Raw genomic sequence first — 55,475 nt, forward strand, 5'->3', positions numbered from 1 at the left:
AGCTGTCAGGGGGACGCATCCGCCTGATCGGGGGCGACGCCTCCGCGCTCGCCGAAGCCACCGGCGGCCGTCCCGACCTGGCCATCTACGCCCACCCCGTCACGGAGGCGGGCCGCGTGGAGCTGCTGCCCTTCCTGCATGAGCAGGCCGTCAGCATCACCGCCCACAGGTTCGGAACCCCGAACCATCTGTCGGATGCTCTGATCTAGCGCCTGCGGGCACAAAAAAGTCCGGCGGTTGGGTTTGTTTTCACAAGCCCAACCGCCGGACCTTTTTGTATGTCCGCTAGCCCAGGTACCAGCCCGGCGGCGTCCAGGTGGCCGGGACGCTGTGGGCGGAGAAATCCTCGCAGCGGGTGCAGGTGTAGGCCACCTCGCCAAGGGTGGCCACCGTTCCGTCACGCCGGTAGGTGGGCGGAATGTACGACTCGAGGTAGACGAACTCGTCCGTACGGCATTTGTCGCAGGTGGGTTTCCCCACGTATCCGGAGTCAACGGAGGCGTGTCCGGTTCCGAGGGTGTTCTGGCGGGTGGACGGCCGTGCGTTGGAGTACGGGCGTGCGTGCGCAGAACCTGGGTGGATGTTCCTGGCTGTCGTCATTGGCTGCCTGTCCCAAGCGGTGGTTTCCGGCATGCGGATACGCGCTTGTTTCGGTGAACTGGCCTGCTGCTTGACCTTGGAAAACCAGCATAGGGGAAGCCACTTCCCCTATCAATGGACACGGCCCCCCTAACTCGCCGAAATGCTGGAAATTGGGCCGCAGGAGAGTTAAGTTTGGCGGTTAATGGTCCTGCCGACAATCGACTGGGTGAGGGCGTCGATCACCTCAGCATTGGCCAGCGGATTGCGGATCAGGGTGAAGTCCACGTCCCCCACGGCGGGAAGGTCGAAGCGCCGGGTGATGATTTTCAGGTCTTCGGGCACCAGCGACGTGGGCATGACGGCCACCCCGATGCCCGCCCTGACCGCGGCCAGGACACCGCTGATCTGCCGGGTGGTGCAGGTGATCCGCCACGTCCTGCCGTTGGCCTCCAGCGCATCGATGGCCAACTTTCGGCTGAGGCTGGGGGCCGGATAGGCGATCAGGGGCACGGGGGTTCCCGGTTCCATCACCGTCTGTTCCAGGCCCACCCAGGAAAACGAGTCGTGCTGGACCACGGTGCCGTCTTTGGCCCCGGCCACCCATTTCACGAAGACCAGGTCCAGTTGGCCGGCGTTGAGCTTTCGATACAGCTGGTCGCTTTGGCCCACCGTGAGTTCGAGGTTGATCTGCGGATAGATCTGCCGGAACTCGCGCAGGATCCGGGGGAGCCCGGTGATGGCGAGGTCGTCAGCGGTGCCGAACCGCAGCCGTCCGCGCATGGCCGACCCCGAGAAATAGCGGGCAGCGGCGTCGTGCGCGGACAGGATGCTCCGTGCGAAACCGGCCATCGCATCGCCGTTGTCCGTGAGCCTGACGTCGCGGGTGTCCCTGGTGATCAGGGTGCGCTTGGCGGCTGCCTCCAGTTTGCGGATGTGCTGGCTGATGGTGGGCTGGGCCAGCCCCAGGCGTTCAGCGGCCTTGGTGAAGCTCAGGGTGTCCGCCACCGCCAGGAAGGAGCGCAACTGTGCTGGTTCGAACATGAGGGACTACTGTGTCCTTCCGGCTGGGTTGCTTATTGCGTTTTGCAATACGAGTTATAGGGACCATACCTCTCCATAATCTACTCGGCCAGCCTAGCGTTAAGGACATCCCAGACCGCCCGCAATTTTGAGGACACTCCTGTGGCACCGCCTCCGCCTTCGTCGGCTTCCGTCTCCCAACCAGTCATCGACGCGGCGGGTTCAGCGCCGCCGGACAACCAGACCCAGCCGCTGCCCGTCGTGGCGGAGCGGCTCCCTTGGAAGCACACCTTCATCTCGCTGAAGGTGCCCAACTTCCGGATCTTCGCCGCCGGCCACTTCATCGCGGTCATTGCCATCTGGATGCAGCGGATTGCGCAGGACTGGCTGGTGCTCCAGCTCTCCGGCTCCGTGACGGCCGTCGGCGTGACCGTGGCCCTGCAGTTCCTGCCGTCCCTGCTGCTGGGTCCCTGGGGCGGCATGATCGCCGACAGGTTCGCAAAGCGGAAGATCCTCATCCTGTGCCAAAGCATGGCTGCGGTCCTGGCTGCAACGCTGGCCACGCTTGCCCTCACCGGCGTCATCATGGTGTGGCACGTCTACGCCATCGCCCTGGTCCTGGGCCTGGTGACGGTCCTTGACCAGCCCGCACGCCAGGTGTTCGTCAATGAGCTGGTTGGTCCCCGGTACCTGCGGAACGCCATCAGCGTGAACTCCACGACGTTCCAGCTGGGCGGCCTGATCGGTCCCGCCATTGCCGGCCTGCTCCTGACGGCGGTCGGTGCCGGCTGGGCTTTCGCGGCCAACGCCGTTGCCTGCTGCTCCACGGTGGTGATGCTGCTGATCCTCCGGAAAGACCAGCTGTACGTCAACGCTCCCACCCCCAAGACCAAGGGAATGCTCCGGGAGGGGCTCCGCTATGCCTTGAGCAAGCCCACCATCTATTGGCCATGGCTGATGGCCGGCTTCATCTCAGTTTTTGCCATGAGCCTGCCGGTGCTCCTGGCCGCCTTCGCGGACCACGTATTCAGGGTAGGCGCCGGCGGCTACGGGCTCCTGAACGCGCTGGTGGCACTGGGCGCGTTGTCCGGCGCCGTGGCGTCCACCCGCCGCCGGCAACTGCGGCTGCGGTCAGTGGTGTTCTGCGCCGGAATGTATGGCCTGATGCTCTGCCTGGCCGTCCTCGCCCCCTCCATGGTCTGGTTTGGGGTGGTCATGGTGCTGTCCGGCTTCTGGTGCCTCATGTTCCTCACCGGGTCCAACCAGCTGGTGCAGGTCAGCTCCAACATGGGGATCCGCGGGCGGGTGATGAGCCTGTACATCATGGTGCTCATCGGCGGCCAGGCACTGGGCGGGCCCATGCTGGGGTGGATCGCCGAACACGCCGATCCGCATGTGGCCCTCCTGGTATCCGGGGGAGTCCCGGCACTGGCGGCACTGACCGTGGCCGCCATCCTGGCACGGAAAGGTGGCCTGACGGTCAGGATGGACATGAAGGACCGCCTGCCGTTGAGAATCGTCAGCAGGCAGGCAAGAGCCTAGGAGGCGTGCCCGCTGGGATCCTCCCGGGCGCAAAACAAGACCCCGCCATCTGTGTCGATGACGGGGTCTTGTGCTTTGGCCCAGCAGGTTGGTGCTGGTTTACTTCTTCTTCGCCGCTTTGGTGGGCGTGACGTCCAGGGAGCCGGCAGGGGCGGATGCGGCCCTCTTGTCTGCGCGCTTTTCCTTGATGGACTTTCCGGACTTCTTTGATGCCGTTTGACGCGGGGACTTATCAGCCATGATTGCTCCTGTAGCGGAACCGCAAAAGGTTCCTTACTGCAGACCATACACCTTGGGGGATGCTTCGGAGCGCGTGTAGCCGGCGGGGAAATTGGAGCGGCTGACGGGAATCGAACCCGCGTATCAAGCTTGGGAAGCTAGCGCTCTACCATTGAGCTACAGCCGCAGTGCCGCCGCTCGCGCGGGGCAGAACTTAGCTTAGCGCAGATCGGCGGGCTCCCCGCCCACCCGGGCCGGCGGCCGCTGCGTGTCCTGCAACCGTGGACGTCATCCAGTAACTCTTCAATAACGTCGGCGGTGCCGGCTAGGTCCGGGTGCCGGGCGGTGGCTAACCTGATCCGGGTAGCGGCCGCTTTGGGGGAGGCAGCTATTGCGGCAGCCGACGTCAACCACAGGAATTTCTTCATGGCAATCGCAGAGCACGAGGTCCTCATAGAACGCGACGCCATGGCCGTGTACCAGTACCTCCTTGATGCCACCAATCTTCCCGCCTGGCGCAGCGACGTCCGCAGCGTGAAGCTCGTGCAAGGGCCGGCCGAAGCCAAGGGCGCCGTGTACCGGAAGATGGTCGCCGGACGCTCCGGACTGAGCATCCCCGCGGAGCTGGAGATCACCAATGTGCGGCCCGGAGCCGAAATCCAGTTCCATGTGGTGTCCGGCCCTGCCACCCGTTGGGGCGGCTACTACCTCAGCAGCGAAGACGCCGGCACCAGGGTCCGGTTTGCCGTGGAAGCCAAACGCGAGGGACGGTTCGGGTTCCTCAGCAGGTGGACCTTCTTTAACGGGATGCTCCAGCGCCGGGTCAGTTCCGACGTGGCCCAGCTGGACCGGCTGAAAAACGTGCTGGAGCTCCAGCCGGCCCTCTGAATCAGTTCCGGATCACTGCGCCAGCCGCTGCCCGGTCCATGGTCCGGCAATGGTCGACGGCGATGCGAGGCTTCCGGAGCCCAGGTCCCAGTACTGCACGGTGTCGTTGGCCCGGCGGATCGCAACACCCCTGGAGTTCAGTCCAGTGGCGTTCAGCAGCGCCCGGATTCCCGTGACGTCCGTCCAGCCGGTGGCTACGGTGGCCCGCGTTTCTGCGCGGAGCGAGGTGCTGCCCAGTCCGCGGTAGAGCTGCACGGTGCCGTCGGCCCTCAGCCCCAGGATGTCCTGGAAACCGTCACCGTCGTAGTCCACCATAGACAGCCGGGATGCGTAGACACCCGTGGCAACCGTGACGCGCTCAGCAATATCACCGGTGCCCTTGTTGCCGTAAAGGTACAGGTTTCCGGCACCGTCCAAGGCCAGGATCTGCGGCATCCGGTTGTGGACGCACCAGCCTCCCACCGCCAGGGTCAAGGTGTCCCAACCGCCCACGCCAAGGGTGATGGGCGCCTGGAACCCGCCACTGGCGATGCCCCGGTGCAGGGTCAGGTTGCCACTGGCCCACTGGGTCAGGACGTCGAAAGTGCCATCGCGGTCCCAATCGGTGACGAAGACTTCCTTGGCTCCGCTAAAGCCTGCGCCGATTACCCTGGCCGCGGCGTAGGTGCGGGGCCCGGTGGAGGCGCGGTCCAGCAGCTGTCCCGCGGAGTCGACGGACACGAGGTCGGCCGGACCGGTGATTGCCGCAGCGGCGAGGTTGAGGGTGGGCGGCATGTGCTTGACGGGTGCGTCGCACAGGCTTGGCGGCGGTGCCGGGAGCGATCCTCCCGATGAAGCACCGCCGGGTGAATCGAGGGTGCCCGCCGGCAGTGTGGTGTAGCCGAAGAAGTTCACCACACCCCAGATCTGGTAGGTGGAGTTGGTGTAGGAGACCCCTGCGCCCATCACGTTGAAGCGCGGGTCCAAGAGCATGGCGTTGTGCCCGGGTGATCCCTTCCACCATTCCACGAGCTGGGCTGCGTCCCGGTCGGTGCGGATGGCGATGATCTCACCGGCGCCGTTGTTGGGGCTCATCGCGCGGGGGTCGGTCCAGAAACTGGCCCGGTGCTCGATCACCTCACGGGTGGCAATGTTGTCCGACCACTCCTGCGACAACCCGGCCACGGTGGGGTGGTACTTCACCTTGTTCAGGCCGTTGGCCACGCGGTACTCGTTGATTTTGGTGAAGAGGGTAAGGACGGCGGAGGAGTTGCTGTCCGGGACCAGGGCTTGCGTGGACGTACGTGTGGCGGCAGGGTCGGCAGCCGCGGATGGGGCGGACGGCGATGCCAGTTCCTGGTCCGGTGCCCAGAGCGGCGGGATGGAAACGGTCTGGGGTGCGGCTTCGGTGGATGGTAAAGCCGGGGCCGGTGGTAGTGCCGTTTCCGTTGCGGGTTGGACCGCCACTGTGGAAGGAGCTGCCGCGGGCGTGGACGTGGGGGCGGGTGCAGGGGTGGCCTCCGGCGCGGGCGACGCCGCCCGGATATCCGGGTCGACGGCAGGGGTGAGGCTGCCGGCGGAGCCGTCGTCCTTACTGGTCATGCCAGCGCCGCGCACCAGGGGCGCTGCCAGTGAGATGCTCGCTGCTCCCGCGTGGTTGAGGGGCGCGGGCACAGGAGGTGCGGACGCGGACGACGAGACCAGCGCCAACGCACAGAGCACGCCAAGAAAAGACGGTGCCACTAATTTATTCACAACATCCCCAGCTCTGTTATGCCATCCGGGAGACCATTCCGGCGGCTTTCATTCGCAACATTAGCCCCACGAGGCCACAGCAACAACGGGAAAGTGCTCTTGTGGATAACCGATACGGTAATTTGGGACGGTGCTGATCTCTGACCGCGACATTCGTGCCGAAATTGATTCCCAGCGGATCGTGCTGGAACCGTTCGATCCGGCGATGGTCCAGCCGTCGTCCGTAGATGTCCGGATCGACAAATTCTTCCGGTTGTTCGACAACCACAAGTACGCGCACATCGATCCCGCGCAGGAGCAGCCCGAGCTGACCCGGCTGGTGGAAGTGGAGCAGGACGAGGCCTTTATCCTGCACCCGGGCGAGTTCGTCCTGGGGTCGACCTACGAGACCGTGACGCTGCCCGATGACATTGCGGCCCGGCTGGAAGGCAAGTCATCCCTGGGCCGGCTTGGCCTGCTGACGCACTCCACCGCAGGCTTCATCGACCCCGGTTTTTCCGGCCACGTCACCCTCGAACTGTCCAACATGGCCACCCTGCCCATCAAGCTGTGGCCCGGTATGAAGATCGGCCAGCTCTGCTTCTTCCGGCTAAGCTCGGCCGCGGAGTTCCCGTACGGCCAGGGGGAGTACGGCAACCGGTACCAGGGCCAGCGCGGTCCCACCGCCAGCCGCAGCCACCTGAATTTCCACCGCACCAGTATCTAGCAGCACCTGTGGCCGGCCGCCGGCCACCAGTCGGGCCGGGAACGCTAGAGCTGGGGTGCGACCGCCGGCCTCCGGATGAACGGCTTGGCCAGCGGTTCCACGTAGCGTGCGGCCAGCGGCCCCATCACCGCCATCAGCAGCACGTAGGCGGTGGCGAGGGCAGCGAGCTGATGCGGGACCGCTCCCGAGGCGACAGCCAGCCCCGCAATCACGATGGAGAATTCGCCGCGGGCCACCAGGGCAGCGCCGGCGCGGAAGCGCCCGGGCCGGGCAATCCCGGCCTGCTTGGCCGCCCAGATCCCGGTCAGCATCTTGGTTGCCGCGGTGGCGACAGCCAGGACCAGGGCCCACCCCAGGACCGGCGGGATGGATGAGGGGTCCGTGTTGAGCCCGAACGCCACAAAGAAGATGGCGGCGAACAGGTCCCGGAGCGGTTCGAGGATGCGGGTGGCGTTGTGGGCGGTGGAACCCGAGATGGCGATCCCCAGCATGAAGGCACCCACCGCGGCGGAAACCTGCATGGCGGACGCTGCGCCCGCCACCAGCAGGGCTGCCCCGAGGACATTCAGCAGGAAGACCTCGGAGTTCTCGCTGTGCACTGCCTTGGAGACATGGTGCCCGTGCCGCAGGGCCACCATGAGGACCACGCTGACCACGGCCAGGGCGATCCCCACCGTGGTGAGGCCGCCGAGGAAACTCACGCCCGCCAGCGTGGCCGTGAGGATGGGCAGGTACACGGCCATGGCCAGGTCCTCGAAGACCAGGATGGACAGCACCACGGGGGTTTCCCGGTTGCCCAGCCGGCCGAGGTCCGTGATGACCTTGGCGGCGATGCCTGACGAGGAAATGTAGGTGACGCCGCCCATGACCATGGCTCCTACACCACCCCACCCCAGGAGCAGGGCAAGCGCGGCGCCGGGCAGGAAGTTCAGGACGAGGTCGAGGACACCGGCCTGCCAGGAGCGGCGCAGGCCGGTGAAGAGCTCTGCGGCCGTATATTCCAGCCCGAGCATAAGCAGCAGGAGGATGACGCCGATCTCTCCGGAGAGATGTGCGAACTCGTGCATGCCTTCAAGCTTGATGATGCCGCCCGCACCAAACGCCAGGCCGCCCAGCAGGTAGAAGGGGATGGGGGACATGCCGATCCGTCCGGCCAGCCTGGCCAGGAGGCCGAGGCAGAACACAACGGCCCCCAGTTCAACGAGGGTCTGGGCCAACGGGTCCATGGGAACTAGCCGTGGCGCAGGATGTCGGCCGCTGAGTCGAGGCCTTCCTGGGTGCCCACTGCCACCAGCAGGTCGCCGGGGTGGAGGACGACGTCGGGCCCGGGCGAAGGCAGCACCTCACCCTCGCGCATGATGGCCACGATCGACACCCCGCACCGGGTGCGGATGGACGCCTTGCCCATGGGCTGGTTCTGGAACGGGGAGTCCGCTGCAATGGAGAACTGCCGGGTGACGATCCCCGGGACGTCCTTGTGCTCCTCCGCGAGCTTCATGGCCAGGTGCATGCCGCCCAGGAGGTTGCCCAGGGTGGCTGCTTCATCGCTGGTAAGCGGAATCGAGGCCTGGCAGGTATCGGGGTCGTCCCAGGTGGAAACGATGAGTTCCGTCTGGCCTTCCCGGAGTTCCACCACGCCGATGCGGCGTCCGGAGGCGGTCATGAAATCCTTCCGGCGGCCCAGTCCGGGGAGGTTCGTTTCATCCACGTTCATGACTCCAGCCTAGTCTGCCTGGCAACATCCCGCCGGGGTCCGGAACAGGGCCGGACGGTGGTTTCAGCTGGCGGGGACCACGGCGATGGGTGCCCGTTCCGGCGCCTTTACCGGCAGCAGGACCAGCAGTCCGGCGAGCAGGACCACCATGATGCCCAGGATGCCCCACCGCTGCGCCTGCCCCGCGGGCACCAGCGGGGTGGCCACGGTGATGCAGAGCGTGAAGAGAGCGGGCGCCATGAAGCTGACGGCCCGTCCGGTGGTGGCGTAGAGGCCGAACAGCTCACCGGATTCGCCATGCGGTGCCAGCCGTGCCAGGTAGGCGCGGGAGGAGGACTGGGCGGGACCGACGAACAGGCAGAGGAAGAGCCCGAAGACCCAGAACGTGGTGCTGCCCGCCCACTCCATGCCGAAGACGGAATAGTTGCCGTTTCCCAGAACCAGGATTGCGCTCCCGGCAACCAGGAGGCCCACCAGGGAACCGGTGATGACGGCCTTGGGCCCCACCTTGTCGTCCAGGAACCCGCCGATCACCGCGCCGATGGCTGCCACGACGTTCCCGAAGATGGCGAAGAAGATGACCTGGGAGAGGGCAAAGCCGAAGGTGCCGGCAGCGATGATGCCGCCGAACGTGAAGACGGCGGCGAGGCCGTCCCGGAACACGGCGCTGGCCAGGAGGAAGTAGATGGTATGCGGGCTGGTGGCGTAGATGGCCTTGATACGCCGGAACAGCAGCCCATAGCTGGCCAGGAACCCCAGGCGCGCCGCCTGCCCGGAGCGGGGCAGTTCAGGGACGGCAAACAGGACGGGGAGCGCGAAGACGAAGAACCACAGGGCGGAGAAAACCGCCACCAGCCTGATGTTGAGGCTGTCCTGCGTGGAGGCGCCGAACCATGCGAAAGCAGGCTGGACGAACAGCTGCAGGACGATCAGGAGTGCCACGATGCCGCCCAGGTAGCCGGCGCCCCAGCCGAAACCGCTGACCTTTCCGATGTTCCGTGGGGTGGACACCTGCGCGAGCATGGCGTTGTAGTTGACGCCGGCGAATTCGAAGAAGACATTGCCCAGCGCGATCAGGGATACGCCGAGGAGCAGGAATTCCGGGTGCGGGAACACGAAGAAGCACAGGGCAGTGAGGACGGCGACGACGGCCGAGTTGACTCCCAGCCACAGCTTGCGCCGGCCCCCTGCGTCCGAGCGCTGGCCGGTGACCGGTGCCAGCAGCGCGATGGCGAACCCGGCAACCGCCAATGCGCCGCCCAGCACTGCGGAGGCACTGTCCTCGCCACCGAAGGCGTTGGACGTCAGGTAGACGGTGAAGACGAAGGTGGTCATGACGGCGTTGAAGGCCGCCGAGCCCCAGTCCCAGGAGGCCCAGGCCAGGACCTGCCCTTTGGTGGAGGACCCGGTTCCGGCAACAAGATCCGAGGCGGGCTGCATCGCCCCTGGAGCGCTGGCGCTGTTCATAGGATGCATCGTATCCGCCCGTGGCGAACACCCACGGGAGCGCGGGCCCTTGTCGTCGGGGATTCCGGCTTTGGGTGCAGGTAAAACCGCCAAGGTTACCGGACCGGCCTTGGTAAACTGAACCCTCCCGAACCTTACTTTTTGCCGCCTGCTCCAACTTTTGACAATCGAATCCCTGACGTTGCGGAGAATACAGTGATCACAGTCCTTGCCGTGCACTTTTCGGTGGCTGTCCTCGCGCCCTTCCTCTTCAGGGTCTGGGGCCGCAACGCCTTCTACGCGTTGGCTGCCGTCCCGGCGGTTTCCTTTGGCTGGCTGATGTTCCAGCACAACCCCATCTACTCCGGACCCGGTGCCATCACTGAGGTCCTCGAATGGATCCCCAGCCTCCACCTTTCGCTGTCGTTCCGCATGGACGCGCTGGCCTGGGTGATGTCCCTGCTGGTGCTCGGCGTAGGGTCCCTGGTGCTGGTTTACTGCGCGCGCTACTTCAAGCGGAAGGACCAGGACCTGGGCGCCTTTGGTGCCCAGCTGCTGGCGTTCGCCGGTGCCATGTTCGGCCTGGTCACCGCGGACGACCTCCTGCTGCTGTTCATCTTCTGGGAACTGACCACCATCCTGTCCTATCTGCTGATCGGCTTTGCCCGGACCCGGCTTGCGGCCCGCCGCTCCGCACTCCAGGCGCTGATGGTCACCACCGCCGGCGGCCTTGCCATGCTGGTGGGCCTGATCATGCTGGGCAATGCCGCCGGAACCTACACCATCTCCGCCATCCTGGAGCAGGCCCCGGCGCTGGCCGGCGGGACGGCCGGCACCATGGTGAGCGCCGCCGTCGTCCTCATCCTGGTGGGTGCCATCACTAAATCTGCGCTGGTCCCGTTCCACTTCTGGCTTCCGGGCGCAATGGCGGCCCCCACCCCCGTGAGCGCCTACCTGCACGCGGCGGCGATGGTGAAGGCAGGAATCTACCTGGTGGCGCGGCTTGCCCCGGGATTCTCGGAGACGGCGTTCTGGCAGCCCGTGGTCCTGGGGCTGGGCCTGGCCACCATGCTGGTGGGCGGCTACCGGGCGCTGCGGCAGACCGACATTAAGCTGATCCTGGCCTACGGCACCGTCAGCCAGCTGGGCTTCCTCACCATGGTGGTGGGCCTGGGAACGCCCGACGCCGCCCTGGCGGGCCTGGCCATGCTGCTGGCGCACGGCCTGTTCAAGGCCACGCTGTTCCTGGTGGTGGGCATCATCGACCACCAGTCCGGGACCCGCGACGTCCATAAACTGTCCGGCGTCTTCCGCTCCTCCCGGGCCCTCGGCATCGTGGCCGGCATCGGGGCTGCGTCCATGGCGGGCGTTCCGCTGCTGGCCGGCTTTGTGGCCAAGGAATCGGTGCTGGAAGCATTCGTGCACCACGCCACGGACCCGCACGCCGGGCCGTGGGGCATGGTGGTGCTGGTGGGAATAGTGGTGGGCTCGATCCTCACTTTCGCCTACAGCGCCCGCTTCATGTGGGGCGCGTTCGCCGTCAAGCCCGGCGTGGACCCCACCCCGTTCAAGGCCATCAGGCCCTCCTTCCTGGCCGCCCCCGCGGTCCTCAGCCTCCTGACGATCGCCTACGGGCTTTGGCCGGTGCCGGTGGACGCCTGGATCCAGCCGTACGCCGCGCTGTTCGCTTCCACAGCGCCCGACGCCGGCACCGCGGCAGCGCAGGCGGGCCACCTTGCGCTGTGGCACGGCGTCACACCAGCACTGGGGCTGACGGCCGTCACCTTCGCACTGGGCCTGGCCATGTACTTTGGCCGCAGCGCAGTGGCCCGGGCCCAGTCCCTGGTCCCGGCCTGGGTGGACGCCGACCGCGCCTACCAACTGACCATCGGCGCGCTGGACGACGCGGCCGTCTGGATCACCGGCCGGACCCAGCGCGGTTCACTGTACTTCTACCTCGCGGTCATCCTGAGCGTGGCGTTCGTCCTGCCGCTGGCCGCGATCCTGCTTGGCGGCAACGCACTGCCGCAGGACATCTACCTTGTGGACCCCAACTCGCCGCTGCAGCTGGTGGCCGGGGTGGGCATCGTCATCGGCGCCCTGGCTGCCGTCAAGGCCAACAAACGTTTCCTTGCCGTGCTCATGGTGTCCGTCACGGGGTACGGCATCGCGCTGGTGTTCGCCCTGCAGGGTGCCCCGGATCTGGCCCTGACCCAGATGCTGGTGGAAACCATCATCCTGGTGGCCTTTGTCCTGGCCATGCGCAGGCTGCCGCCCGAACTGCGGGACCGCACCGGCGGGAAATACCGGGTCCTGCGGGTGATCATCGGGCTGGGCTTCGGCGTGACCATGGTGTTCGCCGCGATTTTCGCCATGGGCGCCCGGACCGCCATCCCCGTGTCCCTGCAGTTTCCGCAGCTCGCCTATGAAGGCGGCGGGGGCCTGAACGTGGTCAACGTGACCCTGGTGGACATCCGCGCCTGGGACACCTTCGGGGAGATCAGCGTCCTGGCGCTGGCCGCCACCGGCGTGGCAAGCCTGATCTTCGTCCGCGGCCGGGGCGACAGGCTGCAGGCATCCGCCACCGTTGCAGCGGGCACGGTGGGACGCCACCCCGGTGTCGACCCCGGCTCCCGCGACGCTGCGGCGCTGGCCATCAGCCGGAAGTTCGCGGCCTCCAGCCGGGACGTTTGGATTGTGGCAGGGCGGACCCTGGCTCCGGAACGCCGCTCCATCATCTTCGAGGTGGTCACCCGGCTGATCTTCCACTCCATGATCATCTTCTCGCTGTACCTGTTGCTGGCCGGCCACAACCTGCCCGGCGGAGGATTCGCCGGCGGTCTCACCGCGGGACTGGCCCTGACCATCCGCTACCTGGCGGGTGGCCGGTTCGAGCTGCGGGAGGCGGCGCCCCTGAGTGCCGGCGCGCTGCTGGGCATTGGCCTGGCCCTGGCGGCCGCCTCCGGAGTGATGCCCCTGCTGCTGGGCGGCCAGGTCTTCCAGTCCGCCATCATCCAGGTGTGGCTGCCCGTCTTCGGGGACATCAAGTTCGTCACCTCCACCATCTTTGATATCGGCGTCTACATCGTGGTGGTGGGCCTGGTGCTTGACGTGCTGCGCAGCCTCGGAGCCGAGATCGATGAACACCTGGAGGACCAGTCCGCGCCCGGGAGCGAGGACCAGGAACAGGAGCAGGAGCAGGAGCAGGACCAGGAGCCGCACCAGGAGCCGCACCAGGAACCGGACCACGGCCAGGGCCGGGAGCCGGACCGGGCCGGGGAAGAGCAAGGATCCGGCCGCCTGGACCAGGAACCGGACGGGGTTCCTGCCGAAACCACCGCAAAGGGCCACGCATGAGCGTCAACCTGACCCTGCTGATTGTCATGGGAGCGCTGTACGCCTGCGGCATCTACCTGATCCTGGAACGCAGCCTGACGCGGGTGCTGCTGGGGCTGATGCTGCTGGCCAACGCCACCAACCTCCTGATCCTGGCCACCGGGGGATATGCAGGCCTGGCGCCGCTGTTCTCCAAGGACATACCTGCCCAGGACTACAACGATCCGCTGCCGCAGGCCCTGATCCTGACGTCGATCGTGATTTCCTTCGCCGTCACGGCATTCATGCTGGGCATCATCTACCGCACGTGGGTGCTGGCCCGCCAGGACGACATTCAGGATGACGTGGAGGACCTCAGGGTGGCGGAGACCCCCAGCTTCGACGCGGAGGACGACGCCGAGGTGCCCGCGGAAACCTCCGAATTCCCGCTCACCATGCTGGGTTCCGACGGCCGGAATGTGTCAGACCACGGACCGTCCGCAGCGGACGCTGGCCAGGAAACGGACCAGCCGGTGGCCACGCTGGTGGCCGGCGGCCGGGAGATGCCCGCAGAACACGCTGCCGCGGAGGAAAAGCCCGGCTCGCTCAATGTTGACCCCAGCCCGGAAGGAGGCGGAAAGTGAACATCGCAAGCTTTGCCCCGCTCGCCGTCGTACTTCCCATCCTGGGCGCCGCCCTGACCTTCCTGCTGATCCGGCACTCCAGGGCCCAGCGCGCGGTGAGCATCGCCCTGCTGTCGCTGACCCTGGCGCTCGAATGCCTCCTGCTGGCCTCCGCGTGGAATGACGGCACCGCCGCGGTGACCATCGGAGGCTGGATCCCTCCGTTTGGCATCGTCATGGTGGTGGACCAGTTCTCCTCCCTGATGCTGGTGGTGTCCTCCGCCGTGAGCCTGGCCGTGCTGGTCTACGCCACAGGGCAGGGCATGGCCGACGGCGACCACGACGCACCGGTCTCGATCTTCCACCCCACGTACCTGATCCTGGTGGCAGGGGTGTCCAACGCGTTCCTGTCCGGTGACCTGTTCAACCTCTACGTGGGCTTCGAGATCCTGCTGACTGCAAGCTACGTGCTGATGACCCTGGGCGGCACCGGGCCGCGCATCCGCGCCGGCGTCACCTACGTGGTGGTGTCCGTGGTGTCCTCGGTGCTGTTCCTGATTGCCATCGCCATGGTCTACGGAGCCACCGGAACGGTGAACATGGCGGACCTGGCCATCAAGCTGGGCGAACTGGACCAGGGCACCAAAACCCTGCTGCATGTGATGCTCCTGGTGGCCTTCGGCATCAAGGCCGCCGTTTTCCCCCTCTCCTTCTGGCTCCCCGACTCCTACCCCACGGCGCCCGCGCCGGTCACCGCCGTGTTCGCCGGACTGCTGACCAAGGTGGGCGTCTACGCGATGGTCCGGACCGAGACGCTGCTGTTCCCCGGCGACACGTTGAACACGCCCCTGATGGTGGTGGCGCTGCTGACGATGTTGGTGGGCATCCTGGGTGCGCTGGCCCAAAGCGACATCAAGAGGCTCCTCTCGTTCACCCTGGTCAGCCACATCGGCTATATGGTGTTCGGGCTGGCCATGTCCTCCGCAGTGGGACTGGCAGCGGCGGTCTTCTACGTGGCGCACCACATCACCATCCAAACCAGCCTTTTCATGGTGACCGGCCTGATCGAGCGCCGCGGCGGCAGCTCGTCCGTGGACCGGCTGGGCGGCCTCGCAAAGCTCTCGCCCATGCTGGCCCTGCTGTTCTTCATTCCCGGCATGAACCTGGCCGGCATCCCGCCGTTCTCCGGGTTCCTGGGCAAGGTGGGGCTGCTGCAGGCCGGCGTCCAGCTGGGCACACCACTGGCCTATGCGCTGGTGATCGGCGGTGTGGTGACCAGCCTCCTGACGCTGCTGGCCATCGCCAGGGTTTGGAACCGCGCGTTCTGGCGCCGCCCCACCGATGCCGAACATCCGGACCCGGTGCTCCTGGCCCCTCCCGTGGCGAGGCTCTCCGGTCCAGGCGCCAAGGTCAACAACACCGTGACGCTCCTGCCGCGCACCATGGTGGGTTCGACAGCGGGTCTGGTGGTGCTCGGCATTGCCCTGACCGTCTTTGCCGGACCGCTGTTCGCTCTCTCGGACCGGGCCGCCCGGGACATGCTTGACCGGACGCCGTACATCGAGGCGGTGCTGGGCGACGGTACTTCCGTCCCGGGCACAACCGCCGGGGGAGGAGGGCGATGAGCCGCAAACGCATTTCGCTGCGCCAGGAACTGCCCCTGCTGGTCTGGCTGGTGATCGTCTGGGGCGCCCTGTGGCAGGATTTCAGCCCCGGAAACCTGTTGTTCGGTGCCCTCCTGGCCGTGGGCGTGGCCCGGCTCTTCTACCTTCCGCCGGTGGAGCTCAGCGGCCGCTTCAATATCCTCTACGCCGTGCCCTTCGCGCTGGCCTTCGTGGGCAAGGTGGTGGTGGCCAGCGCCCAGGTGCTGTACCTGGCAACGGCCCGCGGACCCAAGGTGACCAACGCCGTCGTCGCGGTGAAGCTGAGGAGCCACCAGGACCTGATCGTCACCGCCACCGGCCATGTGATCTCCCTGATCCCGGGCTCGCTGGTGGTGGAGGTGGACCGTTCCACGTCCACCCTCTACCTGCACGCCCTCAACATCACCTCAAAACAGGACGTGGAGGGCCTGCGGAACGAAGTCCGTTCCATCGAAGCCGGCCTGATCCGCATCATGGGCAGCCGCGAGGAACTCGAAGAAGTGCGAATGGAGGCCACCGCATGATGAACGTTGTCCTGGCCGTCACGGCCGTCATTTTCTCGCTGGCCGCGGCGGGTGCCATCCTCCGGATCGCCCGCGGCCCGTCGCTGCTGGACCGGGTCCTGGCCGCCGACGTCCTGCTCGCCATCCTGGGCGGGGCGCTGTGCATCGATATGGCAGTGAACCGGCACTTGAACAACCTGATGCTGGTGGTGGCCATCTCCATCATCGGGTTCATCGGGTCCGTGACGGTGGCCCGGTTCGTGGCGGACCGGAGGGTGAAGCCCAATGAATCCTGACTTTTCCGGGCCGGATGCCTGGATCGACGCTGTCTCGGCCGTGTTCATGGTGGTGGGCGCGCTCATGTCCCTGGGCGCGGCGATTGGCCTGCTGCGCTTCCCCGACCTGCTGAGCCGCATGCATGCCGCCACCAAGCCCCAGGTCCTGGGCCTGTTCCTGCTGCTGGCCGCCATTGGGCTGCAGATGCGGACCTGGTGGGTCTGGCCGGTCCTGGCTGTGGCATGGATCTTCCAGCTGCTCACGGTGCCCGTGTCCGCCCACATGGTGGGCCGGGCCGGCTACCGCACCAAGCACCTGCACCGGGAGCTGCTCACAGCCGACGAGCTGGAAGCCGTGGTGCAAAAAGCCGCCGCCGAGACCGCCCTGGAGGACAGTTCCGACGACGGCCGGCAGCGCTAAGCGAAGCTTTGGGCAGCTAGACGATATCTTGCGTCTTGGCGAAACGGGTGATGGCGCGCTGGGTGCCGCGGTTGGCCAGGACCTGGATGATGGCACTGACAGACGCCGAGATCAGCGCGAAGGTCAAAGCAGACCGGAGGCTGGTGGGGACGTCCTCGTTCTTGCCGGTGGGTGCTTTCTGCCCCGTGGTCTTTTCCCAGATGGTGTTGACCAGCTTGGTGCCGGCCAAGCCTGCGCCGAGGCTCACGGCGGTCCCGAGCAGTTTGATGAGAAGGTTCATTGCTGGTACTCCTTGCGGGCGGAAAACGGACTGGTCCCAGCCTAGCCTCACACCCGGGCTGGTCCGGGCAGGGCGTGGCCGGCGGGCGGCTCTGTGGTCAGGCCGGGGGCTGGCCGGCCTTGGGTTCGGTGCGGAACTTGATCATCTTGTGGGTGCCGTCGCAATAGGGCTTGATGGCGGACGCCCCGCACCGGCACAGGGCGACGGTCCTCCGCTCCCTGGGCACGGCGTCGCCGGAAGGGGTAACGATCTCGAAGTCACCCCTGACAATGAGGGGACCATCGGGGCACACCACGATCGAGCCGGGGGCGGGTTCCTGCTCCACGTCCGGCCGTGTTCCATGCTGTTCGAAGTTCATGCCTGCACCACATTCATTGTTGTTTCCGGTTTCCTCGGCGGCCAGCCGCTGCGGCTTCGCAGAATCGTCGTAGGCCTGCCGCCAGCCTGTCACGCTGCCGCCGGCACGGCCGCCCGGAGCGATGTTTCCCCGGCTTCCCAGGAGGACAGGAGGTGGGCGGAGACGCGGCCGTCAATGGCCATGACGGCGGTGGCACCGAACAGGACGTCCGCAAGGAGCTTTGGCTCGGCCTCAACCAAGCCGCCGGCGAGGTCCCGCCCGGCAATCTGCTCATGCACGGCGTCGGCCTCCACATGCTCATCGAAGTAGTGGGTGACATCCGCGGCGAAACCGAGCCGGCGGAATCCGTTGCCGTAGAAACGGTTGGGCTGGGATGAAGTCATTTCGTAGATGGCCAGGTGGCCGGTGATTGCCCCGCGGAGCCGCCGGTTCAGGCCGCACAGCGACATGAGGTTCACGGATGCGAGGGAGACGGCCGGGATGGTGTCGACGTACGCGCCGTACCTGTCGTCCAGGCCCAGCCCGCGCATGGTCCGGGCAAACAGCGCGCTGTGCATCCGTTCCGGCCTGCCGCCGCCGTATTCGTCCGCCTGGATTTCCACGAGGGCAGCCTTCGCCCGGCCGGTGAGCCGCGGAATGGCCCAGGTGTGCGGATCCGCTTCCTTCAACTGGTACACGGACTTGTGGATCAAGAACTCTTTGAGCTGCTCCAGGCTTGCCTTCCGTGCGACAAAGCGGGAAACGCTGGGACCGGTGTCCATACCGGCGAGGCCAAAAAGGACGTCGGCAACGGCATCGCTGGTCATGGCAATCCCGGCGGGCAGGTCGGCGTCACCGGCGGCCTGGCGTGCGGCGGCACGAAGGGCGGCTTCGAAGGGTTCCTCGATCAGGCGCCGGACCCTGATCAGGGCCGGTTCCCACTCCCAGGCGTCGCTGACCCCGTCCAGGCCCGAATAATGCAGTTCGTAGAGGCAAAAGAGGGACAGCTGGATGTCTTCGTCGGCGATGATGTCACCGGTTCGGGCCACCTGCCCCGCGACCAGCCGGTGCAGCCCGTCCAGCTCGGGCGTGGCTGCATCAGGGGCCTTGGACAGGGCCGCAAAGAGGGCGCTGCTGATGGGGCCTCTGGTGTCCGGGATTCTCATGGTGCTCCTTGGTTGCCGCGCCGGTTCCGGGAAGGGACGCCGAAGGTGCTCCCATTCCCTGTGGTGGTTGTACCCCGGGGACAACATAGTAAGCATGATTACTAATGAAAGCTAAGCAGCCTGCTGCCGCCTGGCATGTACGGGTGCTTGTCCCGCTGCGCCTGGTCAGCCAGGGCTGGTTGGCCGGCGCTACTCGTCCAGCGCCGACCCCAGGATGTCGCGCAGTGCCTCAACCACCAGTTCGTGGTCCTGCAGCTGCGGCAGTCCGGACACCGCCACGGAAGCCACCACCCCAACGCCCGTGACGTGGATCGGAAACGCGCCCCCGTGTGCCGCATAGCGGGACTGGTCGAACCAGGCGTTGTCCTCGATCCGGCCGCCGCCCAGCCGGCCACGCAGTCCCACCAGGAGGGAGGGCACCTCGTACCGGAGGGCAGTGCGCTGCTTGGCCCGGATCCAGTGGCCGTTGTCAGGCGTGGCGCCAGGAAGTGCGACATGGAACAGCACCTGCTCACCCTTGGCGATGTCGATGGCGATGGGCAACGACCGCTCCTTGCCCAGTTCAACGAGGAGCAGGCCAAGGTTCAACGCATCGTCCAGCGAGAAGCCGGGGAACTGGAGCTCCCGGACCTCCGCCTCGATGCGGGCAATCTGCGCCTCCAGTGAGCCCTCCGGCTGGGCGTCGCTGGAATCAGGATCGAACCCGGTCACATCCGGTGGATTGGCGGTCATGGCCCTCAATCTACTCCTGCCAGGTGTAAACTTGACCACGCCCAACTGGGCGAAATGAACAGCGTTACCCAACCACAAAGCAACACTAAAAACGACAGGGGAGCGCCGCCGTCGGGCATCCTGGCGCAGGCCGGGCACCGCAGGTGGGCGCTGAGAGTGCGGACAGCCGCAGACCCTCGAACCTGATCCGGTTAGTACCGGCGCAAGGGAGTCGAGTTCTCAAAGTGTCGCGGATGCACGGCCACAGGCCGGCAGCCGGGTCCACTTTCCCCTCCTGTTTCCCAGGAGGATCACATGAGTACTGCAGCAATCAAGAAGACCACCAGTAAGTCCTGGCGCGTCGTGGACATCGTCGTCGCCGCCCTGGTGGCCATCGCGGGCGGCGTCATTTTCTGGGCATGGGACCAGGGGGCCGCCGCACTGTCCGCCCCCATGAACGCCGCCTACCCGCCCCTGACCGGACTGCTGGCGGGCGGCTGGATGATTCCCGGGGTGCTGGGCATGCTCATCATCCGCAAGCCCGGAGCCGCCCTGTTCTGCGAGACCGTAGCCGCCACCGGCGAACTGCTGATGGGTTCCCAGTACGGCGCCTCGGTCCTGTTCTCGGGTTTCATCCAGGGCCTGGGCGCGGAAATCATTTTCGCGATCGTCGTCTACCGCAAGTTCAACCTGCCTGTATCGCTGCTGGCCGGCGCCGCGGCAGGGTTCTTCTGCGGCCTGAATGACTCGTTTGCCCCGTGGGGCTGGAACATTGCGTACTCCGGCGCGGACAAGCTCGCCTACATCGTGCTGACCACCCTTTCCGGGGCCATCCTGGCGGGCGCTTTGTCCTGGCTTGCCACCCGCGGCCTGGCCCGCACCGGCGTGCTGAGCTCCTTCGCGTCCCGTAAGGCTGCCACGGAGCCTGTCTTCTCCTGATGGCACCCTCCCAGGACGCCTCCGGCACGGTCCAGCCTGCCGCCATCGCCGCCCGCGGCTGGGGATGGCGGCATGCCGGACGGGCCAAGCCCGCCGTCCACGGCCTTGACCTGGACATCGCCCCCGGGGAGCGGGTGCTCCTGCTGGGGCCCTCCGGCGCCGGGAAGTCCACGCTGCTGCACGCCCTTGCCGGCGTCCTGGGAGACATAAACGACGACGGCGAGGCAGGCGACGCCGACGAGTCCGGTTCGCTGCTGGTTGACGGAGCCCCGCCCCGGGCACGGCGCGGCCGCGCCGGTCTCATGCAGCAGGACCCGGAGACCCAGGTGGTCCTGTCGCGGGTGGGGGACGACGTCGCCTTCGGCGCCGAAAACCTTGCGGTGCCCCGCGACGCCATCTGGCCGCGCGTTCACGAGGCACTTGCCGACGTCGGGCTCGCCCACCTCCCGCTGGACCACCCGACGTCGGCCCTCTCCGGCGGCCAAAAGCAGCGCCTGGCGCTGGCGGGCATCCTGGCGATGCGTCCCGGACTGATCCTGCTGGACGAGCCCACCGCCAACCTGGACCCGGACGGCGTGCTGGAGGTCCGCGACGCCGTGGCCCGTTCCCTGGACAAAACCGGGGCGACGCTGGTGGTGGTGGAGCACCGGGTGTCCGTCTGGAAGGACCTCGTGGACCGGATCGTGGTCCTGCAGCCCGGCTCCGCCGCGGATCCTGCAGTGCTCCTGGACGGGCCGCCGGACCGAGTCCTTACGGAGGCGCGGACCATGCTGGCCGCTGCCGGCGTGTGGGTGCCCGGGTATGTGCCGGCCACACGCGCCCGCGCCGCCGTCCCGGCTCCCGGTGCAGGCAGCCTCCTGCTGGCCGCAGAGCAGCTGGGCGTCTCCCGCGAACGCCCCCGCCGCAAAGGCTTCCGGAAGATCCCGCCGGTCCCGGTCCAGGAAGGCGTGGCCGCGCAGGTCCGTGCCGGGCAGGCCCTTGCCATCACCGGCGCCAACGGTGCCGGCAAGTCCACGTTCGCGCTGACCCTCGCAGGGCTGCTTGAGCCGGTGTCCGGAAAAGTGTCCGCGACGCTGGACCTCAGCCGCGGTGCCGGCATCGATCCGTACAAGTGGAAGGCCGAGCAGCTGATTTCGCGGGTGGGCACGGTGTTCCAGGAGCCGGAGCACCAGTTCGTCACCGGAAAGGTGCTTGACGAGCTGCTCTTCGGCCCCCGGCACCTGGGGCACGGCGAGGACCGCGTTGAGGAACTGCTGGAGCGGCTGCGCCTTACCCAGCTGGTGGACGCCAACCCCTATACGCTCTCCGGCGGTGAGAAGCGGCGGTTGTCCGTGGCCACCGTCCTGGCCGCCAGCCCCCAGGTGCTGATCCTGGACGAGCCCACGTTCGGCCAGGATGCCAATACCTGGGCCGAGCTGGCATCGTTCCTGTCCGAGCTCCTTGATGCCGGCACCGCGGTGGTAGCCGTGACCCATGATGCCGAATTCACGGAGGCGCTCGGCGGGGCGGAACTGCGGATGGCCGTGGCGGAAGCGGTGGCGCCATGAGGCAGCAACTCACCTTGAGCGGCAACCACGCCCTCCTGGCCCGCGCCAACCCCTTGAGCAAGTTCGCGGCCGTCCTGCTCATCACGGCCGTCCTGGCGCTGTCCATCGACTGGGTGTCCGCGTCCGTGGCCCTGGTGTTCGAACTTCTGCTGTTTCCCCTGGCAGGCCTCACCTTGTCCCTGCTGTGGCAGCGCGGCTGGCCGCTGATCCTCGCCGCTGCCGTGGGAGGCTGGAGCACCGCCATCCTGGCACCGGACAGCGGCAGGATCCTGCTCGACGCCGGCATCTGGACCATGAGCGAGGGTTCCCTCCAGCTCGGCATAGGATTCCTGCTGCGCGGTTTTGCGATCGCCCTCCCGGCGGTGCTCCTGATGAGCTGCACCGATCCCACCGACCTCGCCGACGCGCTCGCGCAGAAGGCGCGCCTGCCGCACCGGTTCGTCCTGGGAACCCTGGCTGCGATGCGCTTGGTGGGGCTCATGGCCGAGGAATGGCAGACCATCGGGATGGCGCGGCGTGCCCGCGGCGTAGGCGCCCGGGGCAGCCTGGGGCAGCGGGTGACGGCGACGCTCGGGCAAAGTTTCGGGCTGCTGGTCCAGGCCATCCGCCGTGCATCGAGGCTCGCCGTCACCATGGAGGCGAGGGGTTTCGGAGGCGGCCGGCGGACCTGGGCCCGGGTGTCCACCTTCAGCCCGCTGGACCTCTGGGTGGTGGCAGGCGGCGTCCTGGTGGCCGGACTCGCCCTTTTCGCAGCTGTTACGGCCGGTACCTGGAATATGGTGTGGCTGGGGAGTTAAGCCACCCGCCCGGGGGACAGGCAGGGGCTCCCTATCGCACCGAATGGGTACCGCCCTCCTGGAGCCCCCTTCCGCGCCCGCGGGTAGCTGCCACGAAGGCTGGATAACTCATTTATGATATATTCGCGGTATGATCCAGGAGACCGCTGAACACGTTGCCGCCATGCTGAGGGACGCCCGGAGCGAGAAAGGGTGGACCCAGGGGCAGTTGGCCGCCGAACTTGGCACCAGCCAGAGCGCCGTGGCCCGGATGGAACAGGGCAAGCAGAACCTGAGCCTGAAAATGATCCAGCGGCTGGAAAACATCTTTGACCGCAGCATCGTGAACGTGGCCAAGCCGCAGATGACCCACCTGCGGGTGGAAGGCGGCCGCACCCTCTCCGGAGCCGTCGACGTCAACAGCAGCAAGAACGCCGGCGTCGCCCTGCTGTGCGCCAGCCTGATCAACAGGGGCACCACAGTGCTCCGGCGCCTGGCCCGGATCGAGGAAGTCAACCGCATCGTCGAGGTCCTGACCAGCATCGGTGTCGAGTGCACCTGGCTCAATGACACGGATCTCCGCCTGCGCCGCCCTGCCGTCCTGGACCTGGACGCCATGGACGTGGACGCGGCACGCCGGACCCGCAGCGTCATCATGCTGCTGGGCCCCCTGCTGGATGAGTCCCGTGAGTACCGGCTTCCCTACGCCGGCGGCTGCGACCTGGGCACCCGGACCGTGGAACCCCACATGCAGGCACTGCGCGAGTTCGACCTGTCAGTGGAGGCCACCGCAGGTTTCTACACCGTGCAGGCGCCGCCCGCCGATACCCGGGACCGCTCCTTCGTCCTCACCGAACGCGGGGACACCGTCACCGAAAATGCGATCATGGCCGCGGCGCACCGCGCCGGAACAACCGTGATCCGCAACGCCAGCCCCAACTACATGGTGCAGGACCTGTGCTTCTACCTGCAGATGCTCGGCGTCACCATTGAAGGCGTGGGCACCACCACGTTGAAGATCACCGGGCAGCCGGAAATCGACGCCGAGATTGAATACTTCCCCTCCGAGGATCCCATCGAGGCCATGAGCCTCATCACGGCCGGCATCGTCACCAACTCCGAAGTCACCGTGCGCCGGGTGCCCATCGAATTCATGGAGATCGAACTGGCCACTCTGGGCCAGATGGGGCAGAAGCTGGAGATTTCGGGCGAGTACATGGCCCGCAACGGCCGCACCCGCCTGGTGGACGTGACCACCAAACCCTCCGAGCTGCGTGCCCCGGAGGACAAGATCCACCCCATGCCGTTCCCCGGGCTGAATATCGACAACCTGCCGTTCTTCGCCGTCATTGCTGCGAACGCCCACGGCCAGACCATGATCCACGACTGGGTGTACGAGAACCGCGCCATCTACCTGACGGAGCTGAACCGGCTCGGCGCGCAGGTGCAGCTCCTGGACCCGCACCGGATCTACGTCAACGGACCCACCAAGTGGCGCGCCGCCGAGGTGGGCTGCCCGCCCGCGCTCCGGCCTGCCGCCTGCCTCCTGCTGGCCATGCTCGCAGCGCGGGGTGTGTCCGAGCTGCGGAACATCTATGTGATCGAGCGTGGTTACGAGGACCTGGCGGAGCGGCTGAACACCATCGGCGCCAAGGTGGAGTACTTCCAGGACTGACCCATTCACGCTTCGTCATGAACGGCGGGCCACGGTTCCAATGGCCGCCCGCTGCCGCAGAATATTCGTATGCGTACATTTGGCGTAGAGGAAGAACTCCTGATCGTTGATCCGGAGTCCGGGGAGCCGCTTGCCCTGGCCGACGCCCTCCTCGCCAGCCACCGCGTCGCAGCCGACGATCTTCCCGTGGACCTGGATGGCCGCCATGCCGGCAACCAGGCGGATTACGACGACGAGATGGGCCTGAGTGCCGAGCTCAAGCTTGAGCAGATCGAGACGCAGACCCGGCCGTGCCGGGAGTACGGCGGCCTGCTGGAGCAGATCCGGGCAGGCCGGGCGCTGGCCGACCAGGCAGCCCGGAAGCACGGAGCCAGGGTGGCGGCGCTGGCCACCTCACCCGTGGCATCGCCCAGCCACACCACACCCGACCCGCGCTATGCCAGGATGCTGGAGCGCTTCGGCCTCACCGCCCAGGAACAGCTCACCTGCGGTTTCCACGTCCACACCTTCATCGAATCGCCGGAGGAAGGGGTGGCGGTCCTGGACCGCATCCGCGACAAACTGGCTGTCCTCACGGCGCTGAGCGCGAACTCGCCGTTCTGGAACGGCGTCCCCACCGGCTTCGAAAGCTACCGCACCCAGGCCTGGAACCGCTGGCCCACAGCCGGCCCGGCCGGCATCTACGGAACGTACCCTGCCTACCGCCGGGTGGTGACCCGGCTGCTGGACAGCGGCGTCATGCTCGACGAGGGCATGCTCTATTTCGACGCGCGGCTCTCCCGCAACCACCCCACGGTGGAGGTGCGGGTGGCGGACGTATGCCTCCGTGCCGGGGACGCCGCACTCATCGCCGTGCTGGTCCGGGCACTTGTGGAATCCGCCAGCCGGGAGTGGCGGGACGACGTGGACCCTGCGCCCGTTCCCACCGTCCTGCTGCGGATGGCGTCCTGGCAGGCCAGCAGCGCCGGGTTGAGCGGCGAACTGCTGGACTTTGGCAACTTCCGGCCGGCGCCGGCTGCGGATGTGGTGCGTTCCCTGGTGGATTACCTGGCCCCCGTCCTTGACGAACAGGGCGAGCTCGCATTGGCCCGCCAGGGGGTGGAGGACATCATCGCCCGCGGGACAGGGTCCGCTGAACAGCGCCGCGCCCGCGACAAGGCCCTGGCGGGGCAGCCGCCGGAGGACATGGGGTTCGGCGCGGTGGTCCGGCAGGCCGTCCACCTGACCATGCGTGATGCGCTGGACCTTGCGGACGTGGCGGCTACGCCCGAGCTGCTGCGTGTCCGGCAGGCCTGACGGGGCAAGAGCCGCCAGGCGCGCAGACTTGTAGAACCTCAGGTGTCTTGTAGAACGGCAGGTGTAGAGACCCGCAGCGAAGCAGGTGCTAGGTAGCGAGGCGCTGTAGAAGGACCTGTTCCAGCGGGCTTCGTTGTGTTGGCAGGATGCCCTCGGGCCAGTGGGTTGGTTCTGAGTCCTGGTGTTCTGGGTTGTAGTGCCTGCCTGTTGGTGAGGTCCAACCGGGTGGTTCATTCTTGTTGGCCAGGTCCGGTGCCCATTGGCTGTGGTGTTTGAGCCGGTGGTGTTTGGGGCAGAGTTGGGCCAGGTTGCCGACGTTGGTAGCGCCGCCGTGTTGCCAGGCTTGTAGGTGGTCGGTTTCGTTGTCGGGGGTGCGGTTGGCGCAGCCCCGGAAGGTGCACTTGGCATCGCGCATCCTGATCCAGCGTTTGATGGTTTCGGTGAGCCGGTAGTTTTTCCGGCCAATTTCCAGTGGTGCGCCGTCGCGGGGGTCGACCAGGACCCGGTAGAACGATTCCGCCCCGTCGGCGACAAGTTTGCGCGCCATGGACGCCGGGATCGGCCCGAAACCATCCAGTACGGCGGGTTCATCGGTCACGCCGAGGAGGGAGAACACCGGCACCATCACCAGGACGTCGGCCCGCGGCGCAGGGACCTGTCCGGCCTCCATCGGTTTCCCGGTCTGTGTGGTGTGCCCGGCGCCGAGGAGCAGGGAGGCGGCGATGTCGGGGCGGAGCTGGGTGAGGGTGCGCTCTTCGGTGGGACCTTGGAGTCCGCGGGCGGTGGCGGTGGTGCGGTTCCAGATGGCGCAGGCGGTGTCCCCGGGGAGGTAGAGCGAGACCCAGGCCATACCGTCCCGCTCGGGGGTGTATTCCATCCGCCGGTCAGCTACCCCTTTTACATGGCGCTTCTCGATCGATTCCGGGTGATGGCGTTCCCGCCACCCGCGGACCTTGGCTCGGAACCGTGACGGTACGAGGTCACCGGGGGCCGCGCCGCGGGCGGGCTGGGGTGCGGCCGGGTCGAAGAAATGCGCCACCAGCGACGCCGCGCCGTCAGTGGTGAGGCCCTCGGTTTCGTCGGCGACAATCCGGGCGTGCTGCCAGGACATCGCGCCCGCGGCCAGGGCGTTCATGGCGTGCGGCAGGGAGCAGATCCGCCGTGACTGGTCCACCAAAGCGCCCGCTGCCGCGGAGCTGATGGTCACCACCCCGGCGATTTCCTCCACCACCGACATGTCCGCGTAAGTGCGGTCCTGGATCGAGGCGTCCGCTGGGGTCAGGGCGCGCTGGAACTCCACTGCCTCAGCAGCGGCCCGTGCCTGCATCGCAGCGAGCTGCGCCTCCAGCCGAGCCATAAGTTCCAGCCGTTCCAGCCGGATCCCATACCGCCGCTGCAACACATCCACACCGGCACCAGCAGCCGCCGCGGCAGCAAGGAAAGAGTCCTGACGGTTCAGCGAATCAAGGGCGGCAACAGAGGCATCGATCGACGCCAGCACCACCCCGACACCACCGCTGGTTCCCATACCGACATCATCCAACGAGGCACTGACATATGTATTTGGCCAGGCGGACCTGGTCCCGCCCCCGCTAGATCTGCTTCAGCGCCTGTTCCAGGTCGCGGAGGAGGTCTTCCGGGTCCTCGAGCCCCACCGAGAGCCGGACCACGCCGTCGCTCAGGCCGATGGCGGCCCGCCCCTCCGGGCCCATGGCGCGGTGGGTAGTGGTGGCGGGGTGCGTGATCAGGGACTTTGCGTCACCGAGGTTGTTGGAGATATCGATGATCCGCAGCCCGTCCAGCAGTGCGAACGCCGCTTCCTTGCCCGTGCGTCCGCCGGAAGGAGCGAGCTCGAAGGTAAGGACCGTGCCACCTGCACTCATCTGCTTTGCCGCCAGCCCGTACTGCGGGTGCGACTTCAGGAGCGGGTACTTCACCCAGCTCACCGCCGGCTGTTCCTCCAGCCATTCTGCGAGCCGGAGTGCGGTCGCCGAGGAGTGGTTGACGCGCAGGCCCATGGTCTCCAGGCCCTTGGTCAGGACCCAGGCGTTGAAAGCGGAAAGCGCGGGGCCGGTGTGGCGCATCAGCTGCTTCACCGGTCCGTCGATGAATTCCTTGGTGCCCAGGATGGCACCGCCCATCACCCGGCCCTGCCCGTCGATGTGCTTGGTGCCGGAGTAGACGATGACGTCGGCGCCGAGGTCCCCGCAGCGCTGCAGCAGGGGAGTGGCGAACACGTTGTCCGCCACCACGGTGGCCCCGGCCGCATGGGCCAGTTCGCTGACGGCGGCGATGTCCACGATCTCCTGCATGGGGTTCGACGGGGACTCGAAGAAGACGGCGGTGGTGGGCTTGGACAGGGCTTCGCGCCACTGGTCAAGGTCCGGGCCGTCCACGAAGACCGTCTCCACACCCCAACGGGGCAGGATCTCGTTCAGGATCACAAAGCACGAACCAAACAGTGACCGGGCGGCCACCACCCGGTCCCCCGCAGCCAGCAGGGCACCCAGCGAGGTGAACACGGCGGACATGCCCGACGCCGTCGCGAAGCATGCTTCGGTGCCTTCGAGCAGCCTGAGCCGTTCCTGGAAGGTGGCCACGGACGGGTTGCCGTAGCGGGAGTAGACAAAGCGCTCGTCCTCGCCGGTGAAGGCCCGTTCAGCTGCCGCGGCGGACTCGTAGACGAACCCTGAATTCAGGAAGATGGCCTCGGACGTTTCCTGGAAGTTGGAGCGGTCCAGGCCTCCGCGGACTGCCTGGGTGTCGGGGTTCCAGCCGGGGGCGTCTGGGTTGAAGGTCACTTAGTTCTTTCCGAGGTTGGTGGGGAGGCCGCGGTTCTTCCAGCCATTGACGGTCCGCTCGCCGTAGCGGTCGGGCTCGCCTTCGAAGCCCTCCAGCACGCTGTAGGCGGTGAAGCCGGCCTGGGTGGCGGCAGTCGCGGCCGCGATGGACCGCTGGCCGGACCGGCACAGGAACAGCAGTTCCGCGTGGGGATCCTCCGGCGCCTGCTCCTGGAGGTCCTTGACGAAGTCCGGGTTGGGGATGCCGCCGGGGAAGGTCCACTGGATGAACAGGGGATCGTTGTCCGTGGCCTTGGTGTCCGGGATGCCGATGTGGGCCCATTCGCCCTCGGTGCGGACATCCACCAGGATGGCGCCCTGCTCCAGCTTGGCCCAGGCTTCCTGCGGCGTCAGGTCTCCCGCGTAGCTCATGCGTGGCCCTCGCCGTCGAACTCGCCCTCAAATTCGGCATCGAGCTGGTCCACGGCGGTGGCCACGGCGGCGTCGGCGGAAGCGATCGCGGCCGGAAGGACGATTGCCTGCGCCACGATGACGGTGGTGCCGTTGAAGGTTGCCGCCGGGCTGCCGTGCAGGACGTAGCCATCGGCGAGTGCAGCGGAGATCCGCTCACAGAATTCACGGTTGTCCGCGCCCGTAATCAGGCGGTAGGACAGTCTTTCGTCAGGGGCGGGTGCGTCGGACACGACGGATCTCCTTCTCTCACGCTTGCAGCTCGAATCGGTCGATATGCCGAGTATTCACCTGAGGCACCCCGCCGCGAAAGGGAGGGTTGCCGACCGGCAAGTCAGGGCTTGGCGCCGGTACTCATTACTCCCCAAAAACGTAACACCTGCCGCGCCCGGCCGCATCGCCGCCGTCGTCATGTTCCGTAATTGAGCCGTCCGCGTCACGGCACGGGTTATGCCCATGGGCCGATAAAGTTCTTACCGGGGGCGCCGCCCCGTATCCAGAGCAATGAGTACCGGGGGGTCCTTGTCAGCATGCGGGCACACGTATCGCACCACCACGCCGCCATCCCGCGGAACCGTCCGCGTTCCATCGCAGCCTTTTTCGCCGCGGTGTTCATCGTCCTACTGGCCCTGGTGGTCCCGGCAGGCCCGGCACACGCGGCGCCTGCTCCACCGGACAAGGGCAAGCCGTGGCTGGGGGCGGTCCTCGAGTGGGGTGAGGATACGGCCGCGGGCTTCAGCGACAGGCTGGGCGCCGGCCCCGCCGTCTTCGGCCACGACATCACCATTCCGTACCGCGAATCGGAGCGGAATGACATCGACGGCTTCCTGCAGCAAACTGCAGCCAAAGGCGCCCACGCCCTGCTCACGGTGAAGCCGTCGGTGCCCCTGGACCAGCTCGGCCCCGCGGAGGCGGAAGCGTTCGCAGCCCAGGTCCGCGACCTGACATCGGGGTTCAAGGGCCAACTGCTGGTCCGGTTCGCCCCCGATATGAATGCCAGCTGGGTGGCCTGGGGCCAGCAGCCGGCCACGTACCGGCAGGCTTTCCAGGCCGTGGCGGCAGCCTTCAAGAAGGACGACGGCGGCCGGGCCGCCATGGTGTGGGCGCCTTACCTGGGCAAGGACTACCCCTTTGAACGGAACCGGAATGCCCCGGAGCCGGGAAGCGACGGGTTTTCCCTCCTGGATACGAACGGGGACGGGACCTGGAACGGAAGCGACAGCGCCTATGCCCCCTACTACCCGGGCGATGACGCCGTGGACTGGGTGGGCCTGACCGCCTATCACGACGACACTGCCGGCGGGGCCGCCGTCAACACGACGCCGCGTCCGGGCGAACTCCAGGAGATGCTGACGGCCTCCGGCGGCGAAAACTTCTACGGCACCTACGTGGAGGGACGCAAAAAGCCTTTCCTCCTCCAGACTTCGGCCTTCTACAGCCCTGCGTCCGGTGGGGCGCCCGAGGCGGACATCAAGACGGGCTGGTGGGACCAGGTGGTGGCCACTGCCACGTCACCCGCTTTCGCCGGGACGGCCGCCGTGGTGTGGGACGAACGGACCAGCACGCGGGATACCGGCGTGGCAAGCATCAGCTGGCTGCTCACGGGAAGCCCGGATATTGCCAAGGCCGCCCTGGACAGGCTGAAGGCATCGCCGATGGTCACCGGCCCTGTCACGGATGTGGCGTCCACAGGCACCTACGTGCGGGCCAACACGCTTTCCGGCGCCGCCCCCTGGACCGTTGGTGCCGCCATGGTCATCCTCCTGGTGGCCCTGTGGCAGGTTCCCCGCCGGATCAACACCGCCACGTCCTGGAGCTACCAGGACCCTTCCACCAGGGATTCGCGGGTGGACCTGCTGCGCGGACTGGCCATTGTCTTTGTGGTGGTCAACCACCTGGGCATGGCCTCACTGTTCCAGCTGCTCACCCAGGAGGCGGTGGGCTTCGTGTCAGGCGCGGAGCTGTTCGTCCTGTTCTCCGGCCTGGTGGTGGGCATGGTGTACGGGCCCAAGGCCAAGGAGGACTTCGGCCGGGTGGTGGACCTGACGTCCCGCCGGGCCGGGAAGCTCTACGTGACCGCCCTGGCCGTGCTGATCGGCGTCTTCCTTCTTTCCCTGCTCCCGTTCTTCCACACTGAGGCCCTGACCACGTTCGTGGACCAGGGGACCGGCGGCGCAGGACACGGCGGCGCCGGCCGGACCTACGACCTCTACGCCGGCATGTCGTCGCTGTTCCAGTTCCCCGTGCCGCCGCAGGTGCTGCCGGCCATCGTGCTGCTGCAGTTCGGTCCCTGGCAGTTCAACGTCATGGGCCTGTACGTGGTGCTCCTGCTGGCCAGCCCGCTGATCCTTGCGGCGCTGAACCGCGGCAAGGCCGTCTGGGTATTGCTGGCGACGCTCGCCGTGTACGCGGTAGGCGCCGTGACCCGGTTCAGGATCCTGCCATCCCAGTTTGAGGACTCGTTTCCCCTGCTGGTGTGGCAGGTGCTTTTCGTCCTCGGCCTGGTTGTTGGCTACTACCGCCGCAGCATCGTTGCGTGGTTGTCGGCGCACACGTGGGTGGTGGCGGCCTGCACTGCGGCAGCGTTTGCGCTGGCCTTCCTGTCCTGGGGGAATCCGTACCTGGCCAACAACTACGACGTCCGCTTGGCGCTCATGCCGGACGCCTCCTACCGCGCCATGTATGACGCACTCTTCGGCCGGACCTACCTGGCGCCCGGCCGGCTGTTCAACGTCCTGGTCCTGGTGGTAGCCGCCTACGCGTTCCTCAGCGCTTACTGGAAACCGGTGGAGCGTGCCCTGGGCTGGTTCCTGATTCCGCTGGGCCGCGCCACGCTGTATGTCTTCATCATGCATGTGGTGCTGATCGCCGTCGTCACAAACATCCCGGCGCTCCAGCAGCAGAGCATCTTCCTCAACACCGCGGCCTACGCCGTGGTCCTGGGCCTGTTGTGGGTGATGGTCCGCACCAGGTTCCTTTTCCGGATCGTTCCCACCTAGGGATTCCCGCCTGGGGGACGGCCCCTTTGCCTGGTTCCAGGGTGCATCCGGGCATGAAAATGCTGCGGCACAAAAGTGCCACAGCATGTCATCATGCGCCGCTGGTTACCCTGCGGCCCGTTGGCAGCCCGGGGGGCCTTAAACAAGCCGCGGGTAGCTGCTGAGGATGTAGTCCGCAGCGGCCGGCCCCTTCATGCGCAGTCCGTTGCGGCGAACCGAGACTTTGTGTTTCATGGCAGCCCAGAAACTGGACTCGGTGCCGGTGGGCTGCTCGTTGACGAAGCACCAGCTGGTGTACAGCCCGTAGAGGCGGTCGCGGTCCAGGCTGGATTCCGAGGCATTGTCTGCGTAGGTGGCTTCGTGGAGGAAAAGATCAAACTGCGAATTGGCCATGAGGCGTCCCTTCGCTCGGTGCGTGGTGCCGCCGGTAGGCTCCAGCGGCGAACCTCGATGCCCTGCACAAGGTGGCAAAGGATTGTGTAGCCGCTTTCCTTGAGAGGTCCCGAAAAGCTCAAGAGGTCATCTTGTCTACGATGTAGACTTTACCTGTAGACCAGATATGAGGCAACCGTCCCAGTTACTTCGGGACGAGGGCCGCCAGTGAGGACCTTTGTGATGACTTCCGCCAACACTTCCCAGCCCGGGCAGGCCAAAACGAGGCTGAGCAGGGACATTGTGCTGGCCAAGGCCCTGGAGTTGGTGGACGCCGAAAGCCTGGAGGCCCTGACCATGCGCCGGCTGGGGCAGGAACTCGGCCGGGATCCGATGAGCCTCTACCGCTACGCCGAGAACCGCGCCGCACTGCTGGACGGGGTTACCGAGCTGGTACTCAACCAGCTAAGCATCCATCCATCGGACCCGGACTGGAAAGCCCAGTTGCGGAAGATCGCCCACAGCTTGCGGGCGCTCGCCCTGCAGCATCCCAATGTGGTTCCCCTGTTGGTCACGCGGCCCCTTTCCACGCCCCTGGGCCTTCGCCCCCTGGGCACGCTGCGGCCGCTGGAACAGATCCTGTCCCTGCTGGGCTCGGCAGGATTCGCGCCGGCCGATGCCCTCCACGTCTACCGCGCCTACTACGGCTTCCTCTACGGGCACATCCTGAACGAGCTGCAGGAGTACGTGGTGGATCCGGAAGAGAACGAGGTGCTGTTGCGCCTGGGGCTCCACCGTTTGCCGGCGAAGGAATTCCCCAAGCTGCGTGCCCTTGCTCCCGCCCTGGCAGAGTACGACGGCGAGGCGGAACTTGACCAGGGACTTGGCATCCTGCTGTCGGGGCTGGAAGCACAGCTGTCACGGCAGGCGGCAGGCCCCGCCGCCTGACCCCGGGGCCTGCTGACGGCGGATTGCCCGGGCGGCGCTATTCGAAGGACGCGCGGCGCCGGTCCTGCAGGCGGGTGTTCCAGATGTCCGGCCGGTTCACGCGGAACCGGCGCCCCGTCAGTGCTTTGGCGTTCAGCCGCACGTAGTGGGCCTTTTCGCCCGGCTGCCACGGTTCCAGGCCGAGTGCGTCCACCGCATCCTTAACGCCCTGGTCCTCGATGATTTCCGTTTCGCCGCGAACCACTACGCTCCAGGCCTGTTCCGAGGCGGGGTCGTAGCCGTCTATTTCCAGTGCTGCCGGCCGTTCCATCCTGGCGCCCCAAAGCTTTGACCCGGGTGCGGTGCGGAAGACGATGCTGCGCAGGTGGACGGCGTAGTTCACGGGGAAGATCTCGGGATGCTCGTCCACCACGATGGCCAGCCTGCCCACCGCGTCATTGTCGAGGAGTTCCCAGCAGTCGTCGAAGGACAGGTTTTCAATCGGCAGGTTTCGCGAGTCCATGGTCCACACCTTACGGGTGATGCGGGAGTGGGAAAAGGGATTGCGCCGCTTGTTGCGGCCTAGTGGATGCCGGCGAAAAGTTCGCTCAACTCGGCGGTCAGTTCCTTCTGGACGGACGGGGTGCCGATTTCCTTGCCGTCGATCCGGTTTACGGGCGCCAGCAGGCGGACGCTGGAGATCAGCCAGACCGCATCCGCGTCCATGAGGTCCCGGGGCTCCAGGGGACCGTAGCCCAGTTCCCACCCCGCCGCCTTGGCGGCCGCGAAGAGGGCGCCCTGGGAGGTGCCGGCCAGGATGCCGCTGTCCAGCTGGGGCGTGATGAGGCGCTTCACTGTTGTGCCGTCGTCGGACTTCTCCACATGCGCAAGCAGCACGGTGGACGTGGGGCCTTCCAGCACGCGGCCATCGGAGGACAGGAAGATGACGTCGTCGGCACCCTGTTTGTGGGCATGGCGCAGCGCTGCCATGTTGACGGCGTAGGAAAGGGTTTTGGCGCCGAGGAGCAGCCAGGGGGCCCGTTCGGCAACATCACTGTCGTAGCCCCGGTCAAGGAGGATGACGTCGATGCCCGTTTCGCGCTGCCTGCGGCCGGCAGCGCCGGCCGGCGACGCCTGCACCCAGGCCGTGGGCGCCTCGCCTTCAACGCCGCGGGTGACCACCAGTTTGACCACCAGCTCATCGGCGGCGGGGTCTGCCGGCGGGTTCTCGGACCGGTGCCGGGCCACCGCAGCCGCAATAACGCGCCGCCATGCCTCCTGGTCCGGGATGGCCAGGTCCAGTGCTGCGGCGGAGCCCCCAAGCCGGTCCAGGTGCGCCTGCATCTTCCGCACCGTTCCACCCACGGCCAGCATGGTTTCGAAGACGCCGTCGCCGCGTGTGACCCCCAGATCCGTGACCAGCAGCTGGGGTATGGTGGCATCGGCCACCCTGCCGTCGGGGTAAGCAGGATCGAGGAAGGCAAGAACCACGGGGGCTGGAGAGGTCATGGCACCAGCTTAGTGCTGTACCGCGGATAAGCTGGGCAGAGTGCACCGGCCGGAAGCCGTCCTCCGGGGCCCAATCTCCCCGGGGGTTTTAAACGTGTTGTGGCCTTTTTCGCTTGCCGGCACCGCGCCCACATGGGTGGTGGTGCTCCTGGGCTTCGCCGACCTGGCCATCAGGGTCCTGGCGCTGGGCATCATTCCCGGCAACCGGCGCCCCACCACCGCCATGGCCTGGCTGCTGGGTATCTTCTTCATTCCGTTCGTGGGCATCGTCCTGTTCCTGCTGTTCGGCAATTTCCGCTTGTCCAGCCGCCGGCGGGCACAGCAGCAGCTGGTCAACGAACGCGTGCAGGCGGGCATCACCGCGCTTTCGGATGCGGAAAGCGACTACCCCGGCCCGGAGTGGGTGAAGTCCGCTGCTGAGCTCAACCGCACCCTGGGCTCGCTGCCCATGGTGGACGGAAACTCCGTGGACTTGATCCCCGGCTATCCGGATTCCATCCTGGAAATGACCAAGGCTGTGCGGAAGGCGAAGAAGTTCGTCAACGCCGAGTTCTACATCATGAGTTCGGACCACGTCACCAACGACCTGCTCACCGCCATGGAGGAAGCCGCCGAACGGGGCGTGGAGGTGCGGCTCCTGTTCGACCACATCGGAACGCTGCGCATCAAGGGGTACCGGAAGCTGCTCAACCGCCTCCGCGCGGGCAAGATCCAGTGGAAGCGGATGCTGCCCCTCCTGCCCATCCACGGCCAGTGGCGCCGCCCTGACCTGCGGAACCACCGCAAGATCATGGTGATCGACGGCGAGATCGCCTTCACGGGTTCGCAGAACCTGATCGAGCCCTCCTACAACAACCCGCGGCACCGCAAGGCCGGCCGTGAATGGGTGGAACTGATGGCGTGCCTGCGCGGCCCCATCGTGACCACCCTGAACGTCGTCTTCGCCACCGACTGGCTGAGCGAGACTGACGAGTCGCTGGAACACCAGCTGCAGCTCCCGGCGAACCCGGAACCCGGCACCGTCACGGCCCAGGTGGTTCCCAGCGGTCCGGGGTTCATTACGGAGAACAACCTCCGGCTCTTCAACACCCTCATCTATTCGGCCCAGCACCGGATCTCCATCTGCAGCCCCTACTTCGTGCCGGACGACTCGCTGCTCTACGCCATCACCACCGCGGCCCAGCGCGGCGTGGATGTTGAACTGTTCGTCTCGGAGAAGGGGGACCAGTTCCTGGTCCACCACGCCCAGCGGTCCTATTACGAGGCACTCCTCGAAGCCGGGGTACGGATCTACCTCTATAAAGCCCCGTTCGTGCTGCATGCCAAGCACTTCACCATCGATGACGAGGTAGCGGTCCTGGGGTCCAGCAACATGGACATGCGGTCCTTCTCGCTGAACCTGGAGGTGTCAGTGATGCTGCTGGGTGAGGACATCGTGAACAAGATGCGGGCAGTGGAGGATACCTACCGGGACATCTCCCACGAGCTCAAGCTCGCGGACTGGCTCAACCGGCCCCTCGCCGCCCGGTACGTGGACAACGTGGCCCGGCTGACGGCCACTGTCCAGTAAGACGACACTGTCCAGTAAGACCCTTTGCAGTAAAACCCGTCCAGTAAGCAGTCAGTCGGCACTGACCCGCTGCCCGTCGCCGTGCCCGGCGTGCTCGGGCCAGCCGCCGTTGCGGTAGGCGGGGGTTCCCAGGGCAAGCACCAGCACCGCCACGGTGCAGCTGCCGATCATGACGCTGGCCATCGACAGGGAATTCCCGCCCAGGAGCCCAACCAGGGGGCTCACCAGTCCGGCGACCCCGGACTGCAGGGCCCCGATGACAGCCGCCGCCGTTCCCGCCATGTGGCCGTAGTTGTGCAGCGCGAGCACGGAGGCGTTCGCCGGGATCATGCCCTGGGCTGACAGGACCAGCCACAGGCCGGCCACCAGGCCGGCCGCGCCGCCGGCACCCGTGGCCACCACACCGAGCAGCACCAGGGCCAGGCTCAACTGGACCAGGAGGGCGGTGCGCAGGATGCGGACGGGCGGGAACTTCCGGACCAGGGCGGCGTTGAGCTGGGCCGAGAGGACAAGTGCGGCGCCGTTGAGGGCGAAGACGAGGGCGAACTGCTGGGCGGTGAGGCCGTATTCGTTCTGGAAGACGAAGGGCGAACCCACCACGTAACTCATGATCAGGGCCAGCCCCAGTCCGGGGATGACGGCCAGCGCCATGAAGTGCCTGTCCCGCAGCAGCACCCAGTAGGCGCCCGCCACGTGCCGGGGGTGGCCCGGGCTCCGGCTGTCCCCCGGCAGCGTTTCCGGCATGAACTTCCAGACAATTGCCACCAGGACCAGCCCGATGAGTGCCAGTGCATAGAAGACGGCGCGCCAGTTCCAGAGCCCGGCGATGCCCTGGCCAACGGTGGGGGCCAGGAGCGGAGCCACTCCGATGACCAGCATCAGCCGCGACAGCAGCTGGGCGGCGTCGGAGCCGACGAAGCGGTCGCGGATCACCGCGAGTGCCACCACGGCAGCGGCGGCGTTGAAGAAGCCCTGCAGGACGCGCAGCCCTGTCAGCGTTTCGATGTTGGGCGTCAGGGAACACAGCAGCGAGATGGCTACGTGCAGCGAGATGCCGATGAGCAGCGGAAGCCGCCGGCCGAACCGGTCCGAGAACGGACCGATCACCAGTTGCCCGATTCCGCCGCCCACCAGGGTTCCGGACAACGTCAGCTGGACAGCGGTCTGGGTGGTGTGGAGGTCGGCCTCGACGGCGGGCAGTGAGGGCAGGTACATGTCCGTGGTGAGGGCGGGGAGCGCGGCCAGGGCGCCAAGCATGAGAACGTACTTGACGCTGCGCGGTGCCTTGCTGGTCTGGGGAGGGGACGGTTCCGTCACGCGGCATACCTAACTTGTGTGGAAGCACCCAGGGATGGGTCCGCCGCCTGGCTTGGGCGGTTCAGCTAGGTCAGGGGCGTACCCCCGGGGGCGTCTTCCTAAACGGGCGTCCGCGGAGTGGATGCCCCAGGGAGCCGATGGCGTCAGTCGCCGGGGAATGCGGCGCCAAGGGTGGAGAGGACCCCGTAGGCCTTGGTGCGTATTTCGTCGTATTCGTCGTCCGGGACGGAGTCCGAGGTGATGGCACCGCCGACGCCGAGCGAGAGTTCAGCCGTCCCGTCGCCGGCCGTGCTGATCACCAGTGTCCTGATGGCGACGGCGAGGTCGGCCGCCGCGTTGAGTGAGAAGTAGCCGATGGCCCCCGAGTACAGTCCGCGCGGACCTGCCTCCAGGTGGTCCAGGATGGCCATGGTGCTGATCTTGGGGGCGCCGGTCATGGAGCCCGCAGGGAAGCACGCAGCGACTGCCTCGGCCCGCGGTGCGCCCGGGAGGAGGCGGGCGTCAATGGTGCTGACCATCTGGTGGACCGTGGCATAGCTCTCGATCGCGCAGAGCCGGCTGACCGTCACGGAACCGGGCTCCGCGAAATGGCTGAGGTCGTTGCGCAGCAGGTCCACGATCATGATGTTCTCGGCCCTGTCCTTCAGGGATGTGGCCAGGTCCGCGCGCAGCCGGCTGTCCTCCTGCGGGTCCGCAGCCCGGCGCCGGGTGCCCTTGATCGGTTCGGCGCGCATGCCGCCGTCGGACGCGATCCTCAGGAACCGCTCGGGCGAGGTACTGGCCACGGCAAGGTTTCCCAGCCGGAGGTAGCTGGCGAACGGGGCCGGGTTCCTCCGGCGCAGCGCCAGGTAGGTGGTCCACGCATCCAGCGACGCTGCCTGCACCCTGGCTTCGAGCGTGGTGGTCAGGCAAACCTCATACGTGTTTCCCTGGGCGATCTGGTGCTGGGCGGCGGTGATCTTCTCCCGGTACCGCGCACCCGTGTCCCGGCTGCGGAAGGCCGGCGCTGTGGAAGGCGCGACGCCGGTGCTGCCGCCGGCCTGCGCTGCCGGGCCATCCGCCGGCGGCCGTGCGCCGCCGCCGGCGGCTTCCACTGCTGCCCTGGCCTGCGCCAGCCACTCGCCGGCGTCGGGGGCGTCAAGGGCCAGGAGCCAGGCGGCGCCTTCGGCATGGTCCAGGACCACGGCCCGGCCGGCGAAGATCAGGGCAGCGTCCGGGGTGGGCGCGGACAGGTCACTGCCGCCCGTTTCGCGCTTCAGCTCGTAGCCCAGGCAGCCGAGCCAGCCCAGGGTGAAATCGCAGGGATAGCCGTCCGGGGTGCGTACGGCCCGGCGGCCCCAGACGGTGTCCAGCCAGCGGAAGAAGGGGCCGGGGACCCTGGCAGTGGAGGAGCCCGTGCTGATCAGGCTCACTCCCGAACGGTGCGTCACGAACTGTCCGAAGGTGCCGGCGTCGTCCGCCATGATGCTGAACCTGCTGCGCTCCGCAGCAGTCCGGGCCGCCGGGTCTGCGCTGTCTTCTCCGGCGCTGCCCGGGACGGCGTCAGCGTTGGAGGAATCGAGCCAGACGGCATTGGCCGACCGTCCGTACAGCGACTGGAACAGTGCCGGTGCGTCCGGGAGGGCGTCCAGGCGCTCGGCATGGAGCCGAAGTCCGCGTCGTGCGGACAGCTCCGGGGCCAGGACAGGCGCCAGGGCCCGCAGGCAGGGGAGGAGCTTCAGGAGGTCCGCCGGGGCTGATCCGTCAGCGAGGTTCTGGACGCGAAGATCTGCGTGGGCGGGGACGTCGTCGCGGCCCAGCCACTCTTCTTCCTGGGCGGCCCACTGGTCCCAGTACGGCTCATAGGTTTCGCCGTCGCGGCCCAGAGCCCGCGTCCGGCGGACGTCGTCCGGAGACTCGGCCCAGATGACGGCGCCAAGCATCGGCCGGGCTGCCTCGGCGGCGGCCCCCACTCCCTCCACGATGACGATCTCCGCGGGCAGCGTGACCCGGGACTCGCCGTCGTAATGGTTCTCCCAGTCCCAGCTGGTCCAGGTGGCCGCCTCGCCGCGGCTCAGCGGCGCGAGGACCGTGCTGACATAGCGCTCAACGCCTGCCGCCAGCCCATCCCACCCCGGGTAGATGTCCTCAAGGTGGAACAGGGACACCTTGTGGTGGGCGCGTAGCCGGGCCGCGAGTTCGACGGCGAGGGTTGTCTTTCCTGCGCCGGAGCGCCCGTCGACGGCGATGATGACGGGGGCTGGGATCATGGACTAGAGCGTACCGTTTTCCGTTGGCCGCTTTCATCCATGAATGACACCGTGCCGTGAGGCATGGCGGCCGCTGCTGAGGTGGCCGCCCAGGAACCCGCTTACCAGCAGCAGGACGGCCCCCGCCCGCGCCAGCCGCACGCCCAGCCGGTGGTTTCCGCGGGACCGGGCCCGCCAGGAGGCGAGGTACACCAGGGTGGCTGCGGCGTTGGCGGCGGCGTGCACAATCCCCACGCGCTTCAGGCCGCGGTCCTTGCCGGACCAGGTTGCCCAGCCGGACAGGGCGGTGGGAACGGCGGTGATGACGCCGAGGGCCACCAGCCGCTGGGCGGAGCGGCGGGAAGCCTGGTCGTCAAAGAAGTCCAGGAACACCGCCGACCACCAGGCGCCAAAGGGTGCGTCGGTAAGGATGGTGTGCAGCGGAATGCCCGTGGTGTCGCCGCGGACCAGGCTGCGGACGTTGGGCTGCGCCATGAGGCGGGACGCCAGCGGTTCTGCGGCCTTGACGGCAGCGTCCAGGGGTTTCGCCTCCTCAAGGCTGCCAAGGAGACGGGTGTACCTGCCGGTGCTGGGTGCGGCGTGCATGCAGCACAAAATACTCCAGCTGCTGCCGGATTGCACCATGTTTTCCTGCGCCGTTATTGCGCCCGGACACTGCTAGTGCGGCTGAAGCTGCGTGTTCTGCAGGACCGCTGCCCTGATGTGCTGGACCAGGCCCGGCAGCGCCGTGTGGATCTGGTGCCAGACGGCGTCGAAATCCGCATGGCCGCCGTACCAGGGGTCCTCGATGCCCTGCTCCAGCCGGTCCCGCCCGGCCATGGCGGGATCGAAGCTGCGGAGCATCCGGATCTTGTCCAGGGACTCCTGGTCCGGGGCGGCTTCGCTGAGCCACGCGTAGTGGTCAATGTCCAGGGCCAGGATCAGGTCGCGCTCGCGGAACCACTCCGGCTCCCACTCCCGGGCCACGTGGTGTTCCGATGCCAGTTGCGTGACTGCGAGGCGGCGAGCGGCACGGGGATCGATGGGCCGGCCGGCCTCGTACCCGGTGGTGCCTGCGGAATCCACTTCCACCAGCCCGTCCAGGCCCTCGCGTTCGAGCGCTGCCTGGAGCATGAGCTCGGCCATCGGGGACCGGCAGATGTTGCCCGTGCAGACGGTGATGACGCGGTATGCGCTCGACGTTGAGGTCATGGAACTAAGCATGCGCGCTTCCCATCACCTTTGGCTAGCCGCCTGTTCACAAAGTTTTACGGGCTTGTAAAGAAGCATTACCGGGCGTGAAAAGGGTACCTGCACCTGTGGCGGAAAGCCCTGTCATGAACCAGCCCGTCAGTGGATCAGGGCCAGCAGGATGCCCACCCCAACGAACAGGGCGCCGAACACCCTGCTGAGGACCAGTTGGCCCCGTTCCGTGCTGGTGAAGCGCTGGAATGACCTGGCGGCGGCGGCAAAGAAGAACCACATCACCAAAATATCGATGACCACAATGGTGGCCGTCAGCACGGCGTACTGGGTGAACAAGGGCTGTTCCGGGCGGATGAACTGGGGGGTGAAGGCCAGGAAGAACACGATGGCCTTCGGGTTCAGCAGGTTGACCCAGAAGCCGCGCCTGAAGATGGACCAGGCGGGTTCGTTCCGGAGGGTGGCGGCCTGCTCCTGGGCCACCGCTGGCTTGCTGAGGAACTGGCGGATGCCCAGGTACACCAGGTAGGCCGCGCCCGCGTAGCGGATGACGTTGAAGGCAACGGGTGAGCTGGCCACCAGCACGCCAACGCCGAGGGCGACAATCAGGACGTGCACCACCAGCGCCGCCTGCTGGCCCAGAATTCCCCACATTGACCGACGGAACCCTGCATTCAGCGAGTTGCTCATGGTGTTGATGGCCCCGGCGCCCGGGGTGAAGCTGATCAGGGCGCCGGCGCCCGCGAGGGCCAGCCACAGGGAAAATTGCACTACACAATCTTACGGGGCCAAAAGCCGGTCTTTCCGTCAGCCGCCGGGGACAGCGGGCCAGGGCCGGGCGGACACCGCAACCTATGCCCGCGCGATGACTTCACCGTTGGGGATCAGGAACCAGCCGTCGTCCGTGGAGCCCCAGCGGTGCCAGCCCGCCGAGATCCGGGCGAGGTCGGCCGCGTTGGCGAATCCGTACTCCAGTGCCTGCTCGGCGAAGGCGGAATGCAGCACCCGCTCACCCCAGACACGTGCCTGCCAGCGGCGCTGCTGCGCCGTGGCGTAAAGCCAGTTGCTGCTGGTGGGGGCGACGTCGGTGAATCCCGCAGACTGGGCCCAGCTGACCAGCCGCCGCCCGGCGTCGGGCTCTGCTCCGTTGCGCCGGGCAATCCGCTGGTAAAGGTCCATCCACTCGTCCAGCTCCGGGATCTCCGGGTACCAGCTCATGCCGTGGAAGTCTGCGTCCCGGACGGCCACGATGCCGCCGGGCTTGGCGACGCGGCGCATCTCGCGCAGTGCCTCGACGGGGTCGGTCAGGTGCTGGAGCACCTGGTGGGCGTGGACGACGTCGAACGTTTCGTCGGCGAAGTCCAGGTCGTAGATGTTGCCTGCCACAAATTCGATGTTGGGCACTTCCCGCTCGACGGCGAGTGCCTGGGCCTGTGCCACGATGTCCGGCGAGCGGTCCAGGCCGGTGACCTTGCCGGGGTTGACCAGGGCTGCGAAGTCGCAGGTGATGGTGCCAGGCCCACACCCGACATCGAGCAGGGTGGATCCCGGCGTGAGGTAGGGGAGGACGAACGCGGCCGAATTTTCGGCAGTCCTGGCGGCGTGGGCGCGGACTACGGACTCGTGGTGGCCATGCGTGTAGACGTCGTCTTCAGGCTGCTGGTCGCTCATAACCAAACGCTACCCCTTGGGAACGGGAGCTACCCGGATTCTGTCCTTGCCGCCACGGTGGCGTCGATCATCGCCGTCATGAAGCGGGTGACGGTATCCAGTTCCTCCTCCGTGAACCCGGCCATGGCACTGCCCATGTGCTGCGCCAGCGGGGCGAAGATGGCGCCGCCCTCCTGGAAGGCCTTGGGGGTCATCTTCAGCTGGACCTGCCGCCGGTCAGTGCTGTGCCGCTCCCTGACCACGTGCCCGGAGTTGTCCAGCCTGTCGATCAGTGCCGTGGTGGCGGGGGAGCTAAGGTTCAGTTCTTTCCGCAGCAGCCCGGGCGTCACCACGTTGCCCCTGGCGGTGTGGCGCATGATCACGGCGAGTGCGTTCATGTCCGTGCGGTGCATGTCCTTGCGGTCCCCGGCGGCATCCACGTACCGGTTCGCCTCGATGGTGAACTCCTGCAGGATCCGGAGCAGCGGATGGCCGAACTGCGGTCCCGCCTGCTCGAAGGGGGATGGCTGGGGAGTGTTCGTCTCTGCCATCTCCACCTCCCTTGTCATTGTTCACGGCCCATTTCCTGCGCCGGCGTCCTGACGGATATTACTCCAGCGCCGGGCATCGCCGGCTGTCGCAGCTGTCGGTCAGGGGGCCGACCCCAAAAAAGCTTGACTGGCACTTATCTCTGTTATGGAGATAATCTATGCTGGAACAAATACTACTCCCCACGCTCACCATGGAAGGCATCATGAAACGCTCAAAAGTTGGCAGGAAACGCGTTCCGTTCTGGCTGCGCTGGCTGGTTCCCGTTGTCCTGGTGCTGACATGGCTGGGGCTGGCCGGGGTAGGCGGTCCCACCTTCGGCCGCCTGGAAGAGGTCTCCTCCAATGACCAGGCATCCTTCCTCCCTGCCAGCGCCGAGGCCACGGAGGCGCAGGACTGGCAGGCGAAGTTCCGCGACTCCGATGAGGTTCCCGGCATCGTCGTCATCGAGCAGGACCAGGCCTTCACGCCGCAGCAGCTGGGCGGACTGGCCACCCTGAAGACCGGTCTGGAGAGCCTTAAGCTGGGCAGCACGGTGATTGGCCCGATTCCGTCCAAGGACGCCAAGGCCGTCCAGTTCGTGGTCCCCATCGGATCCTCTGCAGAACTGAAGGACGCGGTCAAGGAACTCCGGGCCGCGGTGGAAGAGGCGGCGCCGGACGGTGCCCGGACCTTCGTCACCGGACCGGCCGGCCTCGCGGCAGACCTCACCGCAGCGTTCGGCGGCATTGACGGCATCCTCCTGCTTGTGGCTTTGTCCGCCGTCTTCGTGATCCTCCTGGTCGTCTACCGGTCCCTGCTGCTGCCCATCATGGTCCTGCTCACCTCGGTGTTCGCGCTCTGCGCGGCCATCCTGCTGGTGTTCGGCATGGCCAAGGCCGGCTGGATCCAGCTCAACGGGCAGAGCCAGGGCATCCTTTCCATCCTGGTGATCGGTGCCGCCACGGACTACGCCCTGCTCTTCGTGGCCCGCTTCCGCGAGGCCCTTACCCACACCACCAACCGCACCGCGGCCGTCCTGACCGCCTGGAAAGCGTCCTTCGAGCCCATCCTTGCCTCAGGCGCCACGGTGATCATCGCGCTGCTGTGCCTGCTCTTCTCCGACCTGAACTCCAACAAGGCCCTGGGCCCGGTGGCCGCCGCAGGCATTCTCTGCGCCCTGTTCGCCGCGCTGACCCTGCTGCCCGCCCTGATGGCTCTGCTGGGCCGGGCCGCGTTCTGGCCTTTCCGCCCCAAGCTCCTCCCCGCGGACCAGCGCGAACCCGAACTGGTCACCGGCCTGGAGGGCCAGAAGGGCCTGTGGCGGGCCACCGGGTCGCTCGTCTCGCGGCGGCCCAGGACCGTCTGGGTCGCCTCGGTCCTCCTGCTCCTCGTGGCCGCGGGCGGACTATTCCAGCTGAAAGCCAACGGCGTGCCGCAGACGGACGTCATCCTCACCGCATCCAACGCCGTGGACGGCCAGGATGCGCTGGCCCGCCACTTCGACGCCGGCAGCGGCAGCCCCGCCGTCGTGGTTGCCGACCAGGGCAAAGCCGCGGAGGTGCTGGACAAGGTGAAAGCCGACGACGGCGTGGGCGAGGCGTACCTGCTGGGCCGCGGCAGCGTGCCTGTCACCGGAGCCCCGGGTGCTCCCACCGCACCCGACGTCCGGGACGGGAAGGTGCTCATCAACGCCACCCTGAAGAACGCCGCGGACTCGCTGGAAGCGGAGGAGACCATCAAGGCCCTGCGCACCGAGGTGAAGGCCGTTGATCCCGGCGCCCTGGTGGGTGGCGTGACTGCCACCGCCCTGGATACCAACACCACCGCCCAGCGCGACCTGCTGGTCATCATCCCGGTGGTCCTGGTGGTCATCCTCTTCATCCTGATGTTGCTGCTGCGCTCCATCGTGGCCCCGGTCCTGCTGGTGCTCTCCGTGGTGCTCTCCTACGCGGCCGCACTGGGAGTCTCGGCCTTCGTGTTCAACAACCTCTTTGGTTTCCCGGGAGCCGACGCCACCGTTCCGCTGTTCGGCTTCGTCTTCCTGGCGGCCCTGGGCGTGGACTACAACATCTTCCTGATGAGCCGGGTCCGCGAGGAATCGCTTAAGCACGGCACCCGGCCCGGCATCCTGCGTGGCCTGGTGGTGACCGGCGGCGTCATTACCTCGGCCGGCGTGGTGCTGGCCGCGACCTTCGCCGCCCTCGGCGTCATCCCCATCATGTTCCTGGTGCAGCTGGCCTTCATCGTGGCATTCGGCGTCCTGCTCGATACCGTGCTGGTGCGCTCGCTGCTGGTGCCGGCCCTGGCCTACGACATCGGGCCGAAGATCTGGTGGCCCAGCAAGCTGGGACGGACGGATGGCCGGGATGCCGTGCAGCCGCGGGAGCCCGACGTCGAGCCCCGGGAAGAGGTTCCCGCCCGTTAGCCCCTGCGTTCCGCCGGACTACCGCTGCTGCCGCCACCATTCCACGGTGGCGGCAGCAGCCGTTTCCAGCGGCGTGTGGCTGACTCCAAGCGCTGCCTCGGAAGCTGCGGAGTCCATGACGAAGGGCCGCTCAAACTGGTACAGCATCTCCGCCAGCTCGCGGGCGCCGGCTGAAACCAGTGCCGCCGTCCGGATGGTCCAGCCGGGAAGGACGCGCACCTTCGGGGTGGGCCGTCCCGCCGCCGCAGCGAAGGCCGCTGCAAGTTCCTTCTGCGTGCGCGCCGGCCCCGTCGGGGCATGCCACACGGCATTCCAGGCGGACGGCTGGTCCGCGGCCGCGATCATGGCGCCGGCCAGGTCGGGTACGTAGGTGAACGAGTGCGGCTGGCGGGCGCTTCCCATCACGCTGACGTTCTTTCCCGCAAGGACCGGGGCCACCATGCGCTCGCCGGCGTGCGCCATCCGGACGCGCGGTCCAAAGAAGTCGCCGGCCACCACGCTTACCGTGGGCGTGGCCGAGGCCTCGCGCGCCTGCAGCAGGTCCGTCCGCACACCGCGCTTGCCTCCGGTGGCCCTGCGCGGGCCGGCCTCAGTGATCACGCGGTCCGCCTCGCTGTAGGAATAGAGGCTTTCAGGGAAGACGACGACGGCGCCCACCTCCTGCGCGGCGCTGAGGACTGCCTGTTCGGCGGCAGGCAGCTCTGCCCGCCACGCGGCCGCGGTGTATGCCGAGCCGTGGATGCAGTGGAAGACGGCTTTGGCGCCGGCAAGGGCAGTGCGAAGAACCGCCGGGTCCTTCGCGTCCCCGCTGATGCGCTCGATGAGCGGGTGGTCCGGTCCGCTGCCCGACCGGGTCAGGATGCGCACCTGCCGTCCCCGGTCCGCCAATTGTTCCGCTACCGTCCACCCCACCGGTCCCGCCCCGGTCACCACATATATGTCAGGCACTTTGTCTCCCTTTCAGTAGTTGAGAGCAGTGCTCTCGAAAACAAGGATGCGCATACAGGGTGGCAAAGTCAAGAGCAGTGCTCTCTTTAGCTTCCCACGCTCTCGTTTATGGCATGCTGGGGTCATGGATGACGCCCGCGGATCAACCGCTGACCAGCCCCGGCTCCTGACGCCCCGGCAGCGCGCGCGGTCGCAGACGGTGGCGGACATTGTCCGGCTGGGTCGGCAGCACCTGGCCACCGACGGTGCGGCCGCCCTCTCCCTGAGGGCCGTGGCAAGGGATCTGGGAGTGGTGTCCTCCGCCGTCTACCGCTACGTTGAGAGCCGGGACGAGCTGCTCACCTTGCTGCTTATCGACGCCTTCGGTGAACTGGGGGACGAGGTGGACGCGGCCGTTGCGGCGGCCCCGGAGGGTGACCATCTTGGCCGGTTCATGGCCCTGGGCGGAGCCGTCAGGACGTGGGCCCTGCGCGAGCCTGCCAGCTATGCGCTCCTGTTCGGCAGTCCGGTTCCCGGCTACAACGCCCCGGCCGAACGCACCACGGGTCCCGGCACGCGCGTCATCGTCAGCCTCATCGGCATCCTGGACGCCGCCTCCAGGGCGGGGCAATTGGCGGTTGTGGGACCATCCCCGCAGCTTCCGCCCACGCTGGCCGCCGACCTGGAGGCCATCCGCCGGGAATTCGGGCTGGCCATCCCGGACGAGCTGGTGGCGCGGGGCGTTTTGGTGTGGAGTTCCCTTTTCGGTGCCGTCAGCTTCGAAGTGTTCAACCAGTACGGGCCGGACACCTTCCGGGCGCCGCATGAACTCTTCGACCATCACCTCGCCGTCCTGGCGGGGACCGCGGGCCTGCCGGCGCAGCCCTCCTGACGGGGGCGGTTCAAGGCCTGTTGGTGCGCCCGCCCCGTCGATAGACTGCCAGTGCGCCCGGACGGACGCGGAGCCTCAAAGGAGAGATGCACCATGACTGAGAATCCTGAAGTTGCAGCCGAGGAGCCCCGCAAGGGCAGCAGCGCACCCGGCCTGGAGGGGGAAGGCGGGCAGTACGTCGACGGGGATTACGGCGACGCCGGGACCCTCAACGAGCCCGACCGGGACGTTTCGGATGGCGAATACGAGGAAGGCGACTACGGCGACGCCGGCACCACCGGAGGCGCCCGGACGGAGCGTGCCGTCCGCGAGGGCCTCACCGACGGCCAGGTCCAGGCGACCGATGAGGAGCGCGGACCGCTCCATGGGCGCCCCGACTCCGGCCGGTAGGCACCCGCGGGGGTCCCCTTACGCGACGGCGTCCGCCGCCACCAGGCTGTCCTCCCTGGCGGGTTGGGCGTCCTTGCTGCGGGTGCGGCTGATGGCTGCCACCGCAGCCAGGACCGTCACCAGGCCGCCATAGGCGTAGGTGGTGACCGGGAGGGACAGGATGGGGGCCAGCAGGCCTGCCAGCACCGCCGGAACGCCGAAGGCCGTGTAGGCCACGACGAAGAGCGAGGCAAAAGTCCCGGCGCGTTCATGATCCTCCACCAGGGGGCTGATGGACCGGATGACGCCCATGAAGGCAGTGCCGAAACCGGCGCCTGCCACCACCACAGCGGCCAGGAACAGGCCAAACGAATCCAGGCCGAGGGCCAGCAGCGACAATGCGGTCCCCACGGCCAGCGCCGTGGTGCCGAAAATGGTGATGGTGCGGGCTCCAAAGCGGTGCAGGAAGGCCGCCGACGCGGCTCCTGTCCCCGCCAGGATGGTGATTACCATGCCCTGCCACAGATGCTCCCGGATGCCGAAGGTGGTGTGCACGATCGCGGCGCCAAGGGAGAGGTACAGCCCGCCCGTGGCCCAGCCGGCAAAAACGGCCGGGGCGCCGGTGAGGAATGCGCGGCGTGCGGCCGGCGGCAGGGTCAGGTGCGGCTTGAGTGAAGCCGCCGCCCCGGGCGTGCGGGGTGAGGTTTCCGGGCAGGCCCACACCAGTGCGGCGAACACCACGTACAGGACCGAGAGCGAGACGAACACCAGCACGCGGGGCTCCGCGAGGAGGTCCAGCAGCAGGCCCGATGCCAGCGCGCCCAGGGCCAGGCCGCCCAGGGGTGCCACCGTGTTCCAGGCGGCGCTGGAGCCCGGGTCATCCTCCGGTTCCAGATCGGCGATGGCCGCGGAGAGCGTGGTGAGGAGGATGCCGCTGGCCACCCCCTGGAGGACGCGGGCCGCCAGCAGCATCGCCAGCGAATCGGCTGCCAGGAAGGTCACGACGCTGCCGGCGAGCAGGAGGAATGCCGCGCTGATGACCGGGCGGCGGCCGAGGTGGTCGGAGATGGAACCGAAGACCAGCAGGGCCGCCAGGAGGGCCACGGCGTAGACGGCGAAGATCCCGGTGGTGGCCACCGGCAGCAGGTGCAGCTGCTCCTGCAGGGTGGGGTAGAACGGGGACGGCGCGCTGGCTCCGGCCATCATGGCTGCCGTGGCGGCAGCAATGAGGACGAAACCCAGCCGCCGGTGCGACTCTCTGGGCCGGACTGCGGGTGGGTGCGTCACAACATGCCGCCTTCTGCATTGGGGGTGTGGTTGGTTCGAAAATAATCGAAACCTCAGACTACTGGCATGTCCACGATGGTTCAACTAAAGTCGAACCGTGGCTACACCGGCGAACCTCACCCATCCCGAACGCGCGGACCTCCACTTGCCCAGTGTGCTCTTCGCCCTGAGCGATCCCGACCGGCTGGAAATCGCGCGCCAGCTCCGTGCCGGCCCCCTCGATATGGCCGAATGCACCCTCGGCAATCCGGAGATGCCCAAGTCCACCAAGTCCCACCTGATGAAGGTGCTCCGCGAGGCAGGCATCATCCGGAACGAGGCCAACGGGCGCGGCCGCAGGCTGACCCTGCGCGCCGAGGACCTTGATGCCCGGTTCCCCGGATTGCTCGCCGCAGTCCTGGATGCGCCCGGCGCGGACTGACGCCTCCGCACCGCCGGTGCGTGCCGCCGTCGTGCGCTGTTGTACGCCCTGAGCAAAGTTGAGCGTAGTTCGCTCAACTTGTGTTGACATCCTTTGGTGGCTGAGTAAAGTTGAGTGCAGAACGCTCAATCATTGGGCGCCAACCAGTTTCCAAGGAAAGAAGGAAGCAACACATGTCACGTGCAGTAGGTATCGACCTCGGAACCACCAACTCCGTCGTCTCCGTTCTCGAAGGTGGCGAGCCCACCGTTATTGCCAACGCCGAGGGTGGCCGCACCACGCCGTCGGTCGTTGCATTCTCCAAGTCCGGCGAAGTCCTGGTTGGCGAGATCGCCAAGCGCCAGGCCGTCAACAACATCGAGCGCACCATCGCTTCGGTCAAGCGCCACATGGGCACCGACTGGAAGGTGGACATCGACGGCAAGAAGTACACCCCGCAGGAAATCTCCGCCCGTATCCTCATGAAGCTGAAGAACGACGCCGAGTCCTACCTGGGTGAAAAGGTCACCGACGCCGTCATCACCGTCCCGGCCTACTTCAACGACGCCGAGCGCCAGGCCACCAAGGAAGCCGGCGAGATCGCAGGCCTGAACGTCCTGCGCATCGTCAACGAGCCCACCGCCGCAGCACTGGCCTACGGCCTGGACAAGGGCAAGGAAGACGAACTCATCCTGGTGTTCGACCTCGGTGGCGGTACCTTCGACGTCTCCCTGCTGGAAGTCGGCAAGGACGAAGACAACTTCTCCACCATCCAGGTCCGCGCCACCGCCGGTGACAACCGCCTGGGCGGCGACGACTGGGACCAGCGCGTCGTTGACTACCTGCTGAACCAGCTCAAGGTCAAGGGTATCGACCTGTCCAAGGACAAGATCGCCCTGCAGCGCCTCCGTGAAGCAGCCGAGCAGGCCAAGAAGGAACTCTCCTCCTCGTCCAGCACCAACGTCTCCCTCCAGTACCTGTCCGTCACCCCCGACGGCCCGGTCCACTTGGACGAGCAGCTGACCCGCGCCAAGTTCCAGGACCTCACCAAGGACCTGCTGGAGCGCACCAAGAAGCCGTTCCACGACGTCATCAAGGAAGCCGGCATCAAGCTTTCCGACATCAACCACATCGTGCTGGTGGGCGGTTCAACCCGTATGCCCGCCGTGTCCGAGCTGGTGAAGGAACTGGCCGGCGGCAAGGAGCCCAACAAGGGCGTCAACCCGGACGAGGTCGTGGCAGTCGGCGCAGCCCTGCAGGCCGGTGTGCTGAAGGGTGAGCGCAAGGACGTCCTCCTGATCGACGTCACCCCGCTGTCCCTCGGCATCGAGACCAAGGGTGGCGTGATGACGCACCTGATCGAGCGCAACACCGCCATCCCCACCAAGCGGTCCGAGACCTTCACCACGGCCGACGACAACCAGCCGTCCGTGGCCATCCAGGTCTTCCAGGGCGAGCGCGAGTTCACCCGGGACAACAAACCGCTGGGCACGTTCGAGCTGACCGGCATCGCGCCGGCGCCGCGCGGCGTTCCCCAGGTTGAGGTCACCTTCGACATCGACGCCAACGGCATCGTCCACGTCTCCGCGAAGGACAAGGGCACCGGCAAGGAACAGTCCATGACCATCACCGGCGGCTCCAGCCTGTCCAAGGAAGACATCGACCGCATGGTCCGTGACGCCGAGGAGCACGCAGCCGAGGACAAGGCCCGCCGCGAGGCGACCGACACCCGCAACACCGCCGAGCAACTGGCCTACTCCGTGGACAAGCTGATCGCCGACAACGCGGACAAGCTGCCCGAAGAGGTCAAGACCGAGGTCCAGGCCGACGTCGACAGCCTCAAGAAGGCCCTCGAAGGCACCGACGATGCCGCCGTGAAGACCGCGTTCGAGAAGCTGCAGGCTTCCCAGACCAAGCTCGGCGAGGCCATCTACTCCCAGGCCGGTTCCCCGGACGGCGCAGCCGCACCCGGCGCTGAGGGTGCCGCCGGAGCTTCGGCAGGTTCCTCGGACGAGGACATCGTCGACGCCGAGATCATCGACGAAGACGAAGCGAAGAAGTAACCCATGCCGCACCACGGTAACGAGGAAGAGCACAACGCATCCGCCGGCCAGCAGAACGCGCACGGCAACGGCCAGGAGCCGGTCATCCGGGACAACCGCAAGGTTGATCCGGTGACCGGGCAGGCCCGGCACCCCGAGGGCGGCCAGTCCGCCCCCGGGGCCGGGTCCCAGGCCGGGGCAGCGGATTCCGACGGCGACGCGCTGGCCCAGGCCGAAGAGATCCTTAACGGCGTGGACGTGCCGGCCGAGGAATCCGTGGCCCAGGGCGCTCCGGCAGGATCAGCCGGCAACGCCGAGGCAGCCGAACTGCGCAACGACCTGCTCCGCCTCCAGGCTGAGTACGTCAACTACCGCAAGCGGGTTGAACGCGACCGCGCCGTGGCAGGGGAAATGGCCGTCATCGGCGTCCTGAACTCCCTGCTCCCGGTCCTGGACGACGTCGACGCCGCCCGGCAGCACGGTGACCTGACCGATGGTCCCTTCGCCGCGATCGCCAACAAACTGGAGAACGCGCTGAAGACCTACGGCCTGGTCCGCATCAACGAGACCGGCGTGGAGTTCGATCCCACGATCCACGAGGCCCTGATCCAGCAGCCCGGCGAGGACATCGAGGTTGACACCGTCAGCCAGGTCCTCCGCTCAGGTTACAAATCAGGAGAACGCGTCCTCCGCGCAGCCCAGGTCATCGTCGCGGTCCCTGCGTAGTTCACCCCAACGCCTCCGCGGATGAGGGGGCCCCGCCCCTACGCGTGGCGGCTTGGTCCTGCGGACCTAAGCCGCCACGCTTCGGCAGGCCCGATGCCACTCCCGGGCCCCCTCATCCGCTCCGGCTTAGCGGTAATCTCGCCTTACGCTTTTGTACTTTGAAAGGAAACGCCATTGGCTAGCCAGGATTGGGTGGACAAGGACTTTTACAAGATCCTTGGTGTTGCCAAGGACGCTTCCGAAGCCGATATCAAGAAGGCCTACCGGAAGCTTGCGCGGCAGCACCACCCTGATACGAATGCGGGGAACGCTGCTTCCGAGAAGAAGTTCAAGGACATCTCCGAGGCTTATTCGGTGCTCTCGGATCCCGACGAACGCCAGCAGTACGACGCTATCCGGGCCATGGGCAGCGGTGCCCGCTTTGCTCCCGGCGGTGCCGCGGGCGGCAACGGCGGGTTCGAGGACATGTTCGGCGGCCTGTTCACCGGCAACACCGGACGCCATGCGGGCGGATTCAACCCCGCAGGCGGCGGGATCCCGCCCGAGTTCGCTGACCTCTTCGGCGGCTTCGGCGGCGCACCAGGCTTCCAGCGCACCCCGCAAAAGGGTGCCGACCGTACGGCCTCCACCAGCATTTCCTTCGCCGGGTCCATCCGCGGCACCACCATTGGCCTGCGCGAGCCCAGCGGGGAGGTCATCGACGTCCGTGTCCCGGCAGGCATCAAGGACGGCCAGAAGGTCCGCGTCCGCGGCAAGGGCCAGCCCGGTGCGGCCGGCAACGGCGACCTGGTGGTGTCCGTTTCCGTCCAGCCCCACGCCTTCTACACGCGCGACGGCGACAACCTCCGCATCCACGTACCCGTCACCTTCCCGGAGGCTGCGTTGGGAGCGGACATCGAGGTTCCCACCATCGACGGCGAGAAGGTCAAGGTGCGCGTTCCGGCGGGCACGCCGTCGGGCCGTACCCTGCGGGTCAAGGGCAAAGGCGTGAAGACGTCCAAGGCCACGGGCGACCTCCTGGTGACCATCGACGTCGCGGTTCCCAAGAATCTCAACAAGGATGCCGAAGCTGCGGTCAAGGCGTTCGCCGAGGCCACGTCGTCGGCGGATGTCCGTGAGGGCCTGGCAGCCAAGGCCCGGCTCTAGGAGCGGAGGTGAGCCGTGGACATCAGTGCTGACCAGCCGATCTTCGTGATCTCCGTGGCTGCCGAGCTGGCGGACATGCACCCGCAGACCCTGCGGCAGTACGACAGGCTCGGGATCGTCAAGCCCAGCCGTGCCCCGGGCAAGTCCCGGCGCTACTCGCAGCGGGACGTGAACATGCTGCGCGAAGTGCAGCGGCTGTCCCACGAGGGTGTGTCGCTGGAGGGGATCAAGCGCATCCTGGAACTCGAAAACCAGGTGGCCGCGCTGCAAAGCCGGATCTCGGAACTCACCGAGGAACTGGGCCGCCGTCCGCGGGCGGTGGATTCACGGATCTTCGCCGCCGGCGCCGCCGGTGACGTGGTGAGCCTGGCGCGGGGGCAGCGGCCCCGGCCGAGGTCCCAGGCCATGGTGGTCTGGCGGCCGCGGGCCATCGGGCAGTAGAAGCCGGCCAGCAGGGCCCGGCAGGTACCGCCTTCCGGCGTTCCGCGAAATTAGAGTACCCACTACTCGTGACGGAAAAGCCCCCTGAAACTTGAATGGAACCATCGCCGGATCAGCGGCGATGGTTCCGCAAGTTCTGGGGGTTTTCCGTGTTTGAAGTTCTCAGCAAAGCTCTTAACAGCAAGGCCCGGCCGTGAGCCCGGGAATGGAAGCCGTGGCTGCCTTCAGCGGCTCCATGCCGGGCCAGGTCCTGCTGGCCATCGGCCAAACCATCGTGGTGGTCTGCGTCTGCTTCGACATGGTCCGCGAGTTGTCCGTCCCGAGGTCGCACCGGCGCTTCGTGGCCAGTACCGTGTTCCGGACCTTGGCCATTCCCTCGGTCATGGCCAACGCCCTGACCGTCTTCATCGCCCTGGTGAGGTCGTCCTGGGTCGATGTGGTGATGGGCATGTTCGTGCTGGTGGCCATCGTCTTCCGCTTCCACCACAACAAGGACGAGGACAACTGGTGGAAGGGCAAGGGCAAGAAGCTCGCCCGCTGGGCCCGCCGGCAGTTCGCCGGCCGGACGTCCACCGCACCGGCCATGGGCTAGCAACACCGGCAAACAGTACAGCGGGGTCCTGCATGCGGGTTGCATGCGGGACCCCCGCCGTTGAAGTCTCGATCAGCCGTTGATGACCTGGGGGACGCCGAGCGCTTTGAGGCCTTCGACGCCGAACTCCACGCCGTAACCGGACTGCTTGGCTCCGCCGAACGGGATGCGGGGGTCAACGGCGCCGTGCCGGTTGATCCACACCGTGCCGGCCTGGATCCGGGCTGCGACCTCGCGGGCGGTCTTCAGGTCCGGGGACCAGACGGAGGCGCCGAGTCCGACGTCGAGTCCGTTTGCCTTCTCCACTGCTTCGTCGATGGTGCTGTAGCGGATGATCGGCAGGGCCGGGCCAAACTGTTCCTCAGCCACCAGCGGGTTGTCGTTGTCGATGTCCGCTACCAGGGTGGTGGGGTAGAAGTAGCCGGGCTGGCTGGTGTCCGGGTTCCCGCCGAGCAGGACGCGTGCGCCCGAAGCCTTCGCTGCCTCCACGAGGTTCGCCACGACGTCGTACTGGGCCTTGTTCTGCAGCGGGCCGAGTACGTTGTTCTCGTCCAGGCCGTTGCCCATCGGCATGGCCTTGGCCACCGCTACAAGTTCTTCGCAGACCGCGTCGTAGATGCTGTCGTGGACGTAGAGGCGCTTGAGCGCGGCGCAGGTCTGGCCAGTGTTGAGGAACGCACCCCAGAAGACGTCCTGGGCGATGGCCTTGGGGTCGGCGTCGGGCAGGACGATGCCGGCGTCGTTGCCGCCCAGTTCCAGGGTGAGACGTTTGACGGTGTCAGCGGAGGACTTGATGATGGCGCGGCCGCCGGCGGTGGAGCCGGTGAACATGATCTTGCCGATTGCCGGGTGGTCGGTGAGGCGCGCGCCCACTTCGCGGCCGCAGGAAACCACCGAGAGGATGCCGTCAGGGAGTTCCTCGTTGAGGACCTTGACCAGGGCCAGGACGCAGAGCGGGGTGTTGCCGGAAGGCTTGACCACCACGGCGTTGCCCATCCGCAGGGCGGGGGCGAGCTGCCAGACGGCGATCATCATGGGCCAGTTCCAGGGGCCGATCGCGCCGACGACGCCGATGGGCCGGTAATGCAGCTCGGCGCGGGTCTCGCCGTCGTCCACGATGGTTTCCGGTTCCAGCGGCAGTCCGGCGGTGGCGCGGAGCCACGCGACGCAGGCGCCGACTTCGAAACGGGCGTTGGGGCCGTTGAGGGGTTTGCCCTGCTCGCGGGAGAGCAGTTGGGCGAGTTTCTCGGCGGAGCGCTCGACGGCGTCGGCTGCTTTGAGGAGCGCGGCGGACCTTGCGTCGTGGCCCTGGG

General features: G+C 67.1%; 55 protein-coding genes, 1 tRNA gene and 2 riboswitches (2 of these 58 cut by a window edge). Of the genes, 27 read left to right on the top strand and 29 right to left on the bottom strand.

The window, feature by feature from the left end; translation table 11 throughout:
* Positions 1-209 carry the 3' portion of a bifunctional proline dehydrogenase/L-glutamate gamma-semialdehyde dehydrogenase gene (locus PUN51_RS08785; protein ID WP_275180585.1) on the top strand. Its footprint begins 3,298 nt before the window's first position, so the window shows 209 of its 3,507 coding nt (coding positions 3,299-3,507); its start codon lies beyond the left edge, outside the window; it ends in the stop codon at positions 207-209.
* Between the two features lie 76 nt (positions 210-285).
* On the opposite strand, the gene PUN51_RS08790 is transcribed toward PUN51_RS08785, so the two are convergent.
* Together PUN51_RS08790 and PUN51_RS08795 are read right to left on the bottom strand one after the other, a co-directional pair.
* Entirely contained in the window at positions 286-600 is a 315-nt protein-coding gene (locus tag PUN51_RS08790; RefSeq protein WP_159630136.1) for a hypothetical protein, read from the bottom strand.
* 168 nt (positions 601-768) lie between these two features.
* Positions 769-1,623, bottom strand: a complete 855-nt coding sequence (locus PUN51_RS08795; protein WP_224023508.1) for a LysR substrate-binding domain-containing protein — start codon at positions 1,621-1,623, stop codon at positions 769-771.
* A 141-nt stretch (positions 1,624-1,764) separates the two neighbouring features.
* On the opposite strand from PUN51_RS08795, the gene PUN51_RS08800 reads away from it, so the two are divergent.
* Positions 1,765-3,144 (top strand): MFS transporter, encoded by a 1,380-nt coding sequence (locus PUN51_RS08800; protein ID WP_275180588.1) that lies wholly within the window; start codon positions 1,765-1,767, stop codon positions 3,142-3,144.
* A gap of 99 nt (positions 3,145-3,243) precedes the next feature.
* Here the strand turns inward: PUN51_RS08800 and PUN51_RS08805 are convergent, their stop codons facing one another.
* Both PUN51_RS08805 and PUN51_RS08810 read right to left on the bottom strand, forming a co-directional pair.
* On the bottom strand, positions 3,244-3,384 hold the full coding sequence (locus tag PUN51_RS08805; protein WP_201302376.1) for a hypothetical protein: 141 nt from the start codon (positions 3,382-3,384) through the stop codon (positions 3,244-3,246).
* Between the two features lie 92 nt (positions 3,385-3,476).
* Positions 3,477-3,550, bottom strand: a tRNA-Gly gene (locus PUN51_RS08810).
* Positions 3,551-3,789: 239 nt separating this feature from the next.
* Between PUN51_RS08810 and PUN51_RS08815 the strand changes: the two genes are divergently transcribed.
* Complete coding sequence (locus PUN51_RS08815) at positions 3,790-4,251, top strand: SRPBCC family protein (RefSeq protein WP_159635075.1); 462 nt, start codon at positions 3,790-3,792, stop codon at positions 4,249-4,251.
* A gap of 12 nt (positions 4,252-4,263) precedes the next feature.
* Here PUN51_RS08815 and PUN51_RS08820 read toward each other — a convergent pair whose 3' ends face one another.
* Complete coding sequence (locus PUN51_RS08820; protein WP_275180590.1) at positions 4,264-5,973, bottom strand: CAP domain-containing protein; 1,710 nt, start codon at positions 5,971-5,973, stop codon at positions 4,264-4,266.
* 142 nt (positions 5,974-6,115) lie between these two features.
* On the opposite strand from PUN51_RS08820, the gene dcd reads away from it, so the two are divergent.
* Positions 6,116-6,691 carry a dCTP deaminase gene (gene dcd, locus PUN51_RS08825; RefSeq protein WP_159630142.1) on the top strand — a complete coding sequence of 192 codons (576 nt, stop codon included), beginning with the start codon at positions 6,116-6,118 and terminating at the stop codon, positions 6,689-6,691.
* 44 nt (positions 6,692-6,735) lie between these two features.
* Here the strand turns inward: dcd and PUN51_RS08830 are convergent, their stop codons facing one another.
* The 3 genes from PUN51_RS08830 to PUN51_RS08840 form a co-directional block, all read right to left on the bottom strand.
* Positions 6,736-7,917: a cation:proton antiporter gene (locus tag PUN51_RS08830; RefSeq protein ID WP_275180593.1), complete on the bottom strand. Its 1,182-nt coding sequence runs from the start codon at positions 7,915-7,917 to the stop codon at positions 6,736-6,738.
* 5 nt (positions 7,918-7,922) lie between these two features.
* Positions 7,923-8,405, bottom strand: coding sequence for a cation:proton antiporter regulatory subunit (locus PUN51_RS08835; protein ID WP_159630146.1), 483 nt, complete (start codon positions 8,403-8,405; stop codon positions 7,923-7,925).
* Positions 8,406-8,468: 63 nt separating this feature from the next.
* On the bottom strand, positions 8,469-9,872 hold the full coding sequence (locus PUN51_RS08840; RefSeq protein WP_275180596.1) for an MFS transporter: 1,404 nt from the start codon (positions 9,870-9,872) through the stop codon (positions 8,469-8,471).
* A 195-nt stretch (positions 9,873-10,067) separates the two neighbouring features.
* Here PUN51_RS08840 and PUN51_RS08845 point away from each other — a divergent pair, with 195 nt between their 5' ends.
* Genes PUN51_RS08845 through mnhG form a run of 6 tightly spaced genes read left to right on the top strand, consistent with a single transcriptional unit; the run spans position 10,068 to position 16,631 of the window.
* Positions 10,068-13,208, top strand: a complete 3,141-nt coding sequence (locus tag PUN51_RS08845) for a Na+/H+ antiporter subunit A (protein WP_275180598.1) — start codon at positions 10,068-10,070, stop codon at positions 13,206-13,208.
* Positions 13,205-13,810, top strand: coding sequence for a Na(+)/H(+) antiporter subunit C (locus tag PUN51_RS08850; protein ID WP_275180599.1), 606 nt, complete (start codon positions 13,205-13,207; stop codon positions 13,808-13,810). Before PUN51_RS08845 ends, PUN51_RS08850 begins: the two co-directional genes overlap by 4 nt.
* Positions 13,807-15,414: a Na+/H+ antiporter subunit D gene (locus PUN51_RS08855; RefSeq protein ID WP_275180600.1), complete on the top strand. Its 1,608-nt coding sequence runs from the start codon at positions 13,807-13,809 to the stop codon at positions 15,412-15,414. Before PUN51_RS08850 ends, PUN51_RS08855 begins: the two co-directional genes overlap by 4 nt.
* Complete coding sequence (locus PUN51_RS08860; protein ID WP_224023493.1) at positions 15,411-15,956, top strand: Na+/H+ antiporter subunit E; 546 nt, start codon at positions 15,411-15,413, stop codon at positions 15,954-15,956. The genes PUN51_RS08855 and PUN51_RS08860 overlap by 4 nt, the downstream gene beginning before the upstream one ends.
* The gene (locus tag PUN51_RS08865) at positions 15,953-16,231 is read left to right on the top strand and encodes a monovalent cation/H+ antiporter complex subunit F (protein WP_159630158.1); all 279 of its coding nucleotides are present in this window, start codon (positions 15,953-15,955) and stop codon (positions 16,229-16,231) included. Before PUN51_RS08860 ends, PUN51_RS08865 begins: the two co-directional genes overlap by 4 nt.
* On the top strand, positions 16,221-16,631 hold the full coding sequence (gene mnhG, locus PUN51_RS08870) for a monovalent cation/H(+) antiporter subunit G (RefSeq protein ID WP_159630160.1): 411 nt from the start codon (positions 16,221-16,223) through the stop codon (positions 16,629-16,631). The genes PUN51_RS08865 and mnhG overlap by 11 nt, the downstream gene beginning before the upstream one ends.
* A 16-nt stretch (positions 16,632-16,647) precedes the next feature.
* On the opposite strand, the gene PUN51_RS08875 is transcribed toward mnhG, so the two are convergent.
* The 4 genes from PUN51_RS08875 to PUN51_RS08890 all read right to left on the bottom strand — a co-directional run bounded on the left by PUN51_RS08875 (position 16,648) and on the right by PUN51_RS08890 (position 19,146).
* Entirely contained in the window at positions 16,648-16,911 is a 264-nt protein-coding gene (locus tag PUN51_RS08875) for a DUF4235 domain-containing protein (RefSeq protein WP_159630162.1), read from the bottom strand.
* Positions 16,912-17,008: 97 nt separating this feature from the next.
* Entirely contained in the window at positions 17,009-17,269 is a 261-nt protein-coding gene (locus tag PUN51_RS08880; RefSeq protein ID WP_277999432.1) for a CDGSH iron-sulfur domain-containing protein, read from the bottom strand.
* Between the two features lie 89 nt (positions 17,270-17,358).
* Positions 17,359-18,414 (bottom strand): iron-containing redox enzyme family protein, encoded by a 1,056-nt coding sequence (locus tag PUN51_RS08885; RefSeq protein WP_275180605.1) that lies wholly within the window; start codon positions 18,412-18,414, stop codon positions 17,359-17,361.
* A gap of 189 nt (positions 18,415-18,603) precedes the next feature.
* Positions 18,604-19,146 (bottom strand): heme-degrading domain-containing protein, encoded by a 543-nt coding sequence (locus tag PUN51_RS08890; protein ID WP_275180606.1) that lies wholly within the window; start codon positions 19,144-19,146, stop codon positions 18,604-18,606.
* Between the two features lie 86 nt (positions 19,147-19,232).
* A riboswitch (TPP riboswitch) is annotated at positions 19,233-19,373 on the top strand.
* A 67-nt stretch (positions 19,374-19,440) separates the two neighbouring features.
* On the opposite strand from PUN51_RS08890, the gene PUN51_RS08895 reads away from it, so the two are divergent.
* The 5 genes from PUN51_RS08895 (at position 19,441) to PUN51_RS08915 (ending at position 25,358) form a co-directional block, all read left to right on the top strand.
* Positions 19,441-20,064, top strand: coding sequence for an ECF transporter S component (locus PUN51_RS08895; protein WP_275180607.1), 624 nt, complete (start codon positions 19,441-19,443; stop codon positions 20,062-20,064).
* The gene (locus PUN51_RS08900; protein WP_275180609.1) at positions 20,064-21,611 is read left to right on the top strand and encodes an ABC transporter ATP-binding protein; all 1,548 of its coding nucleotides are present in this window, start codon (positions 20,064-20,066) and stop codon (positions 21,609-21,611) included. The genes PUN51_RS08895 and PUN51_RS08900 overlap by 1 nt, the downstream gene beginning before the upstream one ends.
* A complete protein-coding gene (locus PUN51_RS08905) occupies positions 21,608-22,408 on the top strand; it encodes an energy-coupling factor transporter transmembrane component T family protein (RefSeq protein WP_275180611.1) in 801 nt (266 codons plus the stop codon). The genes PUN51_RS08900 and PUN51_RS08905 overlap by 4 nt, the downstream gene beginning before the upstream one ends.
* Positions 22,409-22,538: 130 nt before the next feature.
* Complete coding sequence (locus tag PUN51_RS08910; protein ID WP_275180612.1) at positions 22,539-24,062, top strand: UDP-N-acetylglucosamine 1-carboxyvinyltransferase; 1,524 nt, start codon at positions 22,539-22,541, stop codon at positions 24,060-24,062.
* Between the two features lie 69 nt (positions 24,063-24,131).
* Positions 24,132-25,358: a glutamate--cysteine ligase 2 gene (locus tag PUN51_RS08915; RefSeq protein ID WP_159630174.1), complete on the top strand. Its 1,227-nt coding sequence runs from the start codon at positions 24,132-24,134 to the stop codon at positions 25,356-25,358.
* 88 nt (positions 25,359-25,446) lie between these two features.
* Here PUN51_RS08915 and PUN51_RS08920 read toward each other — a convergent pair whose 3' ends face one another.
* The 4 genes from PUN51_RS08920 to PUN51_RS08935 all read right to left on the bottom strand — a co-directional run bounded on the left by PUN51_RS08920 (position 25,447) and on the right by PUN51_RS08935 (position 28,842).
* Complete coding sequence (locus PUN51_RS08920; protein WP_275180613.1) at positions 25,447-26,886, bottom strand: HNH endonuclease signature motif containing protein; 1,440 nt, start codon at positions 26,884-26,886, stop codon at positions 25,447-25,449.
* Positions 26,887-26,950: 64 nt separating this feature from the next.
* Positions 26,951-28,159 (bottom strand): O-succinylhomoserine sulfhydrylase, encoded by a 1,209-nt coding sequence (locus PUN51_RS08925; protein WP_275180614.1) that lies wholly within the window; start codon positions 28,157-28,159, stop codon positions 26,951-26,953.
* Complete coding sequence (locus PUN51_RS08930) at positions 28,160-28,570, bottom strand: rhodanese-like domain-containing protein (protein ID WP_224023473.1); 411 nt, start codon at positions 28,568-28,570, stop codon at positions 28,160-28,162.
* On the bottom strand, positions 28,567-28,842 hold the full coding sequence (locus PUN51_RS08935) for a DUF1737 domain-containing protein (RefSeq protein WP_224023471.1): 276 nt from the start codon (positions 28,840-28,842) through the stop codon (positions 28,567-28,569). Before PUN51_RS08935 ends, PUN51_RS08930 begins: the two co-directional genes overlap by 4 nt.
* A gap of 13 nt (positions 28,843-28,855) precedes the next feature.
* A riboswitch (SAM riboswitch) is annotated at positions 28,856-28,971 on the bottom strand.
* 168 nt (positions 28,972-29,139) lie between these two features.
* On the opposite strand from PUN51_RS08935, the gene opgC reads away from it, so the two are divergent.
* The gene (opgC, locus tag PUN51_RS08940) at positions 29,140-31,608 is read left to right on the top strand and encodes an OpgC domain-containing protein (RefSeq protein ID WP_275180616.1); all 2,469 of its coding nucleotides are present in this window, start codon (positions 29,140-29,142) and stop codon (positions 31,606-31,608) included.
* Between the two features lie 138 nt (positions 31,609-31,746).
* Here opgC and PUN51_RS08945 read toward each other — a convergent pair whose 3' ends face one another.
* Positions 31,747-32,001: a hypothetical protein gene (locus PUN51_RS08945; RefSeq protein WP_275180617.1), complete on the bottom strand. Its 255-nt coding sequence runs from the start codon at positions 31,999-32,001 to the stop codon at positions 31,747-31,749.
* 222 nt (positions 32,002-32,223) lie between these two features.
* Between PUN51_RS08945 and PUN51_RS08950 the strand changes: the two genes are divergently transcribed.
* Positions 32,224-32,928: a TetR/AcrR family transcriptional regulator C-terminal domain-containing protein gene (locus tag PUN51_RS08950; protein WP_159630186.1), complete on the top strand. Its 705-nt coding sequence runs from the start codon at positions 32,224-32,226 to the stop codon at positions 32,926-32,928.
* 37 nt (positions 32,929-32,965) lie between these two features.
* Here PUN51_RS08950 and PUN51_RS08955 read toward each other — a convergent pair whose 3' ends face one another.
* Positions 32,966-33,430: a pyridoxamine 5'-phosphate oxidase family protein gene (locus PUN51_RS08955; RefSeq protein ID WP_159630188.1), complete on the bottom strand. Its 465-nt coding sequence runs from the start codon at positions 33,428-33,430 to the stop codon at positions 32,966-32,968.
* A gap of 59 nt (positions 33,431-33,489) precedes the next feature.
* Complete coding sequence (locus PUN51_RS08960; protein WP_275180620.1) at positions 33,490-34,416, bottom strand: aminodeoxychorismate lyase; 927 nt, start codon at positions 34,414-34,416, stop codon at positions 33,490-33,492.
* Between the two features lie 94 nt (positions 34,417-34,510).
* Between PUN51_RS08960 and cls the strand changes: the two genes are divergently transcribed.
* On the top strand, positions 34,511-35,986 hold the full coding sequence (gene cls / locus PUN51_RS08965) for a cardiolipin synthase (protein WP_374114924.1): 1,476 nt from the start codon (positions 34,511-34,513) through the stop codon (positions 35,984-35,986).
* Positions 35,987-36,037: 51 nt separating this feature from the next.
* On the opposite strand, the gene PUN51_RS08970 is transcribed toward cls, so the two are convergent.
* The 7 genes from PUN51_RS08970 to PUN51_RS09000 form a co-directional block, all read right to left on the bottom strand.
* The gene (locus tag PUN51_RS08970; protein WP_275180622.1) at positions 36,038-37,303 is read right to left on the bottom strand and encodes a multidrug effflux MFS transporter; all 1,266 of its coding nucleotides are present in this window, start codon (positions 37,301-37,303) and stop codon (positions 36,038-36,040) included.
* A 143-nt stretch (positions 37,304-37,446) separates the two neighbouring features.
* The gene (gene pabB, locus PUN51_RS08975) at positions 37,447-39,552 is read right to left on the bottom strand and encodes an aminodeoxychorismate synthase component I (RefSeq protein ID WP_275180623.1); all 2,106 of its coding nucleotides are present in this window, start codon (positions 39,550-39,552) and stop codon (positions 37,447-37,449) included.
* Positions 39,553-39,585: 33 nt separating this feature from the next.
* The gene (locus tag PUN51_RS08980; RefSeq protein ID WP_275180625.1) at positions 39,586-40,137 is read right to left on the bottom strand and encodes a DUF2231 domain-containing protein; all 552 of its coding nucleotides are present in this window, start codon (positions 40,135-40,137) and stop codon (positions 39,586-39,588) included.
* 72 nt (positions 40,138-40,209) lie between these two features.
* Complete coding sequence (locus PUN51_RS08985) at positions 40,210-40,743, bottom strand: low molecular weight protein-tyrosine-phosphatase (RefSeq protein WP_159630198.1); 534 nt, start codon at positions 40,741-40,743, stop codon at positions 40,210-40,212.
* Between the two features lie 138 nt (positions 40,744-40,881).
* Entirely contained in the window at positions 40,882-41,505 is a 624-nt protein-coding gene (locus PUN51_RS08990; RefSeq protein WP_159630200.1) for a LysE family transporter, read from the bottom strand.
* A gap of 81 nt (positions 41,506-41,586) precedes the next feature.
* Positions 41,587-42,405, bottom strand: a complete 819-nt coding sequence (locus PUN51_RS08995) for a methyltransferase domain-containing protein (RefSeq protein ID WP_159630202.1) — start codon at positions 42,403-42,405, stop codon at positions 41,587-41,589.
* Between the two features lie 29 nt (positions 42,406-42,434).
* A complete protein-coding gene (locus PUN51_RS09000) occupies positions 42,435-42,935 on the bottom strand; it encodes a MarR family winged helix-turn-helix transcriptional regulator (RefSeq protein WP_275180628.1) in 501 nt (166 codons plus the stop codon).
* A gap of 203 nt (positions 42,936-43,138) precedes the next feature.
* Here PUN51_RS09000 and PUN51_RS09005 point away from each other — a divergent pair, with 203 nt between their 5' ends.
* Positions 43,139-45,340: an MMPL family transporter gene (locus PUN51_RS09005; RefSeq protein ID WP_275180630.1), complete on the top strand. Its 2,202-nt coding sequence runs from the start codon at positions 43,139-43,141 to the stop codon at positions 45,338-45,340.
* Between the two features lie 18 nt (positions 45,341-45,358).
* Here PUN51_RS09005 and PUN51_RS09010 read toward each other — a convergent pair whose 3' ends face one another.
* Positions 45,359-46,279: an NAD-dependent epimerase/dehydratase family protein gene (locus tag PUN51_RS09010; protein ID WP_374114930.1), complete on the bottom strand. Its 921-nt coding sequence runs from the start codon at positions 46,277-46,279 to the stop codon at positions 45,359-45,361.
* Positions 46,280-46,412: 133 nt separating this feature from the next.
* Between PUN51_RS09010 and PUN51_RS09015 the strand changes: the two genes are divergently transcribed.
* Positions 46,413-47,159, top strand: coding sequence for a TetR/AcrR family transcriptional regulator (locus PUN51_RS09015; protein ID WP_275180634.1), 747 nt, complete (start codon positions 46,413-46,415; stop codon positions 47,157-47,159).
* A 93-nt stretch (positions 47,160-47,252) separates the two neighbouring features.
* Positions 47,253-47,549: a hypothetical protein gene (locus PUN51_RS09020; protein WP_159630210.1), complete on the top strand. Its 297-nt coding sequence runs from the start codon at positions 47,253-47,255 to the stop codon at positions 47,547-47,549.
* A gap of 18 nt (positions 47,550-47,567) precedes the next feature.
* On the opposite strand, the gene PUN51_RS09025 is transcribed toward PUN51_RS09020, so the two are convergent.
* The gene (locus PUN51_RS09025) at positions 47,568-48,815 is read right to left on the bottom strand and encodes an MFS transporter (protein ID WP_275180638.1); all 1,248 of its coding nucleotides are present in this window, start codon (positions 48,813-48,815) and stop codon (positions 47,568-47,570) included.
* A gap of 97 nt (positions 48,816-48,912) precedes the next feature.
* Here PUN51_RS09025 and PUN51_RS09030 point away from each other — a divergent pair, with 97 nt between their 5' ends.
* From PUN51_RS09030 to PUN51_RS09055, 6 genes are all read left to right on the top strand, one after another.
* The gene (locus PUN51_RS09030) at positions 48,913-49,236 is read left to right on the top strand and encodes an ArsR/SmtB family transcription factor (RefSeq protein ID WP_043453649.1); all 324 of its coding nucleotides are present in this window, start codon (positions 48,913-48,915) and stop codon (positions 49,234-49,236) included.
* 173 nt (positions 49,237-49,409) lie between these two features.
* On the top strand, positions 49,410-51,278 hold the full coding sequence (dnaK, locus tag PUN51_RS09035) for a molecular chaperone DnaK (protein WP_224023438.1): 1,869 nt from the start codon (positions 49,410-49,412) through the stop codon (positions 51,276-51,278).
* A gap of 3 nt (positions 51,279-51,281) precedes the next feature.
* A complete protein-coding gene (locus PUN51_RS09040; protein WP_275180640.1) occupies positions 51,282-51,983 on the top strand; it encodes a nucleotide exchange factor GrpE in 702 nt (233 codons plus the stop codon).
* A gap of 174 nt (positions 51,984-52,157) precedes the next feature.
* The gene (locus PUN51_RS09045) at positions 52,158-53,129 is read left to right on the top strand and encodes a DnaJ C-terminal domain-containing protein (RefSeq protein WP_201302379.1); all 972 of its coding nucleotides are present in this window, start codon (positions 52,158-52,160) and stop codon (positions 53,127-53,129) included.
* A gap of 15 nt (positions 53,130-53,144) precedes the next feature.
* Positions 53,145-53,570, top strand: a complete 426-nt coding sequence (locus PUN51_RS09050; protein WP_141159097.1) for a heat shock protein transcriptional repressor HspR — start codon at positions 53,145-53,147, stop codon at positions 53,568-53,570.
* A 205-nt stretch (positions 53,571-53,775) separates the two neighbouring features.
* Positions 53,776-54,162, top strand: coding sequence for a hypothetical protein (locus tag PUN51_RS09055; RefSeq protein WP_224027230.1), 387 nt, complete (start codon positions 53,776-53,778; stop codon positions 54,160-54,162).
* A 72-nt stretch (positions 54,163-54,234) separates the two neighbouring features.
* Here the strand turns inward: PUN51_RS09055 and PUN51_RS09060 are convergent, their stop codons facing one another.
* Positions 54,235-55,475, bottom strand: the 3' portion of a protein-coding gene (locus tag PUN51_RS09060) for an aldehyde dehydrogenase family protein (protein WP_275180644.1). Its footprint extends 169 nt past the window's final position; 1,241 of the gene's 1,410 nt are visible here — the last part of the coding sequence; the start codon falls outside the window, past its right edge — the gene reads right to left on this strand; the stop codon is at positions 54,235-54,237.

Source organism: Arthrobacter sp. NQ4, from assembly GCF_029077345.1.
Classification (GTDB): Bacteria; Actinomycetota; Actinomycetes; order Actinomycetales; family Micrococcaceae; genus Arthrobacter.

Bases quoted from the DNA above. Each gene is read 5' to 3' on its own strand.
- PUN51_RS09015 (WP_275180634.1), top strand. From the start codon at position 46,413: ATGGATGACGCCCGCGGATCAACCGCTGACCAGCCCCGGCTCCTGACG.
- PUN51_RS08995 (WP_159630202.1), bottom strand. From the start codon at position 42,405: ATGAGCGACCAGCAGCCTGAAGACGACGTCTACACGCATGGCCACCAC.
- PUN51_RS09020 (WP_159630210.1), top strand. From the start codon at position 47,253: ATGACTGAGAATCCTGAAGTTGCAGCCGAGGAGCCCCGCAAGGGCAGC.
- PUN51_RS08920 (WP_275180613.1), bottom strand. From the start codon at position 26,886: ATGGGAACCAGCGGTGGTGTCGGGGTGGTGCTGGCGTCGATCGATGCC.
- PUN51_RS08960 (WP_275180620.1), bottom strand. From the start codon at position 34,416: ATGACCTCTCCAGCCCCCGTGGTTCTTGCCTTCCTCGATCCTGCTTAC.
- PUN51_RS08860 (WP_224023493.1), top strand. From the start codon at position 15,411: ATGAGCCGCAAACGCATTTCGCTGCGCCAGGAACTGCCCCTGCTGGTC.
- PUN51_RS08945 (WP_275180617.1), bottom strand. From the start codon at position 32,001: ATGGCCAATTCGCAGTTTGATCTTTTCCTCCACGAAGCCACCTACGCA.
- PUN51_RS09040 (WP_275180640.1), top strand. From the start codon at position 51,282: ATGCCGCACCACGGTAACGAGGAAGAGCACAACGCATCCGCCGGCCAG.
- PUN51_RS09055 (WP_224027230.1), top strand. From the start codon at position 53,776: ATGGAAGCCGTGGCTGCCTTCAGCGGCTCCATGCCGGGCCAGGTCCTG.
- PUN51_RS08915 (WP_159630174.1), top strand. From the start codon at position 24,132: ATGCGTACATTTGGCGTAGAGGAAGAACTCCTGATCGTTGATCCGGAG.
- PUN51_RS08885 (WP_275180605.1), bottom strand. From the start codon at position 18,414: ATGAGAATCCCGGACACCAGAGGCCCCATCAGCAGCGCCCTCTTTGCG.
- PUN51_RS08980 (WP_275180625.1), bottom strand. From the start codon at position 40,137: ATGCACGCCGCACCCAGCACCGGCAGGTACACCCGTCTCCTTGGCAGC.
- PUN51_RS08840 (WP_275180596.1), bottom strand. From the start codon at position 9,872: ATGAACAGCGCCAGCGCTCCAGGGGCGATGCAGCCCGCCTCGGATCTT.
- PUN51_RS08985 (WP_159630198.1), bottom strand. From the start codon at position 40,743: ATGACCTCAACGTCGAGCGCATACCGCGTCATCACCGTCTGCACGGGC.
- mnhG (WP_159630160.1), top strand. From the start codon at position 16,221: ATGAATCCTGACTTTTCCGGGCCGGATGCCTGGATCGACGCTGTCTCG.
- PUN51_RS08910 (WP_275180612.1), top strand. From the start codon at position 22,539: ATGATCCAGGAGACCGCTGAACACGTTGCCGCCATGCTGAGGGACGCC.
- PUN51_RS08815 (WP_159635075.1), top strand. From the start codon at position 3,790: ATGGCAATCGCAGAGCACGAGGTCCTCATAGAACGCGACGCCATGGCC.
- dnaK (WP_224023438.1), top strand. From the start codon at position 49,410: ATGTCACGTGCAGTAGGTATCGACCTCGGAACCACCAACTCCGTCGTC.
- PUN51_RS08880 (WP_277999432.1), bottom strand. From the start codon at position 17,269: ATGAACTTCGAACAGCATGGAACACGGCCGGACGTGGAGCAGGAACCC.
- PUN51_RS08905 (WP_275180611.1), top strand. From the start codon at position 21,608: ATGAGGCAGCAACTCACCTTGAGCGGCAACCACGCCCTCCTGGCCCGC.
- PUN51_RS08900 (WP_275180609.1), top strand. From the start codon at position 20,064: ATGGCACCCTCCCAGGACGCCTCCGGCACGGTCCAGCCTGCCGCCATC.
- PUN51_RS08805 (WP_201302376.1), bottom strand. From the start codon at position 3,384: ATGGCTGATAAGTCCCCGCGTCAAACGGCATCAAAGAAGTCCGGAAAG.
- PUN51_RS08955 (WP_159630188.1), bottom strand. From the start codon at position 33,430: ATGGACTCGCGAAACCTGCCGATTGAAAACCTGTCCTTCGACGACTGC.
- PUN51_RS09000 (WP_275180628.1), bottom strand. From the start codon at position 42,935: ATGGCAGAGACGAACACTCCCCAGCCATCCCCCTTCGAGCAGGCGGGA.
- PUN51_RS08930 (WP_224023473.1), bottom strand. From the start codon at position 28,570: ATGAGCTACGCGGGAGACCTGACGCCGCAGGAAGCCTGGGCCAAGCTG.
- pabB (WP_275180623.1), bottom strand. From the start codon at position 39,552: ATGATCCCAGCCCCCGTCATCATCGCCGTCGACGGGCGCTCCGGCGCA.
- PUN51_RS08895 (WP_275180607.1), top strand. From the start codon at position 19,441: ATGAGTACTGCAGCAATCAAGAAGACCACCAGTAAGTCCTGGCGCGTC.
- opgC (WP_275180616.1), top strand. From the start codon at position 29,140: ATGCGGGCACACGTATCGCACCACCACGCCGCCATCCCGCGGAACCGT.
- PUN51_RS08835 (WP_159630146.1), bottom strand. From the start codon at position 8,405: ATGAACGTGGATGAAACGAACCTCCCCGGACTGGGCCGCCGGAAGGAT.
- PUN51_RS08830 (WP_275180593.1), bottom strand. From the start codon at position 7,917: ATGGACCCGTTGGCCCAGACCCTCGTTGAACTGGGGGCCGTTGTGTTC.
- PUN51_RS08950 (WP_159630186.1), top strand. From the start codon at position 32,224: ATGACTTCCGCCAACACTTCCCAGCCCGGGCAGGCCAAAACGAGGCTG.
- PUN51_RS08850 (WP_275180599.1), top strand. From the start codon at position 13,205: ATGAGCGTCAACCTGACCCTGCTGATTGTCATGGGAGCGCTGTACGCC.
- PUN51_RS08790 (WP_159630136.1), bottom strand. From the start codon at position 600: ATGACGACAGCCAGGAACATCCACCCAGGTTCTGCGCACGCACGCCCG.
- PUN51_RS09005 (WP_275180630.1), top strand. From the start codon at position 43,139: ATGAAACGCTCAAAAGTTGGCAGGAAACGCGTTCCGTTCTGGCTGCGC.
- PUN51_RS08875 (WP_159630162.1), bottom strand. From the start codon at position 16,911: ATGAACCTTCTCATCAAACTGCTCGGGACCGCCGTGAGCCTCGGCGCA.
- PUN51_RS08795 (WP_224023508.1), bottom strand. From the start codon at position 1,623: ATGTTCGAACCAGCACAGTTGCGCTCCTTCCTGGCGGTGGCGGACACC.
- PUN51_RS08865 (WP_159630158.1), top strand. From the start codon at position 15,953: ATGATGAACGTTGTCCTGGCCGTCACGGCCGTCATTTTCTCGCTGGCC.
- PUN51_RS08890 (WP_275180606.1), bottom strand. From the start codon at position 19,146: ATGACCGCCAATCCACCGGATGTGACCGGGTTCGATCCTGATTCCAGC.